Origin of the sequence: Flavobacterium sp. (assembly GCF_031422135.1) — a bacterium.
In the GTDB taxonomy this organism is placed as follows: domain Bacteria; phylum Bacteroidota; class Bacteroidia; order Flavobacteriales; family Flavobacteriaceae; genus Flavobacterium.
This window is the reverse complement of record NZ_JANOQD010000076.1, coordinates 1-55,711: the sequence shown is the minus strand read 5'-3', so window position 1 is coordinate 55,711 and position 55,711 is coordinate 1. Positions and strand designations below refer to the sequence as shown.

Annotated in this window: 56 protein-coding genes, 1 tRNA gene and 1 pseudogene; 29 read left to right on the top strand and 29 right to left on the bottom strand. The window is 32.6% G+C overall.

Features of this window, described 5'->3' with window-relative positions; all coding sequences use genetic code 11:
• Positions 1-69: 69 nt before the first annotated feature.
• Positions 70-585, top strand: coding sequence for a DUF2892 domain-containing protein (locus tag RMO70_RS10445; RefSeq protein ID WP_310556382.1), 516 nt, complete (start codon positions 70-72; stop codon positions 583-585).
• Between the two features lie 149 nt (positions 586-734).
• Complete coding sequence (locus RMO70_RS10440) at positions 735-1,430, top strand: TlpA disulfide reductase family protein (protein WP_310556381.1); 696 nt, start codon at positions 735-737, stop codon at positions 1,428-1,430.
• A gap of 3 nt (positions 1,431-1,433) precedes the next feature.
• Here the strand turns inward: RMO70_RS10440 and RMO70_RS10435 are convergent, their stop codons facing one another.
• The 3 genes from RMO70_RS10435 to RMO70_RS10425 are packed head-to-tail and all read right to left on the bottom strand — an operon-like array spanning position 1,434 to position 3,399.
• Positions 1,434-1,802, bottom strand: a complete 369-nt coding sequence (locus RMO70_RS10435) for a sulfite exporter TauE/SafE family protein (RefSeq protein WP_310556380.1) — start codon at positions 1,800-1,802, stop codon at positions 1,434-1,436.
• Between the two features lie 12 nt (positions 1,803-1,814).
• Entirely contained in the window at positions 1,815-2,702 is an 888-nt protein-coding gene (locus RMO70_RS10430; protein ID WP_310556379.1) for a lytic transglycosylase domain-containing protein, read from the bottom strand.
• A gap of 40 nt (positions 2,703-2,742) precedes the next feature.
• Positions 2,743-3,399 carry an alpha/beta hydrolase gene (locus RMO70_RS10425; protein WP_310556378.1) on the bottom strand — a complete coding sequence of 219 codons (657 nt, stop codon included), beginning with the start codon at positions 3,397-3,399 and terminating at the stop codon, positions 2,743-2,745.
• Between the two features lie 106 nt (positions 3,400-3,505).
• On the opposite strand from RMO70_RS10425, the gene RMO70_RS10420 reads away from it, so the two are divergent.
• Together RMO70_RS10420 and RMO70_RS10415 are read left to right on the top strand one after the other, a co-directional pair.
• On the top strand, positions 3,506-3,790 hold the full coding sequence (locus RMO70_RS10420; RefSeq protein WP_310556377.1) for an N-acetyltransferase: 285 nt from the start codon (positions 3,506-3,508) through the stop codon (positions 3,788-3,790).
• 45 nt (positions 3,791-3,835) lie between these two features.
• Entirely contained in the window at positions 3,836-4,177 is a 342-nt protein-coding gene (locus RMO70_RS10415) for a hypothetical protein (RefSeq protein ID WP_310556376.1), read from the top strand.
• 5 nt (positions 4,178-4,182) lie between these two features.
• On the opposite strand, the gene mtaB is transcribed toward RMO70_RS10415, so the two are convergent.
• The 3 genes from mtaB to RMO70_RS10400 form a co-directional block, all read right to left on the bottom strand.
• Entirely contained in the window at positions 4,183-5,523 is a 1,341-nt protein-coding gene (mtaB, locus tag RMO70_RS10410; protein WP_310556375.1) for a tRNA (N(6)-L-threonylcarbamoyladenosine(37)-C(2))-methylthiotransferase MtaB, read from the bottom strand.
• A gap of 197 nt (positions 5,524-5,720) precedes the next feature.
• The gene (locus tag RMO70_RS10405) at positions 5,721-6,896 is read right to left on the bottom strand and encodes a GlmU family protein (protein ID WP_310556374.1); all 1,176 of its coding nucleotides are present in this window, start codon (positions 6,894-6,896) and stop codon (positions 5,721-5,723) included.
• A 164-nt stretch (positions 6,897-7,060) separates the two neighbouring features.
• Entirely contained in the window at positions 7,061-7,312 is a 252-nt protein-coding gene (locus RMO70_RS10400) for a type B 50S ribosomal protein L31 (protein ID WP_310556373.1), read from the bottom strand.
• 217 nt (positions 7,313-7,529) lie between these two features.
• Here RMO70_RS10400 and RMO70_RS10395 point away from each other — a divergent pair, with 217 nt between their 5' ends.
• From RMO70_RS10395 to RMO70_RS10380, 4 genes are all read left to right on the top strand, one after another.
• The gene (locus RMO70_RS10395) at positions 7,530-8,057 is read left to right on the top strand and encodes a DUF4199 domain-containing protein (protein ID WP_310556372.1); all 528 of its coding nucleotides are present in this window, start codon (positions 7,530-7,532) and stop codon (positions 8,055-8,057) included.
• A gap of 2 nt (positions 8,058-8,059) precedes the next feature.
• On the top strand, positions 8,060-9,019 hold the full coding sequence (locus tag RMO70_RS10390) for a glycosyltransferase family 2 protein (protein WP_310556371.1): 960 nt from the start codon (positions 8,060-8,062) through the stop codon (positions 9,017-9,019).
• Between the two features lie 122 nt (positions 9,020-9,141).
• Entirely contained in the window at positions 9,142-10,869 is a 1,728-nt protein-coding gene (locus RMO70_RS10385) for a phospho-sugar mutase (protein ID WP_310556370.1), read from the top strand.
• Complete coding sequence (locus RMO70_RS10380) at positions 10,870-12,696, top strand: ABC transporter ATP-binding protein (RefSeq protein WP_310556369.1); 1,827 nt, start codon at positions 10,870-10,872, stop codon at positions 12,694-12,696.
• A 73-nt stretch (positions 12,697-12,769) separates the two neighbouring features.
• On the opposite strand, the gene RMO70_RS10375 is transcribed toward RMO70_RS10380, so the two are convergent.
• The 3 genes from RMO70_RS10375 to RMO70_RS10365 are packed head-to-tail and all read right to left on the bottom strand — an operon-like array spanning position 12,770 to position 17,680.
• The gene (locus tag RMO70_RS10375; protein ID WP_310556368.1) at positions 12,770-13,489 is read right to left on the bottom strand and encodes a hypothetical protein; all 720 of its coding nucleotides are present in this window, start codon (positions 13,487-13,489) and stop codon (positions 12,770-12,772) included.
• 30 nt (positions 13,490-13,519) lie between these two features.
• Positions 13,520-15,982 (bottom strand): carboxypeptidase-like regulatory domain-containing protein, encoded by a 2,463-nt coding sequence (locus RMO70_RS10370; protein WP_310556367.1) that lies wholly within the window; start codon positions 15,980-15,982, stop codon positions 13,520-13,522.
• A gap of 6 nt (positions 15,983-15,988) precedes the next feature.
• Positions 15,989-17,680, bottom strand: a complete 1,692-nt coding sequence (locus RMO70_RS10365; protein ID WP_310556366.1) for a M23 family metallopeptidase — start codon at positions 17,678-17,680, stop codon at positions 15,989-15,991.
• Between the two features lie 188 nt (positions 17,681-17,868).
• Between RMO70_RS10365 and RMO70_RS10360 the strand changes: the two genes are divergently transcribed.
• The 3 genes from RMO70_RS10360 to rny all read left to right on the top strand — a co-directional run bounded on the left by RMO70_RS10360 (position 17,869) and on the right by rny (position 20,228).
• Complete coding sequence (locus tag RMO70_RS10360; protein ID WP_310556365.1) at positions 17,869-18,159, top strand: hypothetical protein; 291 nt, start codon at positions 17,869-17,871, stop codon at positions 18,157-18,159.
• A gap of 8 nt (positions 18,160-18,167) precedes the next feature.
• The gene (locus tag RMO70_RS10355; protein ID WP_310556364.1) at positions 18,168-18,461 is read left to right on the top strand and encodes a cell division protein ZapA; all 294 of its coding nucleotides are present in this window, start codon (positions 18,168-18,170) and stop codon (positions 18,459-18,461) included.
• Between the two features lie 204 nt (positions 18,462-18,665).
• A complete protein-coding gene (rny, locus tag RMO70_RS10350) occupies positions 18,666-20,228 on the top strand; it encodes a ribonuclease Y (protein ID WP_310556363.1) in 1,563 nt (520 codons plus the stop codon).
• Positions 20,229-20,555: 327 nt separating this feature from the next.
• On the opposite strand, the gene RMO70_RS10345 is transcribed toward rny, so the two are convergent.
• Positions 20,556-20,629 (bottom strand) — tRNA-Met (locus tag RMO70_RS10345).
• A gap of 147 nt (positions 20,630-20,776) precedes the next feature.
• Between RMO70_RS10345 and RMO70_RS10340 the strand changes: the two genes are divergently transcribed.
• Both RMO70_RS10340 and RMO70_RS10335 read left to right on the top strand, forming a co-directional pair.
• Entirely contained in the window at positions 20,777-21,169 is a 393-nt protein-coding gene (locus RMO70_RS10340; RefSeq protein ID WP_310556362.1) for an START-like domain-containing protein, read from the top strand.
• A gap of 50 nt (positions 21,170-21,219) precedes the next feature.
• A complete protein-coding gene (locus RMO70_RS10335; protein ID WP_310556361.1) occupies positions 21,220-22,032 on the top strand; it encodes an aminotransferase class IV in 813 nt (270 codons plus the stop codon).
• Here RMO70_RS10335 and RMO70_RS10330 read toward each other — a convergent pair.
• From RMO70_RS10330 to RMO70_RS10305, 6 genes are all read right to left on the bottom strand, one after another.
• Positions 22,029-22,589, bottom strand: coding sequence for a YqgE/AlgH family protein (locus RMO70_RS10330; RefSeq protein ID WP_310556360.1), 561 nt, complete (start codon positions 22,587-22,589; stop codon positions 22,029-22,031). The genes RMO70_RS10335 and RMO70_RS10330 overlap by 4 nt on opposite strands.
• A gap of 126 nt (positions 22,590-22,715) precedes the next feature.
• Complete coding sequence (locus RMO70_RS10325) at positions 22,716-23,078, bottom strand: HU family DNA-binding protein (protein ID WP_310556359.1); 363 nt, start codon at positions 23,076-23,078, stop codon at positions 22,716-22,718.
• A 93-nt stretch (positions 23,079-23,171) separates the two neighbouring features.
• Positions 23,172-24,122 carry a methionyl-tRNA formyltransferase gene (gene fmt / locus RMO70_RS10320; RefSeq protein ID WP_310556358.1) on the bottom strand — a complete coding sequence of 317 codons (951 nt, stop codon included), beginning with the start codon at positions 24,120-24,122 and terminating at the stop codon, positions 23,172-23,174.
• Positions 24,123-26,015: a RecQ family ATP-dependent DNA helicase gene (locus tag RMO70_RS10315; RefSeq protein ID WP_310556357.1), complete on the bottom strand. Its 1,893-nt coding sequence runs from the start codon at positions 26,013-26,015 to the stop codon at positions 24,123-24,125. It abuts the gene before it with no gap.
• Between the two features lie 52 nt (positions 26,016-26,067).
• Complete coding sequence (locus RMO70_RS10310; protein WP_310556356.1) at positions 26,068-26,601, bottom strand: ATP-binding protein; 534 nt, start codon at positions 26,599-26,601, stop codon at positions 26,068-26,070.
• Positions 26,602-26,868: 267 nt separating this feature from the next.
• Positions 26,869-27,108, bottom strand: a complete 240-nt coding sequence (locus RMO70_RS10305; RefSeq protein WP_310556355.1) for a hypothetical protein — start codon at positions 27,106-27,108, stop codon at positions 26,869-26,871.
• 138 nt (positions 27,109-27,246) lie between these two features.
• Here RMO70_RS10305 and RMO70_RS10300 point away from each other — a divergent pair, with 138 nt between their 5' ends.
• From RMO70_RS10300 to RMO70_RS10285, 4 genes are all read left to right on the top strand, one after another.
• Positions 27,247-27,531, top strand: a complete 285-nt coding sequence (locus tag RMO70_RS10300; RefSeq protein WP_310556354.1) for a DUF493 family protein — start codon at positions 27,247-27,249, stop codon at positions 27,529-27,531.
• A 3-nt stretch (positions 27,532-27,534) separates the two neighbouring features.
• Entirely contained in the window at positions 27,535-28,257 is a 723-nt protein-coding gene (locus tag RMO70_RS10295; protein WP_310556353.1) for a DUF4290 domain-containing protein, read from the top strand.
• A gap of 83 nt (positions 28,258-28,340) precedes the next feature.
• Entirely contained in the window at positions 28,341-29,648 is a 1,308-nt protein-coding gene (gene murA, locus RMO70_RS10290) for a UDP-N-acetylglucosamine 1-carboxyvinyltransferase (protein WP_310556352.1), read from the top strand.
• Positions 29,649-29,747: 99 nt separating this feature from the next.
• Positions 29,748-30,509, top strand: a complete 762-nt coding sequence (locus RMO70_RS10285) for a TSUP family transporter (RefSeq protein ID WP_310556351.1) — start codon at positions 29,748-29,750, stop codon at positions 30,507-30,509.
• A 151-nt stretch (positions 30,510-30,660) separates the two neighbouring features.
• Here the strand turns inward: RMO70_RS10285 and RMO70_RS10280 are convergent, their stop codons facing one another.
• Both RMO70_RS10280 and RMO70_RS10275 read right to left on the bottom strand, forming a co-directional pair.
• Positions 30,661-33,126, bottom strand: a complete 2,466-nt coding sequence (locus RMO70_RS10280) for a DUF5686 family protein (protein ID WP_310556350.1) — start codon at positions 33,124-33,126, stop codon at positions 30,661-30,663.
• Between the two features lie 55 nt (positions 33,127-33,181).
• On the bottom strand, positions 33,182-33,598 hold the full coding sequence (locus RMO70_RS10275; protein WP_310556349.1) for a type II 3-dehydroquinate dehydratase: 417 nt from the start codon (positions 33,596-33,598) through the stop codon (positions 33,182-33,184).
• Positions 33,599-33,862: 264 nt separating this feature from the next.
• Here RMO70_RS10275 and RMO70_RS10270 point away from each other — a divergent pair, with 264 nt between their 5' ends.
• On the top strand, positions 33,863-34,414 hold the full coding sequence (locus RMO70_RS10270; protein WP_310556348.1) for a hypothetical protein: 552 nt from the start codon (positions 33,863-33,865) through the stop codon (positions 34,412-34,414).
• 182 nt (positions 34,415-34,596) lie between these two features.
• Positions 34,597-35,208, top strand: a complete 612-nt coding sequence (locus RMO70_RS10265; protein ID WP_310556347.1) for an outer membrane beta-barrel protein — start codon at positions 34,597-34,599, stop codon at positions 35,206-35,208.
• A 51-nt stretch (positions 35,209-35,259) separates the two neighbouring features.
• On the opposite strand, the gene RMO70_RS10260 is transcribed toward RMO70_RS10265, so the two are convergent.
• Entirely contained in the window at positions 35,260-35,841 is a 582-nt protein-coding gene (locus tag RMO70_RS10260) for a porin family protein (protein WP_310556346.1), read from the bottom strand.
• A 55-nt stretch (positions 35,842-35,896) separates the two neighbouring features.
• Between RMO70_RS10260 and xerD the strand changes: the two genes are divergently transcribed.
• The gene (gene xerD / locus RMO70_RS10255; RefSeq protein ID WP_310556345.1) at positions 35,897-36,796 is read left to right on the top strand and encodes a site-specific tyrosine recombinase XerD; all 900 of its coding nucleotides are present in this window, start codon (positions 35,897-35,899) and stop codon (positions 36,794-36,796) included.
• A gap of 244 nt (positions 36,797-37,040) precedes the next feature.
• On the opposite strand, the gene hisS is transcribed toward xerD, so the two are convergent.
• Entirely contained in the window at positions 37,041-38,720 is a 1,680-nt protein-coding gene (gene hisS / locus RMO70_RS10250) for a histidine--tRNA ligase (RefSeq protein WP_310556344.1), read from the bottom strand.
• Between the two features lie 166 nt (positions 38,721-38,886).
• Here hisS and RMO70_RS10245 point away from each other — a divergent pair, with 166 nt between their 5' ends.
• On the top strand, positions 38,887-40,128 hold the full coding sequence (locus tag RMO70_RS10245) for an ABC transporter permease (RefSeq protein ID WP_310556343.1): 1,242 nt from the start codon (positions 38,887-38,889) through the stop codon (positions 40,126-40,128).
• Positions 40,129-40,149: 21 nt separating this feature from the next.
• On the opposite strand, the gene prmC is transcribed toward RMO70_RS10245, so the two are convergent.
• Together prmC and RMO70_RS10235 are read right to left on the bottom strand one after the other, a co-directional pair.
• Positions 40,150-41,028: a peptide chain release factor N(5)-glutamine methyltransferase gene (gene prmC, locus RMO70_RS10240; protein ID WP_310556342.1), complete on the bottom strand. Its 879-nt coding sequence runs from the start codon at positions 41,026-41,028 to the stop codon at positions 40,150-40,152.
• Positions 41,029-41,517, bottom strand: a complete 489-nt coding sequence (locus RMO70_RS10235) for a GNAT family N-acetyltransferase (RefSeq protein ID WP_310556341.1) — start codon at positions 41,515-41,517, stop codon at positions 41,029-41,031.
• A gap of 55 nt (positions 41,518-41,572) precedes the next feature.
• Here RMO70_RS10235 and ribD point away from each other — a divergent pair, with 55 nt between their 5' ends.
• From ribD to RMO70_RS10220, 3 genes are read left to right on the top strand one after another with little or no spacing between them, the layout of a single operon-like run.
• Positions 41,573-42,598, top strand: coding sequence for a bifunctional diaminohydroxyphosphoribosylaminopyrimidine deaminase/5-amino-6-(5-phosphoribosylamino)uracil reductase RibD (ribD, locus tag RMO70_RS10230; RefSeq protein WP_310556340.1), 1,026 nt, complete (start codon positions 41,573-41,575; stop codon positions 42,596-42,598).
• On the top strand, positions 42,591-43,199 hold the full coding sequence (locus RMO70_RS10225) for an HAD family phosphatase (RefSeq protein WP_310556339.1): 609 nt from the start codon (positions 42,591-42,593) through the stop codon (positions 43,197-43,199). The genes ribD and RMO70_RS10225 overlap by 8 nt, the downstream gene beginning before the upstream one ends.
• 10 nt (positions 43,200-43,209) lie before the next feature.
• Positions 43,210-43,824: a YigZ family protein gene (locus RMO70_RS10220; protein WP_310556338.1), complete on the top strand. Its 615-nt coding sequence runs from the start codon at positions 43,210-43,212 to the stop codon at positions 43,822-43,824.
• Here RMO70_RS10220 and RMO70_RS10215 read toward each other — a convergent pair whose 3' ends face one another.
• Positions 43,825-44,226, bottom strand: coding sequence for a thioesterase family protein (locus RMO70_RS10215; RefSeq protein ID WP_310556337.1), 402 nt, complete (start codon positions 44,224-44,226; stop codon positions 43,825-43,827). It abuts the gene before it with no gap.
• 200 nt (positions 44,227-44,426) lie between these two features.
• Between RMO70_RS10215 and dnaA the strand changes: the two genes are divergently transcribed.
• The 3 genes from dnaA to RMO70_RS10200 are packed head-to-tail and all read left to right on the top strand — an operon-like array spanning position 44,427 to position 47,056.
• Positions 44,427-45,854: a chromosomal replication initiator protein DnaA gene (gene dnaA, locus RMO70_RS10210; protein ID WP_310556383.1), complete on the top strand. Its 1,428-nt coding sequence runs from the start codon at positions 44,427-44,429 to the stop codon at positions 45,852-45,854.
• A 3-nt stretch (positions 45,855-45,857) separates the two neighbouring features.
• Entirely contained in the window at positions 45,858-46,328 is a 471-nt protein-coding gene (locus tag RMO70_RS10205; protein WP_310556336.1) for a low molecular weight protein-tyrosine-phosphatase, read from the top strand.
• 11 nt (positions 46,329-46,339) lie between these two features.
• The gene (locus RMO70_RS10200) at positions 46,340-47,056 is read left to right on the top strand and encodes an SAM-dependent methyltransferase (protein WP_310556335.1); all 717 of its coding nucleotides are present in this window, start codon (positions 46,340-46,342) and stop codon (positions 47,054-47,056) included.
• On the opposite strand, the gene RMO70_RS10195 is transcribed toward RMO70_RS10200, so the two are convergent.
• The 4 genes from RMO70_RS10195 to dapF form a co-directional block, all read right to left on the bottom strand.
• Positions 47,053-47,694 carry a peptidoglycan-binding protein LysM gene (locus RMO70_RS10195; protein WP_310556334.1) on the bottom strand — a complete coding sequence of 214 codons (642 nt, stop codon included), beginning with the start codon at positions 47,692-47,694 and terminating at the stop codon, positions 47,053-47,055. The two genes, RMO70_RS10200 and RMO70_RS10195, sit on opposite strands and share 4 nt — an antisense overlap.
• Before the next feature lie 325 nt (positions 47,695-48,019).
• Complete coding sequence (mltG, locus tag RMO70_RS10190) at positions 48,020-49,060, bottom strand: endolytic transglycosylase MltG (protein WP_310556333.1); 1,041 nt, start codon at positions 49,058-49,060, stop codon at positions 48,020-48,022.
• 11 nt (positions 49,061-49,071) lie between these two features.
• A complete protein-coding gene (locus tag RMO70_RS10185) occupies positions 49,072-49,605 on the bottom strand; it encodes a GNAT family protein (protein WP_310556332.1) in 534 nt (177 codons plus the stop codon).
• 23 nt (positions 49,606-49,628) lie between these two features.
• A complete protein-coding gene (dapF, locus tag RMO70_RS10180; RefSeq protein ID WP_310556331.1) occupies positions 49,629-50,414 on the bottom strand; it encodes a diaminopimelate epimerase in 786 nt (261 codons plus the stop codon).
• 331 nt (positions 50,415-50,745) lie between these two features.
• On the opposite strand from dapF, the gene RMO70_RS10175 reads away from it, so the two are divergent.
• The gene (locus tag RMO70_RS10175) at positions 50,746-52,137 is read left to right on the top strand and encodes a Do family serine endopeptidase (protein ID WP_310556330.1); all 1,392 of its coding nucleotides are present in this window, start codon (positions 50,746-50,748) and stop codon (positions 52,135-52,137) included.
• Between the two features lie 397 nt (positions 52,138-52,534).
• The gene (locus RMO70_RS10170) at positions 52,535-53,983 is read left to right on the top strand and encodes a glyceraldehyde-3-phosphate dehydrogenase (protein ID WP_310556329.1); all 1,449 of its coding nucleotides are present in this window, start codon (positions 52,535-52,537) and stop codon (positions 53,981-53,983) included.
• Positions 53,984-54,088: 105 nt separating this feature from the next.
• On the opposite strand, the gene RMO70_RS10165 is transcribed toward RMO70_RS10170, so the two are convergent.
• Complete coding sequence (locus RMO70_RS10165) at positions 54,089-55,198, bottom strand: NlpC/P60 family protein (protein ID WP_310556328.1); 1,110 nt, start codon at positions 55,196-55,198, stop codon at positions 54,089-54,091.
• Positions 55,199-55,333: 135 nt separating this feature from the next.
• Positions 55,334-55,711 (bottom strand): annotated as a pseudogene (locus RMO70_RS10160) (aconitate hydratase); the annotation flags it as partial.

The following is a 55,711-nucleotide window of genomic DNA, read 5'->3' as shown; positions in this document are numbered from 1 at the left end:
TGCAAGTAGTTTTGTGAAAAATATTTTAATTCTTTTACTATATTTGCCATTCATTATAAAAATACTATTATGTTTCATAGAAATATTAAGCTCGCAATAGCTGCATTGATTATATTTACTGGGATTTGGCAATTTACTGAAGGAAATATTGGGAATGGAATTTTCTTGATTTTATTGTCTGTAATTCCAATTTTTCTTTATTTTAAAAACGAGTTTATCCTGTTGGCTTTTTTAAAATTGAGAAAACAAGACTTTGCTGGGGCAAAAAATTGGCTAGATAAGATTAAAAACCCAGAAACAGCCTTGGTACAAAAACAGCAAGGTTACTTTAATTACTTACATGGTTTGATGCTTTCGCAAACCAATTTGATACAAGCAGAAAAATATTTTAAAAAAGCGATTTCTTTGGGTTTAAATATGGATCAAGATTTGGCTTTAGCAAAATTGAATCTGGCTGGAATTGCTTTGAGTAGAAGACGCAAAATTGAAGCAACAAACTTATTAACAGAAGTGAAAAAATTAGACAAACAAAATATGCTAAAAGATCAAATCAAAATGATGAAAGATCAAATGAAAAAAATATAGCTTTATTAAACATAAATGCTAAAGCCACATTTTTTATGTGGTTTTTTTATTTAAAAACGTTAATAATCGGTAAATTTTCACACTATAACGATAAAGTAATTTAATATTCAATATTTAATTTATATTTGAAAATAAGTTTCTTATTGAAAATGAAAACATTATACTCGTTATTGCTATGTATCTTTACATTGTCGATTGGTTTTTGCCAAGACGAGCAAATAAACTTTAATGATGCCATAAAAATGCATCTAAAAAAATACAATATTAAGAGTGACATAGCTTTTGAAAATAGAAACCTGAATGAAGGTCAAATTTTATTTGATTCTCTAGTCTCAAACCATTTAGTAGGTACAAAATTTGAGGATTATACTTTTAAAAGTATTTCTAGAAAAAAAGTTAAGTTAAGCTCTTTTAAAAAGCCAATTTTTATTTTGACTTATGCCTCATGGTGCGCTCCAAGCAAAGGTGAGTTCCCTGCTCTAAACAAATTAGCGCAAAAATATGCAAAAGACGTACAGTTTGTACTCCTGTTTTGGGACAAAAAACATGATATAAAAAAAATTGCTAAAAGTTTTAATCATAACATACAAGTTTGTTATGCACACGAAACTTATAAAAACGACGCTACTATAGTGGCAAATATGAAACATTCTCTTGGGTTTCCTACCTCCTACTTTTTAGATGAAAATTTAAAAGTAGTTAACATTAAGAGGGGTGGCGCACAACCTGCTCTAAAAAGCACTTATGTGAAAGCTTACACAATGAACTACAATGTTTTTAGGGAAGGTTTGAGTAGTCTACTTATTGAAAAAAATATTTCCAAAGAACAATTAACTACAAACTAAATATTACTTTTCCAAAAGGAATTTTCCAGCAATTATAATTAATACAACAGAAAATATTTTTTTGAGTGTTTTTTGATCAAAACTAATTGCTAATTTACTTCCGAAGTAACCTCCAATAACGAAAAACACAGCAATAATCAATGCGTATTTCCAGTTTATATATCCTTGCTTATAATAATTAAAAACGGCTAATGCAGTAACTGGAACTACCAAGACCGCTAAACTCGTTCCTTGTGCTTGATGCTGATTAAATCCTAAGAATAATATAAGTAGTGGTACCATTATAATTCCGCCACCAACACCAACCAATCCACTTAGTATTCCTGCAAGTATTCCAATAACTATAAGAGAAAGTATTGTTGTTGTTGTCATAGCCTAAATGTATTAATATCCAGAAGTCGGAATTTCTATTGTGTATGTTTTCTTCTTCAAATTATCTAATTTCTTGTCCCGCAACCAAGGATTATGCTGCTTTAGAATTTTATAATTTATACCTTGATTTTTTGCAAACAAAGCTAAATTATTTATAGAACTGTCAATTTCTATTTTTCGTATAGGTTGATTTTTATATAAATCTGTAGTTTTCAAATCAAAACCATACAAAGTTGGATTTTTCATAATCTCTTTCAATGCTAAAATTCTAAAAACATAACGTGAAGTTTCGTCCACCAATAATAAATCATAATAATTTGAGACTTGTTGTTCTTGAATTTTATTAGAAATTCCTGCCGTTCCTCCATTGTACGAAGCAGCAGCTAAAGTCCATGATCCAAATCTTTCTTTGGCTGCAAGCAAATATTTACAAGCTGCTTCTGTAGCCTTTTCAAGATGATACCTTTCATCTACGTTTTCCGAAACTTCCAATCCTTTTTCGCGAGCTGTTTGCGACATAAATTGCCATATCCCACTGGCTCCTGCTTTTGAAACTGAGGTTGTGATTAGTGAGCTTTCGATAACTGCCAAATATTTAAAATCGTCTGGAACATTATTACGAGCTAGGATGGGTTCAATTATTGGGAAAAATTTATTAGCTCTTTTTAGTATTAATATAGTCGAAGAATGCAGGTTAGCATTAATCAAGAGTTCTCTGTCCATTCGTTCGTGAACATCTGCAATTTGCAATGGGGTTTCTTCACCAGCAAAATCAATTTTTTCAGGAAAATAATTCGGTGTGCCTATTTTAGAAATTGTATCATTTGAAGTGGCATAAATAAGAATTCCACTCAAAAATAAAATTCCAATTAGCATGACTATTTTATTAATTGCTTTCATTTCTTAGTATTTGAAATGTAAAAATACTAAAAAGGAGTTGTTATTTGAGTATAATGTCAGGTAAATTAGAATTAAACCATTTGTATCGATTTAAAATCATAATATGCGTAGCTTCTTTTAAAGGAATTGCATTTTTTATATTTTTTATAGGGAAAACCTCATCCGCATCGCCATGTATATGGATTACGTTTTCATCAGTTTGAGTTCGAGACCAATTAATAATTTGCTCAATCGACCAATCCAAATAGATTTTATCACGCATCGACATGTATTTTTCATACAGTTTTAATCGTTGTTTTACAACAGCTCCAAAGGCATATTTAGACAGTACTTCTAAATTTTGAGCCATTCCTGTTGGCAACAGTTTGTATGCTTTGGTGGTTTTGGCGAGTTTCATTCTTTGTGGCAATTCAGAATTATTTTTAACACTCGAAATTATAATTAATTTTTTCAAGTTTAAAAACGGTGCCATTTCTTGTACCAATATTCCACCAAACGAAACTCCTATTAAAACCGCATTATCGTGTTTCACATTCAACGCCATTTGTTTGGCATATTCTTCGAGAGTTTGTGATTTTTCAGGCATAAACCAATCTAGCAAATGGGTTTCAAAAACATCTTCAGGAAGTTTTATTCTTTCAAAAATTAATGAACTTGCTGCCATTCCTGGCATAAAATAAACGTGAATTTTACTCATTATTTATCTAAATTTAATTAAAGCCATTTATTATGCTTATTTTTGCATAAAAATAATTGATTAGATTGATTTTTCAATACAGTAAATATTATTTTATCAAAAAAATATGGAAATCAAAGACAATACATTCTCCAGACAATTTGAAACTTTGGTCGACGAAGGTTTAGTAACGTTAGAATATTCGTTTCAAGAAAAGAAAATTTTCTTAACTAGAATAAACACCCCAGAAAATTTTGATAACGAGGAATTTATTTCCGATTTGCTTAAAAATATTATGGAAATAGCATACGAACGCAAACTAAAAGTCGTTCCTATTTTACCAAAAATCGCACTTTTTTTTAGAAAAAATACTACTTACAGAGATTTATTACCACCTGGTATTAAAATTTAGGTTTACTTTGAGAGTCATTTCGTAAAGATTTAAAAAAATTATAAAATGAATTCTGAAGAAACCAATCAAAAAATAATTTCCTTTTTCGAAGATATCGAAAAATATTATGGCTGCAAAACTGAAATTACAGAAGGTATAACTACAGAAATCGATAATTTTGATCCGAATTTAACTACTTGGAACCTATCCGAATTCACTTTACAGAGATCTGCTTACCGAAATAATGGTGGAAAATTTATGCTGGAAGGCAATACAATGTATTACGAGATTTCTGCTACCGCAATAATTAGTCTTGTGGAACCTGGAAGAAATAAATTTGAATTTATTGAACAATATGGCGAAACAGTTTTTAGAATTACTAAAATTAGATTTCATTATAAATATTGAGTCAATTATGAATTGCGATTTACATTAATGTTCAAAAAATCCATTCTTACACTTCCATCATCATCAATTTTTGTCAAATTAATTTCCTGCAATGTATTGACAAGTTCAGGATTCCAAGGCGTTTTTACTTTTACATAATTTTCGGTAAATCCGTGAATGTATCCTTCTTTGTTTTCACTTTCAAATAAAACGGTTCTGTTGGTTCCAATTTGTGATTCGTAAAATGCACGACGTTTTTTAACAGATAAACCACGTAACATTTTACTACGTTTGGCACGAACATTTGCAGGAATAACATTTTCCATCAATGCGGCTTCGGTATTGTCACGTTCCGAATAGGTAAAAACGTGTAAATATGAAATATCCAATTCGTTCAAAAAATTATATGTTTCTAAGAAAAATTCATCCGTTTCGCCAGGAAAACCAACAATAACATCAACACCTATGCACGCATGAGGCATTACTTCACGGATTTTATTGACACGTTCCACATAAACTTCCCGTTGGTAACGGCGTTTCATCAGTTTTAAAATTTCATTGCTTCCTGATTGCAATGGAATATGAAAATGAGGCACAAAAGTGCGACTTTCTGATACAAATTCAATAGTTTCATTTTTCAATAAATTGGGCTCGATTGATGAGATTCGCAAACGTTCGATACCTTCAATTTTATCCAATTCTTGTACTAATTCCAAGAATGTATGTTCGTGTTTTTTGTTTCCAAATTCACCTTTTCCGTAATCGCCTATATTTACACCTGTTAAAACAATTTCTTTGATTCCTTGTTCCGATATTTCTTTGGCGTTTTTTAGGACATTTTCCAAGGCATCAGAACGAGAAATTCCTCTTGCAAGTGGAATCGTGCAATAGGTACATTTATAATCACAGCCATCTTGAACTTTCAAAAAAGCACGGGTTCTGTCTCCAATAGAATAGCTTCCTACGTAGAAATCAGCTTCAGAAATTTCGCAAGAATGCACTTCGCCCATATCATTTTTGGACAAATCGTTTAAATAATCTGTGATTTTGAATTTTTCGGTAGCACCCAAAACTAAATCTACTCCATCGACAGCAGCTAATTCCTCAGGTTTCAACTGAGCATAACAACCCACAGCTGCCACAAATGCTTTGTCGTTCAACTTCATAGCCTTGCGCACCACTTGTTTGAATTGTTTGTCTGCATTTTCAGTAACGGAACATGTATTAATAACATAAATATCAGCAACTTGTTCAAAATCAACACGATCAAAACCTTCGTCTTGAAAACTTCTTGCAATAGTTGATGTTTCAGAGAAATTTAGTTTACAGCCAAGAGTGTAAAAGGCAACTTTTTTTTTGTTTTGCATAAGATAGCTCAATTAATGAAATCGTTGTCAAAAAATTGAGTTTGCAAAATTACATACAAATTTTGATTTTAGAAAATTCTTAAGAACTTACATATCAATAAATTGTTTTATTTTTAAGTTGATGTACCTATATCTTTAATAGTTTCAAGGACAACAAATTCTTTTATCCATTTTTTTTATAGTAATCTGATCATAACTTATTCTTTTATCCATTTTTTTTCTTCTTCAAAAACGTGTTCTAAAATTTTAGCCTCTTGTTCTGTAAATTCAACTTGACGTCTTGCCATCACGATTTTTGCCACTTCAAATGCTTTTTTAGTCAAATAGGCCGTAAATCCGGATGCGCCACCCCAAGAAAAACTAGAAACAAAATTGCGAGGAAATCCAGATCCAAAAATATTTGCAGAAACACCTACAACCGTTCCAGTATTGAACATCGTATTAATACCGCATTTGCTATGATCTCCCATCATTAAGCCGCAAAACTGCAATCCAGTTTTTGCAAAGCCTTCGGTTTCATAACTCCAGAGTCTGACTTCTTCGTAGTTGTTTTTCAAGTTGGAATTATTACTGTCAGCGCCAATATTACACCACTCACCAAGTACTGAATTTCCTAAAAATCCATCGTGGCCTTTGTTTGAATACCCAAATAAAACGGAATTACTTACTTCACCACCAACAACAGAATGTGGACCAACAGTAGTTGCGCCATATATTTTTGCTGCCATTTTAACCCGACCTGATTCGCATAGTGCAAATGGCCCACGAATAACAGAACCTTCCATAATTTCGGCATTTTTACCTATATATATTGGGCCAGTCGATGCATTTAGAGTAACAAATTCAAGTTTTGCACCTTCTTCAATGAAAATAGTTGAAGGAGATATTACATTGACGCTTTTAGGAATGGGTTGCGAGGTTCTTCCTTCGGTAATTAATTCAAAATCTTCACGAAGAGCAGCGTCATTTTTTGAAAAAATATCCCAAGTATGTTCAATTTTTAAACATTCTTCCGTAAACTCAATAATTTCATAGGTGTCAAAATCAACTTCCTCCTGAGTATCTGTAGTAAAAAAAGCAACAACTTCATCATTTTGAAAAATCGCTTGATTTGCTTCTAAACTGCTAACCATTTCAGATAAAACATCGTTTGGTAAAAAAGACGCATTAATCATTACATTTTCTTCCAATTCTACCATTGGGAATTTCTCTGAAAGATATTCTTCGGTCAATGTAGTTGTAGTAGAACCCAAATATTTTTCCCATTTTTCTCGAATGGTTAAAATTCCAACACGAATATCAGCTACAGGTCTTGTAAATGTGAATGGTAATAATGCGTTGCGGACAGTTCCGTCAAAAAGTATATAGTTCATTTTGCGTTGATTTGTTTTGTTGGTTAATCATTTATTTGTTAGACCTTTTAACCAATTAAATAGTTATCCGATTAAACATTCCAAAGTTACAAAGTTTTGAAGAAGATAAAAATAAAAAAAAGCCTTTCGTTTCCGAAAGGCTTCTGTATCTATCAAACCAGCAATTATTTGCTGAATTTAGCGTATTTGTTTTTAAATTTATCAATACGTCCTGCAGTATCGATAAGTTTAGATTTACCTGTGTAAAAAGGATGAGAAGTTCTAGAAATCTCCATTTTGAAAACTGGATATTCAACACCTTCGTGCGTGATAGTTTCTTTAGTTTCTACTGTAGATTTAGTGATAAAAACGTCTTCGTTTGACATGTCTTTAAATGCAACTAATCTGTAATTTTCTGGGTGAACTCCTTTTTTCATGGTACTCTTTTTTATGGTTGCAATTAATTTTGAAGCTTTTATTTCAAAAAGGTATAAACTAACAACAACTTTTTATTTATTAATTTTATTATTTCAGTTTGCAAAAGTACAATTATTTTTTAGAAATCAAATATTTATGTAACTTTTTTTCGTTTTAACTAACTAATTAAAGATAATGTATAATTCCTATATTTGTAAATTAATTAAAAACTGAATAATGAACGAAATAATTAAACGTAACGGTATAAATTATGGTATAATAACTGGAGTAGTCTCCTTACTTATTACAACTTTAATATATGTGATTGATTTGAAATTTTTTACCTCTTGGTGGATTGGACTTTTAAGTATTGCTTTTTATATTGTTTTAGGTTGTATTTTACTTTCGAAAACCAAAAAAGAATTAAAAGGAATCTTTTCATTCAAAGAAGCTTTTACCACTTATTTTATATCGGCTGTAATTGGGATATTAATTTCGGTGGTGTTTAATATTATTTTATTTAATTATATTGATCCGGATGCGAAAGAGACAATCAAAGAGTTAACAATGAAATATACTGTCGAAATGCTACAAAAATTTGGCACTCCTGCATCAGAGATTAATAAAGCTGTGGCAGATTTAGAAGCAACGGATCAATTTTCAATATCAAAACTATTGCAAGGGTCTATATTCAGTATTTTATTTAGTTGTATTTTTGGATTAATACTCGCTGCCATTTTTAAGTCTAAACCATCATACCAATAACAGTGAATTTAGCCATTATAATTCCTTTACTAAACGAGCAAGAATCGTTGCCAGAATTAACAACTTGGATTGCAAAAGTGATGCAAGAAAACAACTTTACTTATGAAGTTATTTTTATTGATGACGGAAGTACAGACAGTTCTTGGCAAACTATCGAAAATTTATCCAAAGAGAATCCAAATGTAAAAGGAATTCGGTTTTTGAGAAATTACGGAAAATCCCAAGCCTTGCACGCTGGTTTTGCTAAAGCAGAAGGGGATGTTGTGATTACTATGGATGCGGATTTACAAGACAGTCCAGATGAGATTCCAGGATTGTATGCTATGATTACCAATGAAAACTATGATTTAGTTTCTGGCTGGAAAAAGAAGCGATATGATAATGCTGTGACCAAGAACTTGCCTTCAAAATTGTTTAATGCAGCGGCAAGAAAAACTTCTGGTGTGCAATTGAATGATTTTAATTGTGGATTGAAAGCTTACAAAAAAGTAGTAATAAAAAACATTGAAGTTTCAGGTGAAATGCACCGCTACATTCCTGTTTTGGCAAAAAATGCTGGTTTTTCTAATATTGGTGAAAAAGTAGTGCAGCATCAAGCCAGAAAATATGGTGAATCTAAATTTGGAATGAGTCGTTTTATTAATGGCTTTTTAGATTTGATTACGATTTGGTTTCTGTCCAAGTTTGGAAAACGTCCAATGCATCTTTTTGGTGCTTTGGGAACGGTTATGTTTTTTATTGGTTTTTTATCGGCTGGATACATTGGTGTTTCAAAATTGATTCGGTTGTTTTATTTGAATCAAGAAACTATTTTAGTAACCGAAAATCCTTGGTTTTACATTGCTTTAACTACTATGATAATAGGAACTCAATTGTTTTTGGCTGGTTTTCTGGGCGAAATTATTTTGAGAACTAAAAACAACGAAGAACGGTACAAGGTTTCGAAAGAAATAAATTTATAACAATACGTATTCACGACACGGCTACTAGCCCAGATTGCAGTGAAAATCCTTTTCTTTTTTTTCTTTAAAAAAAGAAAAGATTACAACGAAAAGCTGGAAATAGCTCCAAAAACAAAATAAAAATGCACATACCACAAAATATATTAGATGCTGTAAATATTTGGCTCTCGCCAACTTTTGATATGCAAACGCAAGAAGAAATTAAGAATATGATGACTTCTTCACCCAAAGAATTGGAAGATTGTTTTTATAAAAATCTAGAATTTGGAACCGGTGGAATGCGAGGAATTATGGGTGCTGGAACCAATAGAATTAACAAATATACGTTAGGAAAAAACACGCAAGGGTTGTCTGATTATTTGCATAAATCGTTTCCAAACGAGCAAATTAAAGTGGCTATTGCTTATGATTGCCGTCATAATAGCGATACATTGGCTAAAGTTGTGGCTGATGTTTTTTCGGCAAATGGGATTAAAGTATTTTTGTTTTCTGAGATGCGAACTACTCCAGAATTATCGTTTGCAGTGAAACATTTGGCTTGTCACGCTGGAATTGTATTGACAGCATCGCACAATCCACCGGAGTACAATGGTTATAAAGTGTATTGGCAAGACGGCGGACAACTGGTTCCGCCACAAGATGGAGAAATTATTGAAATAATTGAAGCTTTGAATTATGACCAAATTAAGTTTGAAGCCAATGAAAACTTGATTGAATATATTGATATTGAAGTGGATGCCGCTTTTGTAAAATCGTCTATTGAAAATGCAAGTTTTAACACTTCGGTTTCTGCCAAAGACAGTTTGACAATTGTTTATACGTCATTGCATGGTACATCGATAAAGTCGATTCCAGAAGTTCTGGAAAAAGCAGGATATAAAAAGGTGCATATTGTTGCCGAACAAGCGGTTCCTGACGGAAATTTCCCAACTGTGAAATCACCAAATCCAGAAGAACCAGAAGCTTTGACTTTAGCACTGTCATTAGCCGAAAAAACAAATGCAGATATTGTTGTAGGAACCGATCCAGATTCTGATCGATTGGGTGTTGCTGTGAGAAATACCGAAGGCAAAATGATTTTACTAAACGGCAACCAAAGTATGGTTATTATGACTCACTTTTTGTTGCAACAATGGCAAAAACAAGGTAAGATTACTGGAACAGAATTCATAGGCTCTACCATAGTTTCAACACCAATGATGCTGGAACTGGCTTCTGGTTTTGGTGTGGAATGTAAAGTGGGTTTGACAGGTTTCAAGTGGATTGCTAAGTTTATCAAGGATTTTCCGAACCAAAAATTTATAGGTGGTGGCGAAGAAAGTTTCGGATTTATGGTTGGTGATGCCGTTCGTGACAAAGATGCTGTGGCTGCCACACTTTTAGTTTGCGAAATAGCAGCTCAAGCCAAAGAAAGAGGAAGTTCTGTATACCAAGAATTACTTCAAATGTATGTTGATTTTGGTTTTTATAAAGAACATTTGATTTCGATTACTAAAAAAGGAATAGATGGCGCCAGTGAAATCAAACAAATGATGGTAGATTTGCGAGAAAATCCTTTAAAAGAAATTAACGGAGAAAGAGTTGTTTTTATTGAAGATTATGAAAATTCGACGGCTAAAAATCTATTAGATAATGAGATAGAAGCGCTTAATATTCCAAAATCGAATGTGTTGATTTACTATTTAGAAGACGGAAGTAAAATTTGCGCTCGACCAAGTGGTACAGAACCCAAAATAAAGTTTTACTTTAGCGTGAATTGTGCCATAGAGAACATTTCAGAAATTGCTGATGCCGAAACTCTTTTGAATAACAAAATCAAAAATATTATTGCTGAAATGCAATTGAACTAGATGGAAAACATTAAAAAAATCATACCTTTTGTATTACCCTATAAAAGAAATGCCATTTGGAATATTATTTTCAATATCCTTTATGCCTTATTCAGTACTTTATCATTTGTAGCATTAGCACCTATGATGCAAGTCCTTTTTAATGAAACCAGAAAGGTTACTACTAAACCTGTATACCAAGGGATTTTTAAAATAACTAAGTTTGGAGAAGATTACTTGTACTTTTACATTACCAAATTAACCGATACAAAAGGTCCAGAATTTGCACTTCTGTTAGTAATTTCAATTATAATAGTCACTTTTTTACTTAAAAATTTATTCAATTATCTGGCCTCATTACACATAATGCACTTGCGGAATGGTGTATTGAAAGATATGAGAGTCAAATTATTTAACAAAATTATCTCCTTGCCTATTGGTTTTTATTCTGAAAAAAGAAAAGGCGATGTAATGGCTCGAATGTTAGGAGATGTAGGCGAATTCCAAAATTCATTTTTCTCCGTAATGGAACTCATTGTTCGTGAACCTCTTACTATTGTTTTCACGATAGCCACAATGTTTTCACTAAGTGTAAAACTGACTATTTTTGTTTTCTTGTTTATTCCAGTTTCTGGATTTATTATTTCGAGATTGGGTAAGAATTTAAAATCTAAATCAGAACGAGCACAAGCAGAATCAGGTTATTTTATTTCGATACTAGAAGAAACACTGAGTGGAATGAAAGTAGTAAAAAGTTATAATGCTGAAGGACGTTTTAGTAAAAAATTTAGCAGTTCCATTGATCGATTGGTAAAATTATCAAACAGTATTGGTAACAAAAATAACTTAGCATCTCCTTTGAGTGAATTTTTAGGGATTGTAACCATTGCAGTATTATTGTGGTATGGTGGAAATATGGTTTTAGTAGATCACAGTTTAAAGGGAGCTACCTTTATTGTATTTATGGCATTAGCCTACAATATTTTGACGCCTGCAAAAGCCATTTCAAAAGCATCGTACCAAGTCAAAAGCGGAATGGCAGCTGCGGAACGTGTTTTGTCAATTTTAGAGTTTGAAAACCCAATTACATCGAAAAAAAATGCCATTACAAAAAATACTTTTGATGATACCATTGAAATTAAAAACATCAATTTTAGATATGAAGAGGAGAATGTTTTAAAGAATTTTACCATTGCCATTCCAAAAGGAAAAACCGTAGCGCTAGTTGGACAATCTGGTTCAGGGAAAAGTACGATTGCCAATTTGTTAACTCGCTTTTATGATGTCAATGAAGGCTCAATAACGATTGATGGTATTAATATTAAAGATTTAAAATTGGAATCATTGCGTGGATTAATGGGGTTAGTTACTCAAGATTCGATTTTATTTAACGACTCCATCAAAAATAATATTCTTCTGGGTAAAGAAGATGCCACAGATGCTGAGGTTCTTGAGGCGCTTAAAATTGCTAATGCCTTAGAATTTGTTCAAAATTTGCCCAACGGAATCGAAACAAATATTGGTGATGCAGGAAACAAGCTCTCAGGTGGACAAAAACAGCGATTGTCAATTGCCAGAGCGGTTTTAAAAAATCCACCAATAATGGTACTTGACGAAGCCACATCAGCATTAGACACCGAAAGTGAAAAATTTGTACAAATTGCTCTTGAAAATATGATGCAGAATAGAACATCGATTGTTATTGCCCATCGATTGTCAACCATTCAAAAAGCAGACAAGATTATTGTGATGAAAAAAGGAGAAATTGTAGAACAAGGAACTCATACGGAATTGCTTGCATTGAACGGAACCTATTCAAATTTAGTAACAATGCAGAGTTTTGAATAGTTTTTTTTTTGGACTATGTTATAACTAAAAAAGGTTGAAATTAAATTTCAACCTTTTTTAGTTCAATACCTTTTTAGATAGGTTTATATTCTTCAATTTTCCAATCAGCATCCAATAGATTTACATATTGATAATGCACTTTGTCTGTTTTGTCGAACTCGCCATTTTTGTTAATATCTTCAATAGTTCTAAAGTACAATCTATTTTGAACTTCTATAAAATTCCAATCTAATAGTTCTTGCAACTCAGTTGATAATTTTGCAAAACGTTGCCCACTGACTTGGCTTATGTATAACGTTTGAATATCGTTTGAATCTAGTTTACCATCTTTGTTAGTGTCTAAATCTGACAGAACATAAACCATTATTTTGGATTTTGGATTTTCAGATTTTGTTTTTAGGTAGGTTACTCTTTGAATTAGAATTGGTTTGTCAGTTAATGATTTTAAAGAATCTGTACCAATTTCTTGAAACTTCAAATCACTCAAATACCCTGTAATTTCAAATTCGCTTGTATTTGAAATAGTAAAACTTCCTTCACCAGAACCACCTGAACTATAACTCATTTTAGAAGATTTATCGTAAATTCTGTAATCTCCAATTGGATGAATAATGTGGTTAGTCCCTTCCATGTGCACAGGCAAATCCGCAATTTTTATCTGTGTTGTATCTTTAATTACGGATTTTACCGCTTGTTTTGCATCTTCATAGATTACTTTAGGTTTTTCCGCTTCTTCACGACAACTTACTGCTAAAAATAATAAGGCTATACTATATTTTATTACTAATTTCATAATTCGGTATTTTATATCAAATATATAATTTTAAATTTTTACATTCAACTTCAAACTAAAAACTCTAGTAGTTAAATAATTGGGCACTGCGGTTTGTGTTTTATAATACACGTCACGAACCCAAGTATTTGTAATAGCGTTTTGATTATTGAACATATTAAAAATTTCCAATCCTAACGATAGGTCTTTAAAGTTTTTTAACCAATGCCCTTCTTCTTTTGCTCTAGCTCTATCGGTGAACACATACGAAAAACCCAAATCTGCTCGACGGTAATCCCTTAATCGCAATTGGGAATAATCATAAGGGTTGGCATACGATGGTGAACCGCCTGGTAAACCTGTATTGTATACTAAGTTCAAATACATTTTAAAAGTTGGAATATTCGGTATATAATCTTGAAAAAGAATTCCAAATTTTAATCGTTGATCTGTTGGTCTAGCGATATAGCCTTTATTGTCAATATTCTCTTCTGTTTTTAAATATCCAAAACTCAACCACGATTCTGTCCCTGGAACAAATTCTCCATTCAATCTCAAATCAATTCCTTGCACATAGGCTTTAGCATTATTGGCTGCTTCGTATCGGATTCTCACATTATCAAGTGTATACGGATTTACATCAGCCAATAATTTGTAATATGCCTCGCTTACTAATTTGAAAGGACGTTGCCACATTTTGAAACTGTAATCATTCCCTAAAACATAGTGTATGGATTGTTGCGCTTTTACATTGGGTACAACTTTACCTAACTCATTTCTCAATTCCCTATAAAATGGTGGTTGATAATACAATCCGTTAGAAAAACGAAACAACATATCAATATCCCAATCTGGTTTAATCGCAAATTGAACTCTTGGACTTAACACAAACTGGCTTTCTCCATTTATATTATCGCCACTAACTCTCCATTGTTGTCCTCTAATTCCAATATTTGTGAAAATTTCGTGTTCTCCCCAAGCACCTCTTTTGCTCCATTGTCCGTATCCAGAAATTCTATCAATTGTAGCAAAATTTTTAGCTCTAATGTTGTTATAAGGAGCCAAGGGCCCTGAATATGAAGTATAGGGCTGCTCATTATTAGGCAATTCAATAATGGGTGGATTTAAGGAGAATCCTGCGGAATCAATTACCTCCCACTCTATTAATCTATCACGAATGTCTTCCCTTGTTAGTTTAAATCCCCATTCGATTTGAGTCTCATTGTTTTTATGAAATCCTTTTATTTCAGCATTAGCAATAACCGCATCTAAATCATTTCGAGCATGTGTAAGTTGTGATCCAATTCCTCGTGAAAAATCAACATTACCAAAATTTTCTGAACCCAGATTTGTATCAACAGAACCCAATCTGTATTCCGCTAAAATGTCAAAATATTCTTGTTCAGTTGTATGATATCCAGAAAGAATAAGTTTTAAATCAAAATTTTCATTAACCGCATACGTAGTTTTTAATGCTCCGAACAACGTGTTGTATTTATCTTTTTCTTGACCGTCATATTGAACCAAAAGAGCGATAGGATCCTCCAATGTTCCGAAATTAGTTTGACGGGATACGGGTTTGTAATCGTATTTGTTTTGAGAAACATTGCCCAGAAAGCTGAATTGCCATTTGGTGTTTGGCGTATAAGTTACACACGATTGCACATCCACAAAACGAGGTCTAAAGTTCGTTTCTGTTTCTTGGCTATTTACAAGTAAGCTATTGTCACGATATCTTACTCCAGTTACTGCACTCCATTTTTGATTTTTTGAAACTGCATCAACCGAAAGGCTTCCTCCAAGAAAACTGGCTTCAAATGACGCTCCGAATTTAGTTGGTCGACGGTATGTAATATCTAATACAGATGATAATTTATCACCGTATTTTGCTTGAAAACCACCCGCAGAAAAATCAATACTTTGAACCAAATCGGTATTTGTGAAACTCAAGCCTTCTTGTTGTCCAGAACGCACTAAAAAGGGACGATACACTTCAATTTCATTTACATACACTAAATTTTCGTCATAATTTCCACCACGAACTGCATATTGAGTACTCAATTCATTATTTGAATACACCCCTGGCAATGTTTTTAAAATGTTTTCGACACCCGCATTGGCACCTGGAATTAGCCTTACAGCTCTTGGAGAAATTGTGGTTATACCTTCCACTCTTTTTCGATTGTTGTTTGTGATGACAACTTCCCCCATTTGTTCGACATTGTTCTTTAAAACAATATTAAATTCATAGTCGTCATTCGATTTTAATTCCAATGAAACTACAGCACTTTTTAGTGCCAAATGTGAAAATTTCAAATTCGATTTAACATTACTTGCAATAGTTAGAATATAAAAACCGCTAGCATTGGTTTTTGTGTTATTCCCTTGAAAAGAAACCGACACATTTTCAACAGGTTGATTCGATTCATCAAACACAATTCCTTTTACTCTAGCAGATTGTGCAAAAGTAAACGTAGAAAATAAATAAAATAATAAGGTGATTTTGGTTTTCAAAATAGTTTATTTTGTTTTAGTAAAAGTGGATTCAAAAGTGGTTGAATTTCCTAAATTATCAGTTACAATAATTTTGAATTCATTTTTACCATTTGTATAAATCGCATCGGACAAATTATGTCTTAATCTATTCAATTTACTTTCGTATTCCATTAGAATCCATTCTCCGTTCAAGTATGCATTATATGTTTTAATGCCCGATAAATTATCTGAAATATAAATCTGTAACGTTTTTTGAGTGTCTAAATTGCTTCCTTCTTCAAAATTTGGTTTATAAATTTTGGGAGCTATTGAATCAGAAGTAATATAAAATTTACCTAAATTTTTAGTTTTAATTGAAAAACTGTCGTCTTTTTTATACGTTGTATTGTAACTTAAAATACCATTACTTACATTGGCAATAAACATTTTTTCTCTTTCTTCAGATGGTATTTTAGTGACATCAAAGGTAATTGTCATGTGATTGTTTACCGCTATTGCATTCTCATTTAGCAGTAGCTGATTGTCTTTTACATTAAATTTTAAATAAAAATCTTCATTGAATGTTTTTTCAGGAATAAATAACGATATGTCGTCTTTAAAATAGCTATTGTCATTTCTTGCTTTCAAAAAATATGGCGTTTTGTTTGTTTCTTTTTTAATTTTTATTGGCAAATTAGCATACGAAATAGGAATATTTACAATGGTTTTATTGCCATGAAAATCTTGAACTATTACTTTATAATTCAAGTTCAAATTCGTAGAAACATTTATAATACCATCATTTTTAGTAATTTTCATAATGCTATTAGGATAGGATAAACCTAAAAAAAGTTTTTGAAATCTTTGTTTCTGTGATTTATAAATCTCATAATCTATAAAGGTGTTGATGTATTTGGTTTCATCGAATGAAAAAGAATCAAATTCGAAACCAAAATAAGGCATTCCGTTTAAATAAGTATCTAATTTAAATATACCATTTTTACTGTAGCTTTCTGTTGAAGTATCATAGGCATTAATCCCAAAAGAAATTTTCCCACTAGCTAACACCTTACCAGCGAGATATGTTCCGTCTTTTTGCAGTGTTAGCGGGATCAAAACTGGTTTGTTTGAACCATTTATTTGCGAAGTATCATCCATACTGTATCCTAACAAACCATTAATTACAGGAGGGTTTTGATCTTTCATATCCGCATCAAACCCAAAAAAAAGTGGATTAATTACTTTCTCTGTTTTAGTATCTCTGAACTCAAAATGCAAATGTGGCCCACCTGAACTTCCAGTATTTCCTGAATATGCAATTAAATCTCCTTTTTTGACCGAAATTTCATTGGCTTTTAGAAAAATCTCAATTTCATAATTTTTTTTATCATAATGTTCCTCATTCACAAGCTTTTGAATTTCTGGATTGCATTGCTGCAAGTGACCATAAACCGTAGTGAATCCGTTTGGATGATCTATATATAATGACTTTCCGTAGCCTCCTGTTGAAATTTTGATTCTAGACACGAAACCGTCAGCACTTGCATAAACAGGCAATCCTTCTTGCTTATCCGTTCTAAAGTCGAGTCCAGAATGAAAATGATTGGGTCTTAACTCACCAAAAGACCCAGAAACTTTAGTAGCAATTCCTAAAGGAGAACGAAAATAATCCTTAGGATACTTGTCCTGTCCAATAGCTGAAATAAAAACAAACCATAAAATAACACTAAATCTCATAAAAAACATTTGCGCTAATATAAAGAATACTTTTAAAAAAAACACAAGGAAATACATATTACTAACCTCAACGTTTTAAAGCAATTAGAGCATTTAAATAATAATTTTTTATTTTTTATGGTAAACTTATTGCAATAATTGAATAGGAATACTAACTTTGTGAAGTTATGTAATGAATTTTTATTGCAATGAGTGAAATTAGAGAAATAGTTGATTCTCTTGAAAATAGATTTGAAAAGTTTTTAAAAAAAATGGAAGATTTACAAGAAGTAAATCGAATTTTATCAATAAAACTTAATGAATCTGAAAAGATAGTTTCAAATCTTAATCAAGAAATTAAAGAGGTAAAATCTAATTTTGACGCTATGAAAATTACAAATTCATTATTAGGTAGTGACGAATACAAAAGGGATACAAAGCTTAAAATAAATTCATTAATTAGAGAAATAGATTATTGTATTGCACAACTTTCTGATTAGAAAGCAAAATGAGTGAAAAACTAAAAATAAAAATATCAATTGCAGACCGAGTTTATCCATTAACAGTGGAGCCAAGTCAAGAAGAGGGACTACGAAGTGCTTCTAAAAAAATTGATACTATGATAAAACAGTTTGAACAAAATTATGCCGTACGAGACAAACAAGATGTACTGGCAATGTGCGCTTTACAATTTGCTTCTCAAGTAGAACAAAAACAAATTGACAAGACAACAATAGAAGAAACAACGCTATTGAAACTTGAAAAATTAAATGAATTATTAGGTGAATATCTTCTAAAATAACACGTTCTTTACATAAACTAAAATACTACCTACATTAGTACTTATTTGATAAACTCAACACTAACAAATTAAAATGAGTAAATCTTCGTTTCTATAACAAGCCTTTCAGTAGGAAGTTTGAACAACGAGTTAGCTCAAAACTTGTCAATCAGAGTTTATGCAATACCACTAGTGTAGGTTTTTTATATATAAACCAAAACAAATATGGACATTTTAACAATTATAGTTTCAGCAATTGCTGGAATAGGCGGAGGATTCGGGATTTCAAAATTTATTGAAAAAAGTAACGTTTCAAACCTTATAAAAAACGCTAAAAAAGAAGCAGCCTCCGTTCTAAAAGATGCGAATCTTGAAGCCGAAAACATTAAAAAAGATAAAATACTTCAGGCAAAAGAGAAATTTATTGAGCTCAAGACCGAGCACGAACAAGTAATAACGAATAGAGAACGTAAGGTCATTGAGGTTGAAAAAAGAATTCTTGTAAAAGAATCACAACTTTCGAGCGAACTTTCAAAAGCCAAAAAAGTAAATGATGATTATGAAGAAAAAACCTCAGAATATACAACAAAACTAGAAATTCTAGACAGAAAGTATGTTGAAGTAGAGAAAATGCATAAAAGTCAAGTCAATCAACTAGAAGTTATTTCCGGTTTATCTGCTGAAGATGCAAAAAATCAGCTTATTGAAAGCTTAAAAGCTGAAGCTAAGACTAAAGCAATGGCGCACATTCAAGAAACTATTGAAGAGGCAAAACTTACAGCACATCAAGAAGCCAAAAAAATAATCATTAGCACTATTCAACGTGTAGGAACAGAGGAAGCTGTTGAAAATTGTGTTTCTGTTTTTAATATCGAATCGGACGATGTAAAAGGAAGAATTATTGGACGTGAAGGTCGTAACATTCGCGCAATCGAAGCTGCTACTGGCGTAGAAATTATTGTTGACGATACCCCTGAAGCCATTATTCTTTCTTGTTTTGATCCAGTTCGTAGAGAAATTGCTCGATTGGCACTACATAAATTAGTAACCGATGGTCGTATTCATCCAGCCCGTATCGAAGAAGTAGTAGCAAAAACCACCAAACAAATAGATGATGAGATTGCTGAAGTAGGAAAACGAACTGTAATCGATTTAGGAATCCACGGTTTGCATCCTGAATTAATAAAAGTAGTTGGTCGTATGAAATACAGATCTTCTTATGGTCAAAACTTACTACAGCACTCGCGCGAAGTTTCAAAACTTTGTGGAATTATGGCAGCAGAATTAGGACTAAATGTAAAACTAGCGAAAAGAGCTGGATTACTTCACGATATAGGAAAAGTTCCAGACGCAGAGAGCGATTTACCTCACGCACTTTTAGGAATGCAGTGGGCTGAAAAATATGGCGAAAAGGAAGAAGTTTGCAACGCCATTGGTGCGCATCACGATGAGATCGAAATGAAATCATTATTATCTCCAATTGTACAAGTATGTGATGCCATTTCAGGCGCAAGACCGGGTGCAAGACGCCAAGTTCTGGATTCATACATTCAACGTTTAAAAGATTTAGAAGAAGTAGCTTATGGATTTACTGGCGTTAAAAGTGCTTATGCCATTCAAGCAGGTCGTGAATTAAGAGTTATTGTTGAAAGTGAAAAAGTAAGCGATGATAGTGCTTCAAACTTATCTTTTGAAATATCTCAAAAAATCCAAACTGAAATGACCTATCCAGGACAAGTTAAAGTAACTGTAATTAGAGAGACTCGAGCTGTAAATATTGCTAAATAAGAAATTCTAAAAATTTATTTTTAAATACCACTTTCTCAAGTGGTATTTTTTTTGAATAAAATCTTCATAAAAAAATGCAAAAAACAAGAAATATAATTTTAAGTTGAAACATTCATTTAAATTAATTCCAACTTAATACAACAGAAGGACCAAAAAGAGTATTACATAAAATTGGTAAACCATTTTTTTAATCTTAAAATAAACCCTAAAAAGGTAAATTAGGCTTTTATCTGAAAGAAAATGAGCCATTTAATTGTGTGTGGATTTTAAAATAAAAGATTTTAATAAAAAAACCCTAATTACTATTGTTAAGTAATTAGGGTTTTGTAGCGAGAGGGAGATTTGAACTCCCGACCTCAGGGTTATGAATCCTGCGCTCTAACCGACTGAGCTACCTCGCCATTTTGTTTCGGTTATTACATTTCTCAATGCGGGTGCAAATATAGTATTATATTTAGAGGTTGCAAATATATTTTGAAAAAATATAATTATTAAAAATATTTTTTTTTAAAACTTTAAATGTATATATTTCCAAAAAAATTGTTAAAATGGATCACAAAGTACGTTACGAACTAGAATTTCCGATAAACTCCTCACCACAGCTTTTGTATCAGTACATTTCGACCCCTTCAGGGCTTCAAGAATGGTTTGCCGATAACGTGAACTCTCGAGGTGAATTTTACACCTTTATATGGAACGATTCGCAAGAAAAAGCAAGGTTGTATTCTAAAAAATCTGGCGAAAAAATAAAATTCAAATGGATGGACGAAGACAACAAGGACACCGAATATTATTTTGAGATGAGAATTCTTGTAGATGAAATAACAAAAGACGTATCACTAATGGTTGTAGATTACGCAGAGGAAGATGATATTGAAGAATCTAAATTATTATGGGAAAACCAAGTATCTGATTTAAAACACGTGATTGGTTCTGTATAATTTAAATTTATTACCCTTATATTTGCCTTGAAAATTTCAGGGCTTTTTTTATGCAAAATACAAATTCGTTACAAAACAATCGTGGGTTTCTATATGGAGATGCCGTTTTTGAAACAGTTAAAATTATTGATAATAAAATTTTATTTGTTGAGGATCACTACTTTCGATTAATGGCTTCTATGCGAATTTTGAGAATGGAAATTCCTATGAATTTTACAATGGAATTTTTTGAGGATGAAATATTAGGATATGCTCAAAAAGAAAATACCTCAATTAGTGCTAGAGCAAGAATTACTGTTTACAGAGATGCAACAGGATATTATCTGCCTGAAAAGAATACCATTTCTTATGAAATCAGCATATCAAAGCTAGAAAATTCAATTTATACAATTGAAAAAAATAGCTATGAAGTCGATTTATACAAAGATTTTTATATTTCGAAACAATTAATTTCAACTTTAAAAACCACTAACAGAATCATAAATATTACTGGAAGCATTTATGCAAAAGAAAATGATTTAGACAACTGTTTGCTTTTAAATGAAGAGAAAAATGTAGTAGAAGCATTAAATGGAAATATTTTTATGCTAAAAGATGGAATTTTAAGCACTCCACCTTTATCTGATGGTTGTTTAAACGGAATTATGAGAAAACAAATTGTAGCCTTGGCTAAAAACACCGAAACACTATCATTTGAGGAAGCTTCGATTTCGCCTTTTGATTTGCAAAAAGCAGATGAATTATTCATTACAAATATTATAAAAGGAATTCAACCCATAACAAAATATAGAAAAAAAGAGTTTGAAAGTAATTTATCAAACGATTTACTTAATAAATTGAATGCAAAATTAAGATTGAATTAATTATACATTGGATTTTCTGGCGCATTGGACCAGATAAGATAGTCGCCACCTTGTTCCATTATTTTTTCTCTCCAGAAATCGGTTGCAGATTTACCAATTATTTTATTTTGAAGTCCATTTTCAGAAATTATCCATGAATTAGAATCTAACTCATCTTGCAATTGCTCTGCATCCCAACCTGAATAACCAAGAAAAAAACGAATATTATTTTGACTTATCTTACCCTCATTTATTAAATCTCGGGTTGAATCAAAACAGCCTCCCCAATAAATGCCTTCAGCAATTTCAATACTATTGGGTATATGTTGTGGGATATTATGAATAAAATATAAGTTGTCTTGTTCGATTGGACCGCCGTTATAAATTTTAAAATTAGCTTTGATATCAGGCATTAAATCTTCTATGGTATAACCTAAAGGCTTGTTTAAGATAAACCCTACAGATCCGTCCTTATTATGATCTGCTAATAAAACAACCGATCTATTAAAGGACAAATCACCTGTAATAGAAGGTTCTGCTACTAACAAATTCCCTTTTTTTGGTTTTATTGCAATCATAAAATTTATAATTTGTTTAAATTTAACAAAAAAAATAATTACAATCCAAATAAAACTGATAAAAAACACAAAAACGCATAAAAAAAGCCACACATTGTGTGGCTTTAATTTTTGCATGCTTCAATACTATTTGTTTACTGATCCTTCTAAATCTGCACCAGCTTTGAATTTCACTACATTTTTTGCAGCAATTTTGATAGTTTTTCCAGTTTGTGGGTTTCTTCCGTCTCTTGCAGCTCTGTTAGTAACTGACCAAGATCCAAAACCTACAAGAGAAACTCTTCCACCTTTTTGCAAGGTTCCTTCAACATTTCCTAAAAATGACTCTAAAGCTAATTTTGCAGCAGCTTTTGTAATTCCTGCGTCAGCAGCGATAGCATCGATTAAATCTGATTTGTTCATAATAATTGTATTAATTGTTTTGGTTAATAAATTTTCAACGTTGTACAAATTTAGTAGGATTTCCTTATCACGCAACAGTTCGGGCATTTTTTTGTTGATTTTGTTAATAACTTTAACGTTTTGTTTAAAAACCAATCTATTTTAGACTAAAAAACCCGTTGAACTACCACAATCATTGACTTATAAAGCTATAGCATTTTCGGAAAAACCAATTCCATTGAGTAATTCATAGGTCATCATTTTCTTTTTTCCTGGAAATTGAAGTGCGTTAATATGTATAAAACCTCCTAAAACGGAAATTTTCATTTCTTTTTTAGTCGTGATTAGTTTACCTATGGGTTCATCGTGAGGCAAAATTTCCATTGTTATATCATATATTTTAACACTCCATTGTTGTTCAACATCTTTAAAATCACACCAAGCGGCTGGATAAGGACTTAAACCGCGAATTAAGTTATAGATCTCGGTTACGTTTTTGGTGAAATCAATTTTACAATTGTGCCTGTCTAATTTGTAGGCGGTTTTAGTATCGCTGGTTTCGTGTTGAATTATAGTTCTTACATTCCCCTTTGAAATTATGCCTAGTGTTTCGAGGACTGCATCGCAACCTAGACTCATAAGTGCATTGTGCAACTCGCCAGCGGAATCGGTTTCAGAAATAGCAATTTCTTTACTTAAAATCATTGCTCCTGTGTCGATTTTATCATCTATAAAAAAAGTGGTGACGCCAGTTTTTGTTTCTCCATTAATAATTGCCCAATTTATTGGTGCTGCTCCACGGTAATTAGGCAGCAGCGATGCGTGCAAATTAAACGTGCCCAATTCTGGCATTTCCCATACTACTTTTGGAAGCATTCTAAATGCTACTACAATTTGCAAATTGGCATTTAGCGTTTGTAGCTCGGATAAAAATTCTTCTGATTTTAGGTTAGTGGGTTGTAACAAGTGAAGGTTATTTTCTAAAGCATATTCTTTGACGGCAGAATATTTAATTTTCTGTCCACGACCTGCAGGTTTATCCGCTGCTGTAATTACTCCTACTATATTATGCTTGTTCTCTTTGATTATGGCGTCTAGAATTCCTACTGCAAATTCTGGAGTTCCCATAAAAACGATTCGTAAATCTTTCATTTATATAAGTGTAAATTGATTTTTTGAATTAATTGAAATCTTGTCGATTTCTAATAATTGCTTTAAGGATTTTAATATTTCAGAAGCTTCTATTTGCAGAATTTCTTCTAATGCGCGAGAAGTTAAATCGGATTTTGATAATTCTTTGATTATTTTTATTCTGATTTCTTCCGAATTTATTGCTTTTTTATTTTTACCAACACAGTAAGAGCAAACACCACAATTGGTTTGGATACTTTCCCCAAAATACAAGAGTAATAATTTGCTTTTGCATTGTTTGGTATCAGAAATATAACTCACAACAGAATCCAACTGACTTTTTTTTACTAGATTTTGCTTTTCAAGATATTTAGAAACACGATTTATGGTTCTATCATCTTCTCGAACTTCCAAAAATGTAATTTTTGATTCGTTTTGAGTCGAGAAATAATCGACAATGTTTCGTTCTTTTAATTTTTGAAGTAAATGTAAAACATTCGCTTCTGTTGTATTGGATTTTTTAGCAATAAAAATCGTATTGATGTTAGTTTGCAACTCAAAAATACCTGAATAGGTTCTTAAAATATTTGAAATTATAGGCTCGTCATCTGGATTAAGACTCATATATCGGATTACTTCTTTGGACTCAATAATAAATTGCACTTGCGCTTTTTCAGAAAATACCGAAGTTATTGAGATTATACTTTGTCTGTCCAAAAATTGAAGTCCATTAAAAACTTTAACAACAGGAAGTTTGTAATAATTGCAAAATTGATTGATACTGAAATCGAATTCTTCGTTGATGCCCTCTCCATAAGCCACTTTAAAATAGTTACATAATTTTTTATACACCTCTTTTAAGAAAATTGTATCTGGCAACACGGCTAAAAACTGTCCTTCTGCTTGTAAAACATCAGATGGTGCGCTTATTAAAATGGCAAAAGCTTTTTCGCCGTTTCGCCCTGCTCTACCAGCTTCTTGGTAATAACTTTCGAGGTTTTCAGGCAAATTAATGTGTATAACGGTTTTAACGTTTGGTTTGTCAATTCCCATTCCGAAAGCACTGGTAGCAATCATCACAGGTTTTTCTTCCTTCATCCAAGCCGTCATATTGGCTTCTTTCTCTTTGATAGGCAAACCACCGTGATAAAAAGTAGTTTTGTGTCCCAAAACTTGCAATTGCGTAGCCACTTCGTGGCAACTTTTTCGGTTACGAACATAGATTATGGCGGGTTCTGGATTTTTTTGTAAAATTTGATTTACTTTATACAATTTATCTTCTGATGGAATGATGAAGTATCCTAAATTATTTCGAGCAAACGATTGCTGGAAAATTTTTGACGATTCAAGTCCTAGTAATTTAATAATATCGACTTTGACTTCTGGTGTTGCCGATGCGGTCAAAGCCACAAATGGAATAGATTTGAAATGTGTTTTTAGGTTTTTTATTTTCAGATAGGCTGGTCGAAAATCGTGTCCCCATTGTGAGACACAATGTGCTTCGTCAATAGCAATTAGGGTTATAGGCAAGGCTTTTATTCGGTCTAAAACCCAATCTTGCTCTAGTCTTTCTGGTGATAAATACAAGAATTTATAGTTCCCAAACTGGCAATTGTCTAGCAAATCGATTAACTCGTCTGATTTTATTCCTCCTGTAAGCGCAATGGCTTTTATGTCTCTGGATTGCAGTTGGTTAATCTGATCTTTCATCAAAGCAACAAGTGGCGATATGACCAAACACAACCCATCATTGACCATTGTTGGCACTTGAAAACACAACGATTTTCCTCCACCAGTAGGTAGCAATCCAAAGGTATCGTTGCCACTTAAAACCGATTCAATTATGTCTTCTTGAACAGGTCTAAAAGTGTCGTAATGCCAGTATTTTTGAAGAATTTGTAATGCTTTTTGCATTTTAATACTGATAAAAGTGACAAATAAAAGCTAAGAAACTCGGAACTTAAAATTAAATTTGATCTAATATAAAAAGAATTCTATTATCAACAGTATCTTTAGGCACCTCTATTAGATTGTAATTGTATTTTTGATAGGTTTCAACCAGATGTTTGTATATTTCTTTAGCTTGTTCGTAATTTTCATATCGTTCATTGTCAGATATATATATTTCTCGCCAAGGTGGCAACATAAATATTTTGGTGTATTTATAATTGTGACACGCTTTGTCAAAAAATTCAGGATAACTATCGCCAATATAATGCATATAGGCTAATACATCTGGAATACCACGATCAATGAAAACAATCTCTTGAAGTTCATTTTGCGCATCTTGATATTGCTTTATTCTACCTTCAAGAAGCAATTCACTAAAAAGAAGTGGTTTTTCTAGAAACAATTGATCTATTCCATTCTCTTGTGCTTCTAGTGTAACTTGGCGTGAAATTTCAGGATAACAACTATATCCTTTAGCAACCAAACCATCTATAATTGTGCTTTTCCCTGTTCCTGGTCCACCTATGATTACTACAATTTCTTTAGCCACTTTTTAAATTTTAAAAAAGCAAAAATACTTAAAGTTATTGGAATTTGGAAACATTTGTAAATAGGGAATAATTATTTAAGTATATGGGTTTGAAATCATTATTGTTTGATAAAAAAATCTCATATCCTCTGGAGCTAAAATACAACTCAAAATATTTGTTTCTGCTACAAAGATTTCACTCCTAACAGAGCTATTTTAGTTCCATTTGGACTTGCTGTTTATAGAAAGATTGAATTTTAATTAAGTAAGCTCCATAGGAGCGACCTATTAGTAAAGCAGTGTTAAACTAAAAGTTCTATTGTTTTCTAATGGTTTTGTCGGATAATAATGGTTTGGAATATAAAATACTAGATATTGCGGTTTTAGAATTCTGGAAAAGAGTTGTGTTTTTGTTTGCGGATTGCCTAGCCCTGATGGCAGTGAAAAGAAATCAGGATAAAAGGTGATTTTTTCTTGACTTTCCAAAGCGACCAAAGGAAGCTCTTGGAAAGGTATTAGAAAAAACAACTTTTGAGGGATTTCTTGAAACGAACAGCAGGAATAGCTTCAAAAAAAATGGAATTGGGATACTTTTGTAAATTCTGAAATGTAAATTCTGAAAATCTAAAATCAAAAACGTATATTTGCTTTTATTTTAATTTAAGAATGGATAAGAAGACCGAAGATTTTTACGAAAGACTAAAAGTAGAACTCGACAATAGCAACACTTGGCCAGCAGAATACTTGTTTAAATTCATAGTTCCTAGCGTTAATGACAACGTGGAACGTGTAGAAAATGCTTTCAATTGTATGGGAGCTGTGATAAAAACTACAAAATCTAAAACTGGAAAATTCACTAGTATATCAGTGGATGTGACTATGAAAAATGCTCAAGAAATAATCGATAAATACCAAGAAGTTAGTACCATAGAGGGTATTGTTTCGCTATAGCATATGAACACAAAATATATCAAAGAAATCGCTAACGATGTAGTCCAGCATTTGGAATACAATTCTGAAAGAAAACCACTTATTATTCCAGAATACGGTCGTTATTTGCACGTTTTAATTGATCAAGCTACTGCTATCGAAGATAAAACAGAGCGCAATAAAGCGGCAAAATACATTATCTCAGTAATGGGGAATTTGAATCCACACTTGCGTGATGTGCCAGATTTTCAACACAAATTGTGGGATCAAATTTTTATTATGTCTGATTTTAAATTGGATGTGGATTCGCCATACCCAATTCCGTCCCGTGAGGTTCTTAAAATGAGACCTGATCCGTTGAATTATCCTCAAAATTTCCCTAAATACCGTTTTTATGGTAACAACATCAAATATATGATCGATGTGGCCAACAAGTGGGAAGATGGCGAACTGAAAAGTGCCTTGTGCAAAGTGATTGCAACGCATATGAAAAAATCCTATTTGAGTTGGAACAAAGACACTGTGACTGATGCTGTGATTTTTGAACATTTGCTCGAATTGTCTGGCGGTAAAATTAACTTGACACAAAGCACGGAAGAATTATTGAATTCAAACGACTTGATGCGAACTAACAAACGTATGTCAAACAAAATACAAACCAACACAAACAACAATAATGGTAAACCAAAAATTATAAAAAATGGCAAACCAAAACCTTTTATAAAGAACAATAATAATCCGAAATAAATAGTTGAAATTCGAATCGTAATTTTTTAAAAATTGCAATTCGTAATTCGTAATTCGTAATTCGTAATTCGTAATTCAAAAAAATGGGAGTTTTTAAAATAGAAGGCGGTATCCGTCTAAAAGGCGATATCACGCCTCAAGGAGCAAAAAACGAAGCCTTACAAATATTATGTGCTGTGCTTTTGACTCCTGAAAAAGTAACAATCAATAATATTCCTGATATTATTGATGTGAACAAACTGATTACTTTATTGGGTAATCTAGGAGTTAAAATTCAAAAAAACGGTGCTGGATCCATCACTTTTCAAGCAGATGATGTTAATGTTGGCTACCTAGAAACTGAAGCTTTTAAAAAAGAAGGCGGTTCGCTTCGTGGTTCCATTATGATTGTTGGGCCACTTTTGGCTCGTTTCGGAAAAGGATACATTCCAAAACCAGGTGGTGACAAAATAGGCAGACGAAGATTAGATACTCATTTTGAAGGTTTTATTATTCTTGGCGCAAAATTCAGATACAACAGAGAAGATCATTTTTATGGTGTTGAAATTGATGGCAAACTAAAAGGAGCATATATGCTTTTAGACGAAGCATCGGTAACAGGAACAGCAAATATTGTGATGGCAGCTGTTTTAGCTGAAGGCACTACAACCATATACAACGCTGCTTGCGAACCCTATTTACAACAATTATGTAAGATGTTGAACTCGATGGGAGCTAAAATATCTGGAGTGGGTTCGAACTTACTCACTATTGAAGGGGTTGATAATCTTGGTGGTTGCGATCATCGAATTTTGCCAGATATGATCGAGATTGGTTCTTGGATTGGTCTTGCTGCTATGACTAGAAGTGAAATTACAATCAAGAATGTTTCTTGGGAAAATCTAGGTGTTATTCCTAGTACTTTTAGAAAACTAGGTATTACTTTAGAAAAACGTGGAGACGATATTTACATTCCTACTCACGAAAATTATGAAATAAAAACTGATATTGACGGTTCGATTTTAACCATTGCCGATGCCCCTTGGCCAGGATTGACTCCTGATTTATTGAGTATTATATTGGTTGTTGCTACTCAAGCTAAAGGCGATGTTTTGATTCATCAAAAAATGTTTGAAAGCCGTTTGTTTTTTGTGGATAAACTAATTGATATGGGTGCAAAAATTATGTTGTGCGATCCACACAGAGCCGTGATTATGGGACATAATTTCGAATCGCAACTCAAAGCAACCACAATGTCTTCGCCAGATATTAGAGCTGGAATTTCACTTTTGATTGCTGCACTTACTGCTAAAGGAACAAGTACGATTCAAAATATTGAACAAATTGATCGTGGCTACGAACGTATTGACGAACGATTGAGAGCTATTGGAGCGAATATCATTAGAGAATAAATAGATATAAGATTTTTGATATAAAAATCCCGATAGCTTTTGCAAATTGGGATTTTTTTTTGATTTTGTTTTTTGAATTTGTTTTTTGAATTTTAAAATATGGAAACATACATTATAATTTTATTGTGCATGGCCTCTTTTTTTGCAGGATTTGTTGATGCTGTTGTTGGTGGTGGTGGACTCATTCAAACACCTGTTGCACTCATTTTACTTCCTAATTTTCCTGTTTCGTCTATTACTGGCTCGCTGAAAATTCCAGGAATAAGCGGCACTTCAGTAGCCGCTTTTCAATATCTTAAAAATGTAACAATGAATTGGAAACTACTTGCTGTTATGGCCTTTTTTTCCTGTGGGTTTGCTTTTTTAGGTTCGGAATTACTTACTTTGGTTAGTAATGATTTTATGAAACCACTGCTTTTTGGAATTTTGATTTTGCTTGCTATTTATACTTTTATGAAAAAAGATTTTGGATTGCAACAAGTAAAGCAGCTTTCTGATAGAAAAATTATATTACTTGGGATACTTATTAGTTCGATTATTGGGTTTTACGATGGGTTTATTGGTCCTGGAACAGGAAGTTTTCTCGTGGTGGCTTTTATCACTATTCTAGGTTTCGATTTTTTGCACGCTTCTGCGAATGCTAAAATGGTGAATTTAGCTTCGAATTTGGGTTCCATAACGTTGTTTGTTCTGAAAGGGAAAATTATATGGGCAATTGCCATTCCTATGGCATTTTGCAATGCTTTTGGTGGTTGGCTTGGCGCAAAAACGGCCATCAAAAAAGGAAATGGTTTTATTCGAATTTTCTTTTTGATTGTTGTAATTGGAACTTTAATTCGGTTTGGATATGATGTTTTTTAAGCACTAACAGGCGTTAGGGATTACTTCACTATCCTATTGTTTTCATAGGAGTTCAGTGAATTTCATTTAAAGCGGTAGCCCACAGCCTGACGGAGGAAGTGCGAGTAATACAAGCGGAAAGCCCAGCCGAAGGAACGCCAAAATAATAAAATTAAAATTTCAAACCCACTGTAAATCCATCGTTGCGAATCCCGTTTTGATAGGATTGAATGTAGTCCAATCGCAGAATTTTAAACTTACCAAATCCTAAGTTATTTAAACCTACTGAAAATTCTGAATAGGGTTTTGTATTGGGAACAAACAGGTTTTTGTAGCCTATAATCAGGTTGGTTTTTAGCAAATTTAGCAACGGGATTTTATTCATAATATACCCGCTGTCGTCATATTCGAAATGGTTTTCAGAGTACGACTTATTGGTACTATTGGTATAATAAGGCAATAATCCAAAAGAATTGATGTAGTCTCCACCTATAAAAGTCTGGTTTCCGTTGAAGTGCTTGTAATCGATAATGGAAATGTTGTCAGCATTGAAAAATTTACCTGCTTTTAGATTGAATTTTATACTTCCTTTGTTGGACAATGGCAGTTCGTAATACAACTTCGTATTTACTAATTGGTAATCATATTGGTTTCGGTTTGATCCAAAAGCATTTTCTAAACCGATGTTGATTGTGGGATATTTATCGTTTGGCAAATTTATTTTTCCGTCTGGACGTGTGATGTATTTGTTGCCAAAATTTATTCTCGCACCAACTGTCCATTTTGTGATATGATGTTGTTCAAAACTTGGAATGGCATCATTGTTTGGCAGCAATGGATTATTGGACAAATAGTCTCGATCCCGTTTTATCGTTACATAATCTGTGGTGTTAAACAGTGGTTTTCGTTGTTCGTATTCCAACTTGGAATTCATATATATTCCGTTAGCCACATTTTGTCCAAAGGCAATTCCAACAAATTCTTTGTTGTACAATTTCATATAATTTTCTTTGAAGTAAAGCGTTGCTATGGAATTGACTATTTTAGAAACTGGCTCGTTGTCGTTTATCTGACTGACTTTAGTTCCGCCTGAAATGATGATATTGGCATAATTTTGACTGTTGAATCGGTGTTTGTATTCGGCTGAAACACGCAATCTTTTGTCTGCAAAACCATAATTGAATTTGGTAGAAATGTTGGTTCTTTTTCCAGTAATTTCTTCTTCTTTTTCGTTAGAATAGGAAAATCCAGAATCAAAATTCCAGCCTTGAACGGTATTAAAACTTAAGGAGGATAGGTTCATCAAACCTTCGTAGGCAAATGTTTCTTTTTTGAAACTATTTTTATATGAATATCCTGAAAGCAATTTCTGGATCTTGAATTTGTTGTTTTTACGATCTATAGAATCTAAATATTCAATGGAATTTCTTTTTTTAAAAATACTATCTTTCTTAATATAATCGGTATTTTCTTCTTCTGTAAGTGGAATTGGTCTGCTTTTGTTCCAAAACAAAGTATCTTTCTTGTTGGAATTATTTTCAAAACTAACTATTTCATTGGTAAATATGTTTTTTTCAAAAACTTCAGTAAATTCATAATTACTATACACGTATGAGAATTTTCCATTGAATTTAATACCAAAGGCACCCGCATTAAAGTCAATATTCTGCGAGTTTTTAGACCAAATTTGTTTGCTTTTATTATAAGAGAAATTTTGCTTCAAGTTCAATATATCCAAAAATTCTTGATGCATTCTATACCCTTTTATATCTAAATCAATGGCATATATTGCCCAAGAGTCCTCTACAATATAAATGTAACCTTCAAAAACGGGTTCAGAATCCCGACGAGGAATTACCTTAATTTTGTTGATAGTTTGATTGTTTTCGTCTTGAAAAGTACTTTCAAGTTTGTACTTGTAATAATTCAAGGCATTATTAGCGATAGGCGAAATCATTTTGACATTAAAATCGATGGTATTGTCATAGAAATCATAGGCTGTGGACATTGCTGTATTAAAACTAAAACCATTGTCACGACCACTGACTTTAGATGCAATAATGCGTTCTTTGAGCTGGTCTGGTTTTTGAAACGTAATTTTGGAAACCGTTTCTGACAAGTATATAATTCCCGTTCCAGTAGAATCTAGCGAACCATCGAGATCACCAATCTCTTGACCTAATATTTTTTTTGGGGCATTTTTCATTTTAAAAATCCCACGAGAATAAAAATCGGCTTTAAAACGAGCCGTTTTTTCAGAATTTTCTTTTCTGTTTTTGATAGCTTTGCGAATTACTTTGTAAGCAGGATCTTCTTTGCTAGAAATAACAACTTCGTTTAAAGTGAAATTTTCTTCCTCTAGCTTTACGTTTAGAACAAATGGGAACTTAGCGGCATCAACCGAAACAATTTTAGTCTTATAACCTAAATATTTAAAAACGATATTGTATTTTCCTGTTTTCTCAAGACTTAGTTCGTAGAAACCCTTGTCGTTTGTAGTTGTATTATTATAGGTGTTTACGATTAAAACAGAAGCTGATGGTATTGAAATATTATTTTGATCTGTAACTTGTCCTTTAATCTGCGCTATTAAAGTTGTCGAAAAAACAATACATAATAGGAAAATAACTCTTTTCATAAGTGGCTTTTAATATACAGACGCAAACTTAATGGCAATGGTTGTATGGAGGAAATTATTTAACAAAAGATTGTAAGGCCAACAGATAGCTTTCCAGACCAAAACCTATGATAACACCTTTTGCGTTTGGCGAAATATATGACTGATGTCTGAAGGTTTCTCTAGAAAAAGTATTGGAAATATGAACCTCAACTACTGGTGTTTTTATCGCTTTTACACAATCACCAATTCCTATGGAAGTGTGCGTGTAAGCACCTGCATTTAAGATTATTCCATCAGAATCAAAACCAACTTCTTGGAGTTTGTTAATAATTTCACCTTCAACATTACTTTGATAATAGTTCAAATTTACATTCGGAAATTCTGCTTGAAGTGACTTGAAATAGGTCTCAAAATTTTGATTTCCGTACACTTCTGGTTCGCGTTTGCCTAACAAATTAAGATTTGGTCCGTTGATAATGATGATGTTCATAAATAGTATTTTGATTATCAAAGATACGTATTTTAAAGTTTTTTAAATGATGAATTGAGAAATTTGAGGGTAATGTGAATTTTTAATTACTTTCAAAAAAAAGTAGTATCCGTAACTAAATTTAATGGTTTTTAAACAACCCATTTGAATTAATTGCTTAATCACTAATTGTTTATAACATTCTTAATAACATTTTTTTTTAACCTGTGTAATTGGTATTAGTATTTTCTTAAATTTGAGTAATTAACTTTAAAACAAAATAAAATGAAAAAATTAATTTTATCTGCAGTAGCTTTATTTGCTTTTGGATTAGCTAGTGCACAGGAACAAACTGCTAAAGGAAAATGGTTGATTGAAGCGAATACTAATTTTGGCTCACAAGTTGGTGGTACGCAAATCTCTTTTTACTCATCAGATGGCTTTTCTGGTTACAATATTGGAGCAGAAGGAGGTTATTTTGTAATGGATAATTTAGCAATAAAGGTAGGATTGGGTTATGGATCTCAAACCGAAGAGACCGTAAATTTTTTAGGCGGAGTAGTAAAAGAAACATTTAGTATTACTGGATATAAAGTTGGTGTTAAATATTATGTTATAAATAAAATTCCTGTAGAGTTATCTTATAATGGCATTTCTCTAAGCGATAAAATACCTGGTCAAAAAGACCCTTCGTATGTTGGAATTCAAGGTGGGTATGCTATATTTCTAGGAGACAATGTAAGTATTGAGCCAGGAGTAAGATACAATTACTCTTTAGACGACAAGGTAACTAAAAGTATTTTTCAATTGAATGTTGGTTTTGCTTTGCATTTCTAATTTTCAACAAATTATTTTTAAAAAGCCTCTCGTTCGAGAGGTTTTTTTTATTAAAACCAATCAGCTGTCAATGTGATAGTTATTTCAATTTAAGAAATATTTAGCATTAACTTTAACAAATACTTATTATATCGATCGTTTTCTTACCTCTACTTTTACTCAAATTTTTAAAACAAAATAAAATGAAAAAAGTTCTATTAACAGCAATTGCTGTATTTGTGTTTGGATTTTCAAATGCTCAAGAGGAAGAATCTAATGGGTTTTCAAAAGGAAACGTGATGCTATCTGGTGGATTTGGAATTGTAAGTCAAAGTCAAGATGAAGAAAAGTTTACAGGATTATATATTAGACCAAAAGCAGGTTACTTTGTGTCAAATAATATTGTTGTAGGTTTGTCTTTGGGTCTTAGTAACACTAAAGAAGAAAACGGCGCCTTAAATCCTATTGTGAAACGTTCACAAACTTCAATAGGTGCTTTTGGAAGATATTATTTCACACCAGCTAATAAATTCTCATTCTTTGGCGAATTAGACTTTAATGTATTATCATCAAAAACAACTTTTATAAATCCTCTACCAACTTCTTCTATCGAAACTAAAGCAAACGGTTTTAATGTAGGATTGTCGCCTGGTGTAAGCTATTTTATTTCTAAGAACTTCGCATTAGAAACTTCTATTGGACTTTTAGGTTATCAAACAGAAAAACAAGATGTACCTGGAGCAAAATCTTTAAGTAGTGTTAACTTCGGTGTTGATATTTCAAGCATTACTTTAGGCTTAGTATATAAATTCTAATGATTTCATAAAAATATTCTCGAAAAACCTCTCAATTGAGAGGTTTTTTTATTAAAACTTGTACCCTAAAGACAATTGCAAGGCTTTGTTTTTAACTTCAATAGCATCTATTTGAGAAATATTAGTGTTTTTTGTCACCTCGTTTAGTCCATAAATAAATCGTCCTTGAACAAACAAATGATCCGTAATATCCAATCCTAAACCCGCTACTAACGCAAAATCAAGGTTGTTTACTTCTAGAATATTTCCTAAATTGATTCCGCTTAAGCTGACTTCCGTATCTTCGTTCATTGCATACGATACCTGAGGACCAGCTTCAACACTCAACTTTTTAAAAAAATAAATTTTTGCTAAAACAGGTAACGATAAATACCCTACTCTCGCTTTAGATTTAACAACATTCCCATCAAAATCAGCTCCTAAAACAGAATAATGAAGCTCTGGTTGAATGCCAAATTTTAAAAACTTAAATTCTGTAACAATACCTAAGTGGTAACTCAAAATAGAATTCGCTTTGGTGTTCACAACCGATGCATCAGAATAATTAGCTCCTGCTTTGATACCAAAATTAAATTCTTGAGCAGAAACAAAAAAACTAGACACTAAACTAAAAATTAAAATTATCTTTCTCATCGCTTTTTTTTATCAAATATATGATTAAATTTATTTTACCTTAAAAATTTAACTTTTGGACTGGAACAGTTACATAAAAAATTACCAATCGTATTTAAAAATCGAACGTGGTCTTTCAAAAAATTCTATTGACAACTATGTGTTTGACATTGAGAAGCTTTGCTGTTTTCTTGATGAAAACAACATCGTAATTTCTCCATTAAAAATAACAGAAGAAACCGTTCAGCAGTTCATTTATGAGATTTCTAAAACGGTAAATCCACGTTCTCAAGCTAGAACTATTTCGGGTTTGAAAAGTTTTTTTAATTATTTAATTTTTGAAGATTATCGCCCTAACAATCCTATGGAACTAATTGAAACGCCAAGATTAGGACGTAAATTGCCAGACACACTCAACATTGAGGACATTGACAGGCTAATTGCTGCTATCGATTTATCCACCAATGAAGGCGAACGCAATCGGGCAATGCTCGAAACTTTGTATGCTTGTGGATTGAGGGTTTCAGAATTGACAACACTCAAAATATCTGATTTGTTTTTTGACGAAGGCTTCATCAAAATTACGGGAAAAGGAAACAAACAACGTTTTGTTCCTATTAGTAATTTTACTCAAAAGTATATTGAATTTTACAAAAATAACAATCGGAATTTACTCCAAATTCAGAAGGGTCACGAAGATACTTTGTTCCTAAATCGCCGAGGAAAACAACTCACTAGAGCAATGATTTTCACAATTATAAAAAACCTTGCTGTAGAAATCGATTTGAATAAAACCATAAGTCCACACACTTTCAGACATTCGTTTGCTACGCATTTGCTAGAAAACGGTGCTGATTTGCGCTCCATACAATTAATGTTAGGACACGAATCCATTACCACCACGGAAATTTATATGCACGTAGATCGAAAACATTTAAGTAAAATTATGGAAACATTTCACCCGAGGAGTAAATGAAAAACTACGAATTACGAATTACGAATTACGAATTAAATCATAATATTTTAATTCTAAAAAAAATCACTCACTTTTCGTCACTTCGAGTGGTTTTTAAAGTTTACTATACTTATGAAGTAACACAACAACTCCCACTTTAAAAATTGTATCGAGAAGGCATAATTAAATGCTTCTCGATACATTTTTGATTTATTATTTTTGTCAAAAATTTAAAATACTCAACAAAATCAAAGTGACTTATAAATTACGCTAACAACTCTTTCAACTCCTCAAAAGAAACTTTCTGTTGTTCGCCAGAAGCTAAATTCTTCAACGAAAATTGATCATTTTTCATTTCTTCATCACCTACAATCACAGCAAACGGAATACCTCGTTTGTCAGCATATTGAAATTGCTTTCCAATTTTGACATTGTCAGGATACAATTCAACTTTCAAACCTGATTTTCGCAAATTAGAAATGGCTTTCATCGCATATTTGGTTTCTTCATTTCCAAAATTTAAGAAAATAGCTTTGGATGTTGATGTAACTGTTTCTGGAAATAAATTCAATTCTTCAATAACCAAATAAATTCGATCCAATCCAAAAGAAATACCAACACCACTCATATTTTTGAGTCCAAAAATCCCTGTCAAATCATCGTAACGACCGCCACCGCCAATAGATCCCATTGAAACTGTCGCAGGTGGAGCTACTTCAAAAATGGCTCCTGTATAATAATTTAAACCACGAGCTAAGGTTACATCTAAATCTAAAATCGATGATGACAACCCTAAACTGGAGACGTTATCGCAAATAAATTGCAACTCTTCCACTCCTTTCATTCCGTCAACGGATGACGAAAGTAAAGTGGCTAATTTTTCTATCTTTTCAGCAATAGAACCTGTAAAATGGAATAAAGGTTGCACTTTTTCGATAGCGGTTTCAGAAATTCCTTTTTCTATCATTTCTTTTTTCACGCCGTCCTCTCCTATTTTGTCGAGTTTGTCGAGTGCTACTGTAAAATCGATTAATTTATCGGAAGCACCAATTACTTCGGCTATTCCTGATAATATTTTTCGGTTATTAATTTTGATGGTTACCTTGTTTAATCCCAAATCGGTAAAAACGGAATCATACAATTGTACCAATTCCACTTCTTGCCACAATGAGGTTGACCCAACTACATCTGCATCGCACTGAAAAAACTCTCTAAAACGACCTTTTTGTGGTCTATCGGCACGCCAAACAGGCTGTATTTGGTAGCGTTTGAAAGGAAACTCAATTTCGTTTTGGTGTTGCACCACATAGCGTGCAAATGGAACAGTTAAGTCATAACGAAGTGCTTTTTCGGAGATATATGAAGCTAAATATTTTGATTTTAATTTTAAATAAAAAGAAGCAAAAATTTTCAAAGAAACATCTTTTAAATGTAACTCATCCATCAAAATAAATCTATCTTTTCCCAATCCATTTTCTGGATTATGAATAAAATCTATCAATAAATTATAGAGGTCTTCAATTAAATTTATGGATATCTTTTCGTCTTCAAAATAATTAAGGTTCTTAATGTTAATTATTTTTTGAAAATCTGAAGTGAATTTTACTATATCATCTTCAACTAATTTGATTCCATCCTCAACATTTAAATTGTTAAAATGAACAATACTTTCTTTATGATAAAATAATGATTCTTCTACTATTTTTAATAAAAAATCATTAAATTTTTCTAAATATTCCCCACTATTCAATATCTTAAATATCAATCGATCTCCTTCTTCTCCATATTTTCCCATCAGGGTTTCGGAGTTTTCAAATGATGGTGTTTCAATAGGTTGAAATCCAAATTTTTCAAAATTGGTCTTTATCTTCTGAATAATATATTGACGTTTTGCTACTTCCGCTGGCGAAAAATCACGGGTTCCTTTTGGTATGCTGGGTTTCATATTTGATTTAGGATTTAGGATTTAGCATTTAGGATTTAGTGAAAATTTCTAAATCACAAATCCTAAATCGCAAATTGAACCGCAAATATCTCACTTTTTACCCTATTTATAAAATTAACCATCAAATCTTGTAACAATTTCTGTAATTTCGTGTCAAATAGTGATTATGTTTGGATTATTAAAAGAAAATATCAAGATTGCTTTGGGTTCCATAAGAGCTCAATTGTTGCGTACCATATTAACTGTACTTATTATTGCTATAGGAATTTGGGCCTTGGTTGGTATTTTAACTGTCGTTTCGGCATTAGAAAATACTATTTCTAATGATTTTGCTTCTATGGGTTCCAATACGTTTACCATAAACCAGTACAATAATTTAACTAGAAGCAACGGAAACGGAGAAGTGGAGAAAACCAACCCTATAATTACTTATCCAGAAGCCAAAGCTTTTAAAGAGAATTTCAAATATCCACTCACGTCAACTTCTATTTCGTTTACAGCAAGTACCACCTCGCAAGTTAAATACGAAGAAGACAAAACGGATCCTTCAGTTTCTATAGTAGGTGTTGATGATTATTTTATCCCAAACTCAGGTCTTGAGGTGGTAAATGGTCGAAATTTTACTGGTTTTGACATTGCAAATAATACGTATGTTTGTGTTTTGGGTTCCGATTTTAATAAAATTCTTTTTAAAGATTTGAATCCTATTGACAAAATAATTTCGGTTCGTGGGGCTAAATTTAAAGTTATTGGTATTCTAAAAGAGAAAGGTTCCACTTTTGGGAATAGTCAGGATTTACGAGTTCTGATCCCGATTCAAGTAGCACGGACACTGTTCACAATGCCGAGCATAAATTATCGGACGAGTGTTATGGTTGACAAAAAAGAATTACTCAATGAAGCGGTTGACAACGCTGAGATTGAAATGCGAAAAGTACGAAAACTAAGTCCCATTGAAGATATAAATTTTGCAGTATCACGAAGCGATGACTTGATTAATAAAATTTTGGATATTACCCAATATCTAGGATTATCTGCTTGGGTTATTGGAATAATTACCATTTTTGGATCTTCGATTGCCTTGATGAATATTATGCTGGTTTCTGTAACCGAAAGAACTCGAGAAATTGGTGTTCGTAAAGCACTTGGCGCAACAAAAAACACGATTGCAATGCAATTTTTTATGGAAACATTAATCATAGGACAATTAGGAGGCATAATCGGCACTATTATAGGGATTTTATCAGGTTATGCTGTTGCCACATTGATTGAATTTGAATTTGCCATTCCTTGGTTAGCCATAATAGCCGCATTTATAGTTAGCTTTTTAGTAGCTGTTGTTTCTGGTTCTTATCCTGCCTTAAAAGCTGCCAAACTAGATCCTATTGAAGCATTGCGGTATGAGTAAATTTTGATTTAAGATTATAGATTATCGATTTTTGATTTCAGATGTATCGACCACACAATGAATCATTCGATTGTTTCCGTAAACATCCTTCTTAAGTTCAACGTTTTTGAAATTAAGTTTTTCTAATAATTCGACCGTTTCATTTCCCAAATATTGATTGATTTCAAAGTACAATTGTCCGTTTTTTGATAGACTTTTTTGAGCCAAAGTAGCTATCTTTCTATAAAAAAGCAACGCATCATTGTCTTCCACAAACAACGCCAAATGTGGTTCGTACTCCAGGACATTTTTATTGATTTCTTGCTTTTCTAAATTTCGAACATAAGGCGGATTGGAAACTATAATATCAAATTGTTGTTCTAAATTTTCGGCTTCTAAAATATTTTTTTCAATAAAAGTGACTTCAACTTGATTTTGCTTTGCATTTTTTTTGGCTATTGCCAATGCTTCTCTGGAAACATCAATAGCAAACACCTCAGCATTTGGGCTGTTTTTAGCTAATGAAATTGCAATGCAACCACTTCCAGTTCCAATATCGAGAATCTTGAGTTGACCAGTTGATTTGATTATTTGACTATTTGACAAAATCCACTCGACTAATTCTTCGGTTTCAGGACGTGGAATTAAAGTGTTTTCATTTACATAAAAAGGCAAACCAAAAAATTCAGTTTCTCCTAATATATATTGAATTGGTTTTTGTGTTTTGAGTTCTGCTAAAACAGTTTCCCATTGTAAAATTTGCACAGTGTCTATCTCGAAGTTTGGATTCAAAGCCAAATCGATTCGTTTCATTTGATGAAATGATTCCAGTATAATATAAAAAAAACTTTCGATTTCTCCACTATCATATAAAGGCGAAAGTGCTTGAATAAATTGATTTTTATATTCTTTGACTACCATTTATTTAGTCTTTAAAACTTTAATCATCCATACTGGGCAACTAGTATGTCCTGTATTTCCCATTGGTTCACAAAGATATTCAAAACCTACTTTTTTATACAATTTTTGAGCATTTTCCATATATGGCATTGTTTCTAAATAACATTTTTCAAAACCAAAATCAATGGCGCTTTGCAAACATTTCTCCATAAGTTGTGTGCCTAATCCCAAACCACGAGCTTCAGGCAAAAAATACATTTTTTGTAATTCACAAACGCTTTCGGCTTCATTTTCTAACTGGGCAATTCCAGCACCACCAATTATTTTATCATTATTTTCCACAACAAAATAAATCGATTTTGGGAGCTGGTAGGTTTCAAACAGAAAATCTAAATTTGGATCCGCATAGGCAGTTCCAATTTTTGGAGCACCTAATTCCATCAAAACCTCACGAACAATTTGCGCAATCGCTTGATTGTCTTTTTGTTGAATCTCTCTTATATGCATCATAAAACTAAACTCATAAACAGTTAAACTTCTAAACTAAAAGTTTTATTTTTGTGATGTGAAGATACACGAAAAATATATAAATCGATGCATTCAACTAGCCAAAAATGGTTTGGTAGCCGCTATGCCAAATCCATCAGTAGGTGCTGTAATTGTATTTGAGAATAAAATTATAGGTGAAGGTTATACCAGTCCTTACGGAGGAAATCACGCTGAAGTAAACGCTATAAATTCCGTTTCAGACAAGACGTTACTTCCAAAATCAACAATTTATGTAAGTTTAGAACCGTGTAGCCATTTTGGAAAAACACCACCTTGTTGCGATTTAATTATAAAACATAAAATTCCAAATGTTGTCGTTGGAACTCTTGACACAAATATAAAAGTAGCTGGAAACGGCATCAAAAGATTGCTTGATGCAGGAGCAAATGTTATTGTTGGAGTTTTAGAGAAAGAATGCAAAGCTTCAAACAAACGTTTTTTTACTTTTCACGAAAAAAAGCGTCCTTACATTATACTCAAATGGGCAGAAAGCATTGATGGTTTGATTGCTCCAATCCTTCGACAAGCTCAGGAAGACAAAAAGGAAAGAAAACCCGTTTGGATAACCAACAGCTATTCTCGCCAACTAGTTCACAAATGGAGAAGTGAAGAACAATCGATTCTTGTGGGAACACAAACTGTTATTGATGACAATCCAAAATTAGATGTGCGTGATTGGACTGGAAAAAATCCAACTCGAATAGTTTTAGACCAAAATAATCGAATTTCAAAAGAAAGTGTTATATTTGATAATTATGCCAAAACTTTATTGATTGATAGTAAAATTATAAATTTTTCCAAAAATATCGCTGCTCAAATTGTAAAATACTTATTTGAAAGCAATATTCAATCCGTAATTATAGAAGGAGGAAGCCGAACCTTGCAAACCTTTATAGATGCAAATTTATGGGATGAAGCAAGAGTTTTTAAAGGTCAAGTTCAATTTAAAGAAGGCACAAAAGCACCCACTTTTAAAGAAAATCTTAAAAGTAGCACAAAAATAATCGACGACGAACTTTTAATTTATTCAAACGATGATTGACACTATTATTTTCGATTTTGGGGACGTATTTATAAATCTTGATAAAGAAGCATCACTTAACGCTCTAAAAAAACTAGGGTTGTCTTCTTGGAATGAAGATCTTGAAGAATTGAACCAACAATTCGAACGTGGAAAATTAACGGAAGTGCAGTTTATAATAGGATTGAAAAAATTAATCCCAAATGCTTCTATCGATGATTTAAGAGGAGCTTGGAATTCGGTTTTAATTGATTTTCCATTGCATCGATTGGAATTTTTAGAGATTCTAAAAAGAAAATACCGTTTGTTTCTATTAAGCAATACAGATGAAATTCATATTTCAAAATTCGAACACAAAGTAGGCGCTACTTTCGCTAGAGAGTTTTACCAATGTTTTGAGAATGTTTATTTTTCGTTCGAAATAGGCATGCGAAAACCCGATCCAGAAATTTTCAAATACATTATTAACAAACACGATTTATCAACCAAACGCACTCTGTTTATTGATGATAAAAAAGAAAATACAGATATTGCTGCTGCTCTAGGAATGCAAGTTTGGAACATTATTCCTGGTCAAGAAGATGTAGTTGAATTATTTGACAGAAAAATATTGCCCAAATAAATTCTAGTTTTTGGAAATTAAAGACACTTATTTAACCATTGCAGAAGCTTCGCCTGAGGTTTTGTACAAAGAAAAAAATAGTAAGTTTTATGGCTATGCCTTTCCTATAACTTCCGAAGACGAAGTAAAAGGACATATAGAAAATTTGAAAAAACAACATTTTTCGGCTCGCCATTGGTGTTATGCCTACCAAATTGGAGTCTCAAAAATTCAATATCGCACCAATGACGATGGAGAACCTAACAACAGTGCAGGAATGCCTATTTACGGACAAATACAATCTTATGAACTGACCAATGTCCTTGTTGTAGTGGTTCGGTATTTTGGCGGTGTTAAATTAGGTGTTGGCGGATTAATTACCGCCTATAAAACCACAGCGCAAGAAGCACTTCAAGCCTCTGAAATTATAGAAAAAACGATAGACATTCATTTTGAAATCAAATTTGATTATAAGAATATGAATAAAGTAATGCGAATCATCAAGGAGAAAAATATTTCAATCGTTTCTCAAAAAATGGAAGAAACCTGTCAAATCGAAATTGCAATACGAAAAAAAAATGCTGAAAATATATTCAGCATTTTTAATGGGATATTTGAGGTTGGGATTAAAAAAATCGAACTTTAATCACATCTCTTTCAACTTCTCAATAACATAATCTGGAGGTAAGATTGGACGACCTGTTTTCATATCTACAAAGACCAAAACGGAGTTCCCAGTTGTTAACAACTCATCATTAGCATTGTAAATTTCATAATCAAATTCTATCTTAACAGAGGTTTGACTTTTCAGCATTGTTTTTACTCTTAATTCATCATCGTATCGCGCCGGTTTTTTGTAATTCATTGTTAAGGAAACTACCGGAAGCATAATTCCATTATCTTCCATCCATTTGTACGAAATTCCTAGGTTCCTCAACCATTCCACGCGCCCCATTTCAAAATACTGGGCATAATTTCCGTGATACACAACACCCATTTGATCCGTTTCGGCATACCGAACACGCACTTTAAATTCAAACTCTCTCATTAATTTTAGTTATATAAATTTGACATTTTATTTACAATTAATTAAAACCCTTTACAACATTTTTTTTTGAAAATCAATAGCCCTAAAATTTTTTTTTAACGATTTTATGACTCATATTTGCTATCCCGAATTACTCAAAAAAACCACTCGTTTTTTTGTAAAGTAAAACCTTAATAATTCAAAATATAAGAATGCACACAATGAATAAAACCGCAGAATCAGTCTGGGACAACTGCCTATCTTTCATCAAAGATAATATACAGGAGCAAGCATACAAAACTTGGTTTGAACCAATCAAGTCCGTAGAGCTTACAGACAATGCGCTTTATATTCAAGTGCCTAGCAAGTTTTTTTACGAATGGCTAGAGGAACACTATGTGAAAATCTTAAAAGTGGCGTTAACTAAAGAACTTGGCAAAAATGCAAAGTTACTTTATAAAATCAAAATGGAAAACACTTATGGCAATAAACTTCCATTTACAGAACAATTACCAAGTGCACACCGTTCGCCAGTAAAAACACAAGAAATTGACGTTCCTGTGCAACAAAAAAATCCAGAGTTAAAAAATCCATTTATAATTCCCGGAATAAGAAACCTAAAAATAGAATCACAACTAAACGCTAATTATAGTTTTGATAATTTTCTAGAAGGTGATTCGAATCGATTGGCTCGATCGGCTGGTATGGCTGTAGCCAATAAACCAGGCGGAACCTCATTCAATCCATTACTGATTTTTGGTGGTGTTGGATTAGGAAAAACCCATTTGGCACACGCCATTGGAGTTGAAATAAAAGACAAATATCCAGAAAAAACGGTGTTGTATATTTCTGCCGAAATATTCACCCAACAATATATTGACTCTGTAAAAAGAAATACAAGAAACGATTTCATCCATTTTTATCAATTAATTGATGTTTTGATTATTGATGATGTACAATTCCTTTCAGGAAAAACAGGAACGCAAGATGTATTTTTTCACATATTCAATTACTTACACCAAAACGGAAAGCAAGTTATTTTAACATCAGACAAAGCGCCAGTTGATATGCAAGATATCGAGCAGCGTTTGTTGTCTCGTTTCAAATGGGGTCTTTCTGCTGAGTTACATCAACCGGATTACGAAACAAGAATTTCAATCTTAAAAAATATTTTATACCGAGATGGTGTTGAAATACCAGATGAAATCATAGAATATGTAGCAAGAAATATCAAATCAAATGTTCGTGAATTAGAAGGTGCAATTATATCCTTAATAGCACAATCGTCTTTCAATAAAAAAGAAGTCACTATTGACTTGGCGAAACAAGTTGTAGAGAAATTTGTCAAAAATGTAAAACGAGAAGTTTCTATAGATTATATTCAAAAAATAGTTTCCGATTATTTTCAATTGGATCTAGAAACTTTACAATCAAAAACCAGAAAACGTCACGTAGTTCAAGCCAGACAACTCGCTATGTTTTTTGCCAAACGATTTACCAAAGCATCACTAGCAAATATTGGCTCACAAATAGGCGATCGCGACCACGCAACGGTATTGCACGCTTGCAAAACAGTAGACAATTTAGTTGCTACCGACAAACAATTCAAAAAATACGTCGAAGACATTCAGAAAAAATTATCGCTATAAAAAATGGCTGTTAAAATTTTAATGGTTTGCCTAGGAAACATTTGCCGTTCCCCACTGGCAGAAGGAATATTGCGATCTAAACTTCCTAAAAACTTCATTATTGATTCCGTTGGAACTGGAAATTGGCATATAGGAAATCCGCCTGACCCAAGATCTGTAAAAATTGCAAGTGAAAAAGGCATTGATATTTCAAATTTGAGAGGAAGGCAATTTTCGACGCAAGATTTCATTAACTTTGATTGCATTTATGTGATGGACAATCAAAACCATAAAGATGTGATTGCATTAGCAACGACGGAAGCTGAAAAATCAAAAGTCAAACTCATTCTTGATGAACTATTCCCTAATGAAAATGTGGATGTTCCAGATCCTTATTTTGGATTACAAGATGGCTTTGAAAAAGTGTATGATATGCTCGATGCCGCTTGTAATGTAATAGCAGACAAACTCTTAAAAGAAAACAGTACCCTATAAAATAATACCCGATGACACCTTTAGGCAAACTATATCTTATACCAACCACTCTTGGCGAAATGAATCACGAAGAGGTGTTACCACAAACCATCAAAAGAAGCATCGATTTTATTGATTATTATATTGTTGAAAACGAAAAAACAGCCCGAAAGTTCATCAAGCAAGTTCAGCCCGAAAAAAAACAGCCTGATTTAAAACTTTTTGCACTAAACAAACATACCGAAGCAAAAGAACATCTTGATTTTATAAAACCTTTACTTGAAGGCAAAAATGTAGGTTTAATGAGTGAAGCGGGTTGTCCAGGTGTTGCAGATCCAGGAGCTGTGATTGTCAAATTAGCGCATGAAAAAGGCATTCAAGTGGTGCCATTAGTTGGACCTTCTTCCATATTATTAGCTATTATGGCGTCTGGAATGAATGGACAGAGTTTTACATTCAATGGCTATTTACCTATTGATAAGACTGAAAAAAAGCAAACCATAAAAGGCTTGGAAAAATTATCGTTTGAAAAAAATCAGTCACAATTGTTTATAGAAACACCGTATAGAAACAACAAATTACTAGAAGATATTCTGCAAACACTCCAACCAAACACCTTATTGTGTGTAGCTTGCGATATTACTTTACCAACAGAGTACATAAAAACTTTTCCTGTGAACCAATGGAAAAAACAAAAGGTCGATTTACACAATCGACCTACCATCTTTATTATTCACAAAATGTATTAATAATGTCTTGCTTTTGCTTTTTCGTTAGCTTCTATTGAACTGGTATCATAACCCGCAAAATCTTTCATATATTCTAAAACAGAAGTACCGTAACCGTCTTTACATTTTCTGCGTCCATTGGTTTTTAAAAATCGTTTTACGGAACCAGCTCCACCAAGATGTGCAGCCGCTAATATTCCAGACTCTGTAATTTCAATACCCGCAACAACTTTTCCAGTATATTTTTCAATTTCATTTCGCAAATCCCATTTGTTTCTTGAAAGATTTGCTAAAAATGCTTTTTCTTGCAATTTTCTACTATTCAAAAACATTTCAGCATCCCTAATCCCTAATATTCTTAAGGTTTCAGTGCCAAATTGGTATTTTCCTAAATAACCTAGTGTATTTACTTTATTGTATTTACATAAAGACTCTTTAGCAGCTAAACTCTGTTGAAAGCCTACAAATGTTTTTCCAGTGAAAGGAAAATCAAAAAATGTTTGATTAAGCTCTATTTCGGTAGGTACTGTATAAAAAATTTCTTCTTTTTCAAAAACGTGAAACCAAGGAAATAATTTAGAATCGAATGGTTTAAAACCAGAACTTAAAATAGTAATTGAGGCAAATAATCCGAGATAAAATAGCTGTTTTTTTGTCATAAATTGTTTTTCTTTCTATATCAAAAAATTATATGATTTAGAAAATTTCTACGGTACAAATTTAACTCTGAAAGTTAACTTACTGTAAAATAAGATGTTAATTTTTTCCAAACGAAATTTTAACAGTTGGTTAATAACTTCGGCAACAAGTTTAATTACAAGGGTTTAGGCTAAATGAAATGTTAATAAATAATGCCATTAATTTATTAATTCAAGATGAATTTTAGATTAAATGTAAAATTTATCGATTAAAAACCCCGCTAATTACACAATTCTTTATTTTAAAGTTGTTTTTTAACATTTATAAAGTAAAACTTGGTTTGATTTATCTTTTCACCCCTTGATTGGCTATCCACTCGCGATATTTTCTTGCCCAAACACCGTGTTGTTCAAAAGTTTCTGCAAATTCGTGATAACCAAAACGCTCTACACTGGCGCAAAAGTAGATGTAATTGTGCTTTTCAGCATTCAAGACGGCATCAATTGCTGAAATATCTGGCATAGCAATTGGTCCTGGTGGTAATCCTGTATTTACATAGGTATTATAAGGTGAATCTATCATTAAATCTCCAGAAAGAACACGTCTAATGACTTGATTAAAATCGTTATCATTTTTCTTTTTGGCAAATATAATGGTTGGATCGGCTTGCAGTGGCATATCCAGCTTTAAACGATTCAGATAAACACCAGCCACTCTTGGACGTTCATCGCTTTTTACGGTTTCTTTGTGAACTATGGCTGCTAGTGTAATAATTTGTTCTGGCGTCATATCAAGTGCTTTGGCTTTGGCTTTACGCTCGTCGTTCCAAAATTTCTTGTATTCATTTGCCATTTTATCCCTAAACTTCTCTGGCGATATATTCCATTTTACTTCATACGTATTTGGAATAAACATTCCTAGAATAGTCTCTTCATTAAAACCATTGGCTTTCATAAAAATACTGTCACGGAAACTATTAATCATTGTTGTACTATCAATTTCCATTTGTGATGATAACCTTGAAACTAATTTCTCTAAACTTTCTTGGTTATTAAATGCCAAATTCAAAGGTTCATTATGACGAAGAGCGGTTACCATTTCGAAACTATTCATTCCTTTTTTAAACAAAAATCTGCCAGGGAAAACATTTTCTGAATACGAACGTTTTTCAGCCACTGATTTGAATTTTTCGATATCCTTTACAAAAGGTTTTAGTATGCCTAAAATTTGATTGTAATTAGAACCTGTCGGAATCTTGATATATACTTCTTTTTCTGCAAAATTGGTATTGGCTGTAAATATATTTCTATAAATAATAAATCCGAAGACTAAAGCCACTATGAAAAGGATTCCGATAACGATACCTGCTTTTTTCTTTTTACTCAAAACTTAAAATTTTAAATGTTGTTGTTTATTAGTTGAAAAAGATTTTCATCATAATATTTACCTAGATGAAAATTCCAATCTTTTTTTGTACCTATTTTTTGAAAACCAAATTTAGTAAAAAGGGTTGAACTTGCCTCATTATTGCTACCAATATTTGCATACAATTGATGCAAATTTAATTTTGTAAAACAATAATTTATCAAAAGCGACAATGCTTCTTTTCCTGAGCCTTGATTTCTATTTTCGCTTTCGTTAATGACGATGCCAATTCCTGCTCGGTTATTTTTTGGATCGAAATCAAATAAGTCAATTAATCCAATAGGTTTTGTTGCATTATTTTTACAAATTGCCAATCGCAATTGCTTGGCTTCATATATATCTTGATGGGCGTTTTCTAGATATTGCTTGATCAAATATCTTGAATATGGCGTTTGAGTGTTGCTCACTTCCCAAATGGATTCGTCGTTTTCAATAGTAAAAACAAACTCTAAATCTTCCGGTTCGAGCGCGCGCAGGTAGATGTTATTTCCTTTTAGAGTAATCAATTTTGGAGTATTAGATTGTTCGATTATTCGATTGTTAGACTAGTTTCAAAAACAAAAGTCGCTGGTCCTTTCAGAAAAACATTTTTATATATTCCGTTTTCTTCCTCAAAAGAAACTTCTAGTGCTCCGCCTTCTACGTTTATTTTAATGTTGTTGCTGCTTGATTTTTTCGTAGCGTGCATCGCGATGGCTACTGCTGTTGCGCCAGTTCCGCAAGATAATGTTTCGTCCTCAACGCCTCGTTCGTAGGTTCGAATGGAGAATTCATTATTGGAAATTTGAGTTACAAAATTGACATTGCTTCCTACTTGTCCGTACAAATCGCTATAGCGAATTTTGGAACCTTCGGTTTTAACATCCAAATTATTTAAATTTTCAACCTGTATTATATGGTGTGGCGATCCTGTGTTTAGGAAAACAAAATTGGGATTGATTTTAATTTCTGAAACATCAATCATTTGCAAAGATACTATATCATTTTCATCGATTGTAGCGTAATGCAAACCATCAATGGCTATAAAAGTAGCTTTGTTTTTAATAACATTTAACTTTTTTGCAAAAGCAACCAAACACCGTCCGCCATTGCCACACATAGAACTTTGATTTCCGTCGGAATTGTAGTAGACCATTTTAAAATCTGTCATTTCGTCATTTTCTAATAAAATGAGTCCATCTCCTCCAATGCCAAATCGACGGTCACACAGTCTTTCAATAATTTTGGTATCATTTTTGGGGAATTGTAGTTGACGATTATCGATCATTACAAAATCGTTGCCTGTTCCTTGGTATTTGTAGAATGTGAATTGCATTTTTGGGTTATTCGTTTTTTTGTTGATTTGGTTATTTGAAAAAATCTTAGAAACAATACTACTGCATTTTTAGCCCTGATGGAAGTGAAAATCCTTTTATTATTTTGTCATCCTGAGCTTGTCGAAGGAGACAAAATAATAAAAGATTGAAACGTACAGCAGGAATACTGTTGAATAGAAACCGAAATATTTCTGCTCCTAAAAAATTAAATACAAAGCTACAAAATATTAATGATAAGTTAAATGATGTTAAACGAGCGTTAAACAGATTTTTGTATTGAAATAAAATTTTATTTTTACGTTACAATATTAAAATTATTAAATACTAATTATGAAAAAATTTGCAAGTTTATTTTTTGTGTCTTTGTTAAGCGGAGCTACAACGCTTGGCGCTTACAAATTGTTTATGGAAGAGGGTTCTTCAAAATCTAAATTATCGGTAGCGACCGAGAATTTTTCTAAAAATGTTGGTTTATCTGCCGAAGCAGTCGATTTTACAGTTGCTGCGGAAAATGCTGTTCACCACGTGGTTCACGTAAAAAATATGACGGTGTACAATGTGCCGAGCAATCCAATGATGGAATTTTTCTATGGCACACAAGGAGGCGGTGGACAACAAACTCAAGTTGGGACTGGTTCGGGCGTAATTATTAGTGAAGATGGTTATATTGTAACCAACAATCACGTGATTAAAGATGCAACACAGCTTGAAATTACTCTAAACAACAATAAAACCTACAAAGCCAAACTGATTGGAACCGATAGCAAAATGGACATTGCTTTGTTAAAAATTGATGCCAATGAGAAATTACCTTATGCTACATTTGGAAATTCTGATACTATAAAAGTAGGTGAATGGGTTTTGGCAGTTGGGAATCCGTACAACTTGACTTCTACTGTTACCGCTGGTATTGTTTCAGCTAAAGCTAGGGATTTAAATAATACTGGAATTCAGTCGTTTATTCAAACGGATGCTGCTGTAAATCCCGGAAATAGTGGTGGTGCTTTGGTAAACACTCGAGGAGAATTAATTGGTATTAATACGATGATATCGTCTCAAACTGGTTCTTATGTAGGTTATTCGTTTGCTGTGCCTTCAAATTTGGCACGTAAAATCGTGGAAGATTTAATGGAATTTGGAAATGTGCAACGTGGCATTTTGGGTATTGAGGCAGGGGAATTGAATAGCGCAACTTCTAAAGAATATGGCTTTAAGGAAACTACAGGTGTTTTGATAGGCAAAGTTTCTAAAAATTCTGGCGCTGAAAGTGCTGGTTTGAGAAAAAATGATATTATTACAAAATTAGATGAAAAAAGCATTTTATCGTTTGCAGATTTGACTTCCTATATTAATACCAAAAGGCCAAACGATGCAGTAAATGTGGGTATTATTCGTGATGGAAAAAATATGTCGGTTTCTGTAAAACTGTCTAAAAAAGAGATGATTAATTACGAATTGAAAGGCATTGAACTCGAAGACCTTGATAATGTTGATATGAAACGATTCCGTATTGATTATGGTGTAAAAGTAAAAGATATTACCAACGAAGAATTGGCGGAATATGCGGACCAACTTAAAGGCGGTGTGATTTTAAAAATTGACAATATTAAAGTAAATGATATTGAAACTGTGAATAAAATATTAGCCAAAAAAGGCGAAAACCAACGTTCTCAAATTGAAATGTTGACTGTCAATGGTCAGTTGTTGCGATTTTTGTTGTAAATATTAAAACGTATCATAGCAACACTGCTTCATTTAATAAAATGAGGCAGTGTTTTTTTATAGGTAAAGATAATTCTTTATCACAATTATTTTGAAGTTAATTTTTTAGCGGTTTGTCACACTGAGCTTGTCGAAGTGCCTTTTAAATAAGGTCTTTGCATCCTTAGTCAGCACAAGCTAAGCTCAGACTGACATTTAAGTTATAATTAATCTTCTATTTTAAATAAATTCGTAACTATTCAGTCTAGCGAAAATTTGACACGAATTTCACAAATTATCACAAATTTTCTCCATCTATGATGATTTGTGTGTAAAAAACTTTGAAAAAAACTTTACGAAAACGTTTGAAATATATACTTTTGCGCGAATCTAAACAAATAACTTATTTACTTAACAAATGAGCAACACAACGGTTTACGAAAAAGAAATCGCTTTTCAAGCTGACAGGCGAAGAGCTGGTGTAGAATTAATCAAAATTATTAGCGATTTGTGGTACGACAAATCTATCGAAATGGTGCTTTTTAGAAACCAATTGATTGATAGAAATGTGAGCGACATTATCAATCTTCACGAATATGCTGGAGAGTTTGTAGGCAAACCTATTTCGGTTTTTGATTCGGTGGAAATAGCCAAAGCCATTTTATCGCTTGATTTGCCACCCGCAAAACTGGATATTGGTAAATTGACTTATGAATTTCACCTAGAAGAAAATAAATACGATGATGCTAAAGGGTTTGTGATAGACAAATTAAAACTGGCCAAAGACTTTAAAAACAACAAACCAAAAGATGTTGTTTTATATGGTTTTGGAAGAATTGGTCGATTATTGGCCAGAGAATTAATGTCGAAAATGGGCAAAGGAAACCAATTGCGTTTGCGTGCCATTGTAACTCGTGATAAAAACGACGCCACTTCTCTTGAAAAAAGAGCATCACTTTTGCGATACGATTCAATTCACGGAGATTTTCAAGGTTCAGTAGTGGCAGATGTTGAAAATAATGCTTTGATAATTAATGGAACGACTGTCCATATTATTACAGCCAACCAACCCGAAGATATCGATTATACCGCTTTTGGAATAGAAAATGCTTTGGTTATTGACAATACTGGTGCTTTTACTACTCAAGAAGCTTTGGCTAGACATTTAACTTCAAAAGGTATTGACAAAGTTTTATTGACTGCTCCAGGAAAAGGAGTGCCAAATATTGTTCACGGTGTCAACCAAAACGAATACAATCCTGACGAAGTCAATATTTTTTCAGCTGCATCTTGTACTACCAACGCCATTACTCCAATTTTGAAAGCTGTGGAAGATACTTTAGGGGTGGTAAAAGGACATTTGGAAACCATCCACGCGTATACAAACGATCAGAATCTGGTCGACAATATGCACAAAAAATACCGTCGTGGTCGTGCTGCTGCACTCAATATGGTTATTACTGAAACTGGTGCTGGAAGCGCAGTTGCTAAAGCGTTACCTAGTTTGGCAGGAAAATTAACTTCAAACGCAATCCGTGTGCCAGTTCCAAATGGTTCGCTTGTGGTTTTGAATCTTGAAGTAAGCAAAACTACTTCGGTAGAAGCTGTAAACAATATTATGAAAAAATATGCTCTGGAAGGCGAATTGGTCGAGCAAATTAAATACTCATTAAACAACGAATTAGTTTCTTCAGATATTGTAGGAACTTCGGCTCCTGCCATTTTTGACAGTAATGCTACTATAGTTTCTGCTGATGGTCAAAATATTGTGTTGTATGTTTGGTATGATAATGAATATGGCTACAGTCATCAAGTCATTCGTTTGGCAAAATATATTGCCAAAGTAAGACGATATACGTATTACTAGGATTTGAATTTTATAAAAAAAATTTTACCACAGATTCACTGATTAAAAAATTTGAATCTGTGGCAAAATAAAGAATCCGTTTCAAAATATTTTGGAACGGATTTTTTATTGTAAAACTCGATTGATTTTTACAAATCTTTTACTGTAATAAACTTCTTTATTAGAAGAAATCATCACACCTCCGTGAACGGATGCGTGTATAAACTTGACTTCTTCATCCGTTATTTCCGTTATCATTCCTACGTGATTGATATTGCCTCTCCCGTTTGTACTAAAAAAAATTAAATCTCCTATTTGTGCTTGTTCCACGGAAACAGGAATTCCAAAATTAGATTGTTCAGCAGAAGTTCGTGGCAATTGAACATCGTGTGTTTTAAATATTGTAATCATTAACCCAGAACAATCGAAACCTGATTTTGAAATACCACCGCTTTTGTATCTGACACCTATATTGTCTGAAGCAGTTACAACTAGTTTATCCAGTAATTCAGGATTTGCCACTATTGGCTTTTCAAACCCAATTGTATCATTCGTTTTTACAGGAATCGTTTCTATTGTAGTGCCTTTTACTTCTTCAACAGGAATATTTTCATTGATCCCAGTTGATTTACGGATTAGTAACTTGTGACCTATTGGAAGTTCCTTTAAAATCTCTGGATTAAGCGTTTCTAACTCTTGAATTGTCATTCCGTAGTGCTTGGCAATTCCATATCTGGTTTCTTTAGGTAGTACATTATGTGTTATTGCTTCCTGACTTACTATTTGTTGCGGCAAATTTTGTTCAAACTCATTATTTTTCTCGGTCAATATTGCTACTTCTGGTTTTGCTTCTTTTCTTGGAATAGTCAATTTCAAACCCATTTCCAATCCTTCTCTTTCAATAATAGGATTTGATTTTTTGATGTCTTTAATTGAAACTCCGTATTGTTTTGAAATGGAATAAAGTGTTTGTTTGGGCAACACTTCGTGTATTATAGTAGTTGTATTTAATATATTTGGAATGTCATCATTTGGAATTAATAAAACCGAATTCAATTTCAATACTTTTTTGACATTCGTATTTAGTTTAAAAACAGTCTCTGGCTTGACATTGTATTTTTTTGAAATTTGATAAATACTTTCTCCTTTTACAACTGTATGCTTTATATAATTTTCTTGCGAAAAGGCATTGGTAGAAAAAATAATTATAAAAAGTAAATGTTTAAATTGTTTCATATGTTTCTTTTTTCGTTAGAAAATTGAAAGGCGAAAATACTTTTTAAAATCGAATGCTAAAAATTATTGTATTTATTTAACAAAAAAAACTCCCAAGTTTCCTTGAGAGTTTTCAATATAAAATGTTTTAATTATTTACGCTTTTCCAGCCGCAATTAAATTCAAAGCAGAACCAGCTACAAACCAGCCAATTTGACCTGCATTATAGGTATGATTTGCTAGAATAATATCTTTTGAACCATCTTCGTGAACGAATTCAAGCGATAAGGGTTTTCCTGGAGCAAAGTCGACTAAATCAATGAAATTGATTGTATCATTTTCTTGGATTTTATCGTAATCAGATTCTGTTGCAAAGGTAAGACCTAACATTCATTGTTTTTTCAAGTTGGTTTCGTGAATACGTGCAAACGATTTTACTAAAACGGCTTTTACACCCAAGAATCTTGGTTCCATTGCTGCGTGTTCTCTTGAAGAACCTTCACCATAATTGTGATCTCCTACAACAATTGAAGG

Excerpts from the sequence above, each read along its gene's own strand:
- RMO70_RS10445 (WP_310556382.1), top strand. The coding sequence starts at position 70 with ATGTTTCATAGAAATATTAAGCTCGCAATAGCTGCATTGATTATATTT.
- RMO70_RS10440 (WP_310556381.1), top strand. The coding sequence starts at position 735 with ATGAAAACATTATACTCGTTATTGCTATGTATCTTTACATTGTCGATT.
- RMO70_RS10435 (WP_310556380.1), bottom strand. The coding sequence starts at position 1,802 with ATGACAACAACAACAATACTTTCTCTTATAGTTATTGGAATACTTGCA.
- RMO70_RS10430 (WP_310556379.1), bottom strand. The coding sequence starts at position 2,702 with ATGAAAGCAATTAATAAAATAGTCATGCTAATTGGAATTTTATTTTTG.
- RMO70_RS10425 (WP_310556378.1), bottom strand. The coding sequence starts at position 3,399 with ATGAGTAAAATTCACGTTTATTTTATGCCAGGAATGGCAGCAAGTTCA.
- RMO70_RS10420 (WP_310556377.1), top strand. The coding sequence starts at position 3,506 with ATGGAAATCAAAGACAATACATTCTCCAGACAATTTGAAACTTTGGTC.
- RMO70_RS10415 (WP_310556376.1), top strand. The coding sequence starts at position 3,836 with ATGAATTCTGAAGAAACCAATCAAAAAATAATTTCCTTTTTCGAAGAT.
- mtaB (WP_310556375.1), bottom strand. The coding sequence starts at position 5,523 with ATGCAAAACAAAAAAAAAGTTGCCTTTTACACTCTTGGCTGTAAACTA.
- RMO70_RS10405 (WP_310556374.1), bottom strand. The coding sequence starts at position 6,896 with ATGAACTATATACTTTTTGACGGAACTGTCCGCAACGCATTATTACCA.
- RMO70_RS10400 (WP_310556373.1), bottom strand. The coding sequence starts at position 7,312 with ATGAAAAAAGGAGTTCACCCAGAAAATTACAGATTAGTTGCATTTAAA.
- RMO70_RS10395 (WP_310556372.1), top strand. The coding sequence starts at position 7,530 with ATGAACGAAATAATTAAACGTAACGGTATAAATTATGGTATAATAACT.
- RMO70_RS10385 (WP_310556370.1), top strand. The coding sequence starts at position 9,142 with ATGCACATACCACAAAATATATTAGATGCTGTAAATATTTGGCTCTCG.
- RMO70_RS10380 (WP_310556369.1), top strand. The coding sequence starts at position 10,870 with ATGGAAAACATTAAAAAAATCATACCTTTTGTATTACCCTATAAAAGA.
- RMO70_RS10375 (WP_310556368.1), bottom strand. The coding sequence starts at position 13,489 with ATGAAATTAGTAATAAAATATAGTATAGCCTTATTATTTTTAGCAGTA.
- RMO70_RS10365 (WP_310556366.1), bottom strand. The coding sequence starts at position 17,680 with ATGAGATTTAGTGTTATTTTATGGTTTGTTTTTATTTCAGCTATTGGA.
- RMO70_RS10360 (WP_310556365.1), top strand. The coding sequence starts at position 17,869 with ATGAGTGAAATTAGAGAAATAGTTGATTCTCTTGAAAATAGATTTGAA.
- RMO70_RS10355 (WP_310556364.1), top strand. The coding sequence starts at position 18,168 with ATGAGTGAAAAACTAAAAATAAAAATATCAATTGCAGACCGAGTTTAT.
- rny (WP_310556363.1), top strand. The coding sequence starts at position 18,666 with ATGGACATTTTAACAATTATAGTTTCAGCAATTGCTGGAATAGGCGGA.
- RMO70_RS10340 (WP_310556362.1), top strand. The coding sequence starts at position 20,777 with ATGGATCACAAAGTACGTTACGAACTAGAATTTCCGATAAACTCCTCA.
- RMO70_RS10335 (WP_310556361.1), top strand. The coding sequence starts at position 21,220 with ATGCAAAATACAAATTCGTTACAAAACAATCGTGGGTTTCTATATGGA.
- RMO70_RS10330 (WP_310556360.1), bottom strand. The coding sequence starts at position 22,589 with ATGATTGCAATAAAACCAAAAAAAGGGAATTTGTTAGTAGCAGAACCT.
- RMO70_RS10325 (WP_310556359.1), bottom strand. The coding sequence starts at position 23,078 with ATGCCCGAACTGTTGCGTGATAAGGAAATCCTACTAAATTTGTACAAC.
- fmt (WP_310556358.1), bottom strand. The coding sequence starts at position 24,122 with ATGAAAGATTTACGAATCGTTTTTATGGGAACTCCAGAATTTGCAGTA.
- RMO70_RS10315 (WP_310556357.1), bottom strand. The coding sequence starts at position 26,015 with ATGCAAAAAGCATTACAAATTCTTCAAAAATACTGGCATTACGACACT.
- RMO70_RS10300 (WP_310556354.1), top strand. The coding sequence starts at position 27,247 with ATGGATAAGAAGACCGAAGATTTTTACGAAAGACTAAAAGTAGAACTC.
- RMO70_RS10295 (WP_310556353.1), top strand. The coding sequence starts at position 27,535 with ATGAACACAAAATATATCAAAGAAATCGCTAACGATGTAGTCCAGCAT.
- murA (WP_310556352.1), top strand. The coding sequence starts at position 28,341 with ATGGGAGTTTTTAAAATAGAAGGCGGTATCCGTCTAAAAGGCGATATC.
- RMO70_RS10285 (WP_310556351.1), top strand. The coding sequence starts at position 29,748 with ATGGAAACATACATTATAATTTTATTGTGCATGGCCTCTTTTTTTGCA.
- RMO70_RS10280 (WP_310556350.1), bottom strand. The coding sequence starts at position 33,126 with ATGAAAAGAGTTATTTTCCTATTATGTATTGTTTTTTCGACAACTTTA.
- RMO70_RS10275 (WP_310556349.1), bottom strand. The coding sequence starts at position 33,598 with ATGAACATCATCATTATCAACGGACCAAATCTTAATTTGTTAGGCAAA.
- RMO70_RS10270 (WP_310556348.1), top strand. The coding sequence starts at position 33,863 with ATGAAAAAATTAATTTTATCTGCAGTAGCTTTATTTGCTTTTGGATTA.
- RMO70_RS10265 (WP_310556347.1), top strand. The coding sequence starts at position 34,597 with ATGAAAAAAGTTCTATTAACAGCAATTGCTGTATTTGTGTTTGGATTT.
- RMO70_RS10260 (WP_310556346.1), bottom strand. The coding sequence starts at position 35,841 with ATGAGAAAGATAATTTTAATTTTTAGTTTAGTGTCTAGTTTTTTTGTT.
- hisS (WP_310556344.1), bottom strand. The coding sequence starts at position 38,720 with ATGAAACCCAGCATACCAAAAGGAACCCGTGATTTTTCGCCAGCGGAA.
- RMO70_RS10245 (WP_310556343.1), top strand. The coding sequence starts at position 38,887 with ATGTTTGGATTATTAAAAGAAAATATCAAGATTGCTTTGGGTTCCATA.
- prmC (WP_310556342.1), bottom strand. The coding sequence starts at position 41,028 with ATGGTAGTCAAAGAATATAAAAATCAATTTATTCAAGCACTTTCGCCT.
- RMO70_RS10235 (WP_310556341.1), bottom strand. The coding sequence starts at position 41,517 with ATGATGCATATAAGAGAGATTCAACAAAAAGACAATCAAGCGATTGCG.
- RMO70_RS10225 (WP_310556339.1), top strand. The coding sequence starts at position 42,591 with ATGATTGACACTATTATTTTCGATTTTGGGGACGTATTTATAAATCTT.
- RMO70_RS10215 (WP_310556337.1), bottom strand. The coding sequence starts at position 44,226 with ATGAGAGAGTTTGAATTTAAAGTGCGTGTTCGGTATGCCGAAACGGAT.
- dnaA (WP_310556383.1), top strand. The coding sequence starts at position 44,427 with ATGAATAAAACCGCAGAATCAGTCTGGGACAACTGCCTATCTTTCATC.
- RMO70_RS10205 (WP_310556336.1), top strand. The coding sequence starts at position 45,858 with ATGGCTGTTAAAATTTTAATGGTTTGCCTAGGAAACATTTGCCGTTCC.
- RMO70_RS10200 (WP_310556335.1), top strand. The coding sequence starts at position 46,340 with ATGACACCTTTAGGCAAACTATATCTTATACCAACCACTCTTGGCGAA.
- RMO70_RS10195 (WP_310556334.1), bottom strand. The coding sequence starts at position 47,694 with ATGACAAAAAAACAGCTATTTTATCTCGGATTATTTGCCTCAATTACT.
- dapF (WP_310556331.1), bottom strand. The coding sequence starts at position 50,414 with ATGCAATTCACATTCTACAAATACCAAGGAACAGGCAACGATTTTGTA.
- RMO70_RS10175 (WP_310556330.1), top strand. The coding sequence starts at position 50,746 with ATGAAAAAATTTGCAAGTTTATTTTTTGTGTCTTTGTTAAGCGGAGCT.
- RMO70_RS10170 (WP_310556329.1), top strand. The coding sequence starts at position 52,535 with ATGAGCAACACAACGGTTTACGAAAAAGAAATCGCTTTTCAAGCTGAC.
- RMO70_RS10165 (WP_310556328.1), bottom strand. The coding sequence starts at position 55,198 with ATGAAACAATTTAAACATTTACTTTTTATAATTATTTTTTCTACCAAT.